Annotated in this window: 55 protein-coding genes (2 of these 55 cut by a window edge); 31 read left to right on the forward strand and 24 right to left on the reverse strand. The window is 56.2% G+C overall.

Annotation, left to right across the window (positions count from 1 at the left end):
- From AB3U87_RS13360 to idi, 4 genes are all read left to right on the forward strand, one after another.
- Window positions 1-333, forward strand: partial view of an oxygenase MpaB family protein gene (locus tag AB3U87_RS13360; protein WP_394149348.1) — the 3' portion only. The gene continues 540 nt to the left of window position 1, outside the view; the window shows 333 of its 873 coding nt (coding positions 541-873); its start codon lies off the left edge, out of view; the stop codon is at window positions 331-333.
- Window positions 334-358: 25 nt separating this feature from the next.
- Window positions 359-1285: a hypothetical protein gene (locus AB3U87_RS13365; RefSeq protein WP_394149350.1), complete on the forward strand. Its 927-nt coding sequence runs from the start codon at window positions 359-361 to the stop codon at window positions 1283-1285.
- 159 nt (window positions 1286-1444) lie between these two features.
- Window positions 1445-2551 (forward strand): suppressor of fused domain protein, encoded by a 1107-nt coding sequence (locus AB3U87_RS13370; protein ID WP_394149352.1) that lies wholly within the window; start codon window positions 1445-1447, stop codon window positions 2549-2551.
- An 85-nt stretch (window positions 2552-2636) separates the two neighbouring features.
- Window positions 2637-3185, forward strand: a complete 549-nt coding sequence (gene idi, locus AB3U87_RS13375) for an isopentenyl-diphosphate Delta-isomerase (protein WP_394149354.1) — start codon at window positions 2637-2639, stop codon at window positions 3183-3185.
- Here the strand turns inward: idi and AB3U87_RS13380 are convergent.
- Entirely contained in the window at window positions 3154-4644 is a 1491-nt protein-coding gene (locus AB3U87_RS13380; protein ID WP_301251270.1) for an MFS transporter, read from the reverse strand. The two genes, idi and AB3U87_RS13380, sit on opposite strands and share 32 nt — an antisense overlap.
- A gap of 183 nt (window positions 4645-4827) precedes the next feature.
- Here AB3U87_RS13380 and osmF point away from each other — a divergent pair, with 183 nt between their 5' ends.
- From osmF to AB3U87_RS13400, 4 genes are read left to right on the forward strand one after another with little or no spacing between them, the layout of a single operon-like run.
- A complete protein-coding gene (gene osmF, locus AB3U87_RS13385; protein WP_301251268.1) occupies window positions 4828-5745 on the forward strand; it encodes a glycine betaine ABC transporter substrate-binding protein OsmF in 918 nt (305 codons plus the stop codon).
- Window positions 5746-5759: 14 nt separating this feature from the next.
- The gene (locus tag AB3U87_RS13390; protein ID WP_394149356.1) at window positions 5760-6914 is read left to right on the forward strand and encodes an ABC transporter permease; all 1155 of its coding nucleotides are present in this window, start codon (window positions 5760-5762) and stop codon (window positions 6912-6914) included.
- Entirely contained in the window at window positions 6911-7843 is a 933-nt protein-coding gene (locus tag AB3U87_RS13395) for an ABC transporter ATP-binding protein (protein WP_370733851.1), read from the forward strand. Before AB3U87_RS13390 ends, AB3U87_RS13395 begins: the two co-directional genes overlap by 4 nt.
- Window position 7844: 1 nt before the next feature.
- Window positions 7845-8570, forward strand: coding sequence for an ABC transporter permease (locus tag AB3U87_RS13400; RefSeq protein ID WP_394149359.1), 726 nt, complete (start codon window positions 7845-7847; stop codon window positions 8568-8570).
- Here AB3U87_RS13400 and AB3U87_RS13405 read toward each other — a convergent pair.
- Together AB3U87_RS13405 and AB3U87_RS13410 are read right to left on the reverse strand one after the other, a co-directional pair.
- Entirely contained in the window at window positions 8557-8661 is a 105-nt protein-coding gene (locus tag AB3U87_RS13405; protein WP_125288804.1) for a protein YohO, read from the reverse strand. The genes AB3U87_RS13400 and AB3U87_RS13405 overlap by 14 nt on opposite strands.
- A 132-nt stretch (window positions 8662-8793) precedes the next feature.
- The gene (locus tag AB3U87_RS13410; protein ID WP_253454795.1) at window positions 8794-9525 is read right to left on the reverse strand and encodes a MerR family transcriptional regulator; all 732 of its coding nucleotides are present in this window, start codon (window positions 9523-9525) and stop codon (window positions 8794-8796) included.
- A 217-nt stretch (window positions 9526-9742) separates the two neighbouring features.
- Between AB3U87_RS13410 and AB3U87_RS13415 the strand changes: the two genes are divergently transcribed.
- From AB3U87_RS13415 to ybiB, 6 genes are all read left to right on the forward strand, one after another.
- Window positions 9743-10273 (forward strand): GNAT family N-acetyltransferase, encoded by a 531-nt coding sequence (locus tag AB3U87_RS13415; RefSeq protein ID WP_253454794.1) that lies wholly within the window; start codon window positions 9743-9745, stop codon window positions 10271-10273.
- A 152-nt stretch (window positions 10274-10425) separates the two neighbouring features.
- Window positions 10426-10698 (forward strand): type II toxin-antitoxin system RelE family toxin, encoded by a 273-nt coding sequence (locus tag AB3U87_RS13420; protein ID WP_301251263.1) that lies wholly within the window; start codon window positions 10426-10428, stop codon window positions 10696-10698.
- A 70-nt stretch (window positions 10699-10768) separates the two neighbouring features.
- Window positions 10769-11137, forward strand: a complete 369-nt coding sequence (locus AB3U87_RS13425; protein ID WP_253454792.1) for a helix-turn-helix domain-containing protein — start codon at window positions 10769-10771, stop codon at window positions 11135-11137.
- 187 nt (window positions 11138-11324) lie between these two features.
- Window positions 11325-12101 (forward strand): DUF3750 domain-containing protein, encoded by a 777-nt coding sequence (locus AB3U87_RS13430; RefSeq protein ID WP_301729801.1) that lies wholly within the window; start codon window positions 11325-11327, stop codon window positions 12099-12101.
- A gap of 127 nt (window positions 12102-12228) precedes the next feature.
- Window positions 12229-14391 carry an ATP-dependent DNA helicase DinG gene (gene dinG, locus AB3U87_RS13435; RefSeq protein ID WP_301729800.1) on the forward strand — a complete coding sequence of 721 codons (2163 nt, stop codon included), beginning with the start codon at window positions 12229-12231 and terminating at the stop codon, window positions 14389-14391.
- A 20-nt stretch (window positions 14392-14411) separates the two neighbouring features.
- Window positions 14412-15383 carry a DNA-binding protein YbiB gene (gene ybiB, locus AB3U87_RS13440; protein ID WP_301729799.1) on the forward strand — a complete coding sequence of 324 codons (972 nt, stop codon included), beginning with the start codon at window positions 14412-14414 and terminating at the stop codon, window positions 15381-15383.
- 242 nt (window positions 15384-15625) lie between these two features.
- Here the strand turns inward: ybiB and AB3U87_RS13445 are convergent, their stop codons facing one another.
- The 5 genes from AB3U87_RS13445 to AB3U87_RS13465 form a co-directional block, all read right to left on the reverse strand.
- Complete coding sequence (locus AB3U87_RS13445; protein ID WP_253454788.1) at window positions 15626-15778, reverse strand: hypothetical protein; 153 nt, start codon at window positions 15776-15778, stop codon at window positions 15626-15628.
- Window positions 15759-16334 carry a hypothetical protein gene (locus AB3U87_RS13450; protein WP_394149364.1) on the reverse strand — a complete coding sequence of 192 codons (576 nt, stop codon included), beginning with the start codon at window positions 16332-16334 and terminating at the stop codon, window positions 15759-15761. Before AB3U87_RS13450 ends, AB3U87_RS13445 begins: the two co-directional genes overlap by 20 nt.
- Before the next feature lie 95 nt (window positions 16335-16429).
- Window positions 16430-17584 carry a M20 aminoacylase family protein gene (locus AB3U87_RS13455; protein WP_394149366.1) on the reverse strand — a complete coding sequence of 385 codons (1155 nt, stop codon included), beginning with the start codon at window positions 17582-17584 and terminating at the stop codon, window positions 16430-16432.
- Window positions 17585-17664: 80 nt separating this feature from the next.
- Entirely contained in the window at window positions 17665-18189 is a 525-nt protein-coding gene (locus AB3U87_RS13460) for a 5' nucleotidase, NT5C type (protein WP_394149368.1), read from the reverse strand.
- A gap of 271 nt (window positions 18190-18460) precedes the next feature.
- Window positions 18461-19093 (reverse strand): flavin reductase family protein, encoded by a 633-nt coding sequence (locus AB3U87_RS13465; RefSeq protein WP_253454784.1) that lies wholly within the window; start codon window positions 19091-19093, stop codon window positions 18461-18463.
- A gap of 125 nt (window positions 19094-19218) precedes the next feature.
- On the opposite strand from AB3U87_RS13465, the gene rlmF reads away from it, so the two are divergent.
- The gene (gene rlmF, locus AB3U87_RS13470; protein WP_253454783.1) at window positions 19219-20151 is read left to right on the forward strand and encodes a 23S rRNA (adenine(1618)-N(6))-methyltransferase RlmF; all 933 of its coding nucleotides are present in this window, start codon (window positions 19219-19221) and stop codon (window positions 20149-20151) included.
- Window positions 20152-20172: 21 nt separating this feature from the next.
- On the opposite strand, the gene ybiO is transcribed toward rlmF, so the two are convergent.
- The 7 genes from ybiO to rhtA all read right to left on the reverse strand — a co-directional run bounded on the left by ybiO (window position 20173) and on the right by rhtA (window position 27170).
- Window positions 20173-22404 (reverse strand): mechanosensitive channel protein, encoded by a 2232-nt coding sequence (gene ybiO / locus AB3U87_RS13475; protein ID WP_301251311.1) that lies wholly within the window; start codon window positions 22402-22404, stop codon window positions 20173-20175.
- A 160-nt stretch (window positions 22405-22564) separates the two neighbouring features.
- The gene (gene glnQ / locus AB3U87_RS13480) at window positions 22565-23287 is read right to left on the reverse strand and encodes a glutamine ABC transporter ATP-binding protein GlnQ (protein ID WP_125288793.1); all 723 of its coding nucleotides are present in this window, start codon (window positions 23285-23287) and stop codon (window positions 22565-22567) included.
- Window positions 23284-23943, reverse strand: a complete 660-nt coding sequence (gene glnP, locus AB3U87_RS13485; protein ID WP_125288792.1) for a glutamine ABC transporter permease GlnP — start codon at window positions 23941-23943, stop codon at window positions 23284-23286. Before glnP ends, glnQ begins: the two co-directional genes overlap by 4 nt.
- A gap of 81 nt (window positions 23944-24024) precedes the next feature.
- Entirely contained in the window at window positions 24025-24771 is a 747-nt protein-coding gene (glnH, locus tag AB3U87_RS13490; protein ID WP_253454782.1) for a glutamine ABC transporter substrate-binding protein GlnH, read from the reverse strand.
- Between the two features lie 266 nt (window positions 24772-25037).
- Window positions 25038-25301, reverse strand: coding sequence for a DksA/TraR family C4-type zinc finger protein (locus AB3U87_RS13495; RefSeq protein ID WP_253454781.1), 264 nt, complete (start codon window positions 25299-25301; stop codon window positions 25038-25040).
- A 96-nt stretch (window positions 25302-25397) separates the two neighbouring features.
- Entirely contained in the window at window positions 25398-25901 is a 504-nt protein-coding gene (gene dps / locus AB3U87_RS13500; protein ID WP_125288897.1) for a DNA starvation/stationary phase protection protein Dps, read from the reverse strand.
- 372 nt (window positions 25902-26273) lie between these two features.
- Entirely contained in the window at window positions 26274-27170 is an 897-nt protein-coding gene (gene rhtA / locus AB3U87_RS13505; protein WP_301729796.1) for a threonine/homoserine exporter RhtA, read from the reverse strand.
- Window positions 27171-27547: 377 nt separating this feature from the next.
- Here rhtA and ompX point away from each other — a divergent pair, with 377 nt between their 5' ends.
- From ompX to AB3U87_RS13545, 8 genes are all read left to right on the forward strand, one after another.
- Complete coding sequence (gene ompX / locus AB3U87_RS13510) at window positions 27548-28060, forward strand: outer membrane protein OmpX (RefSeq protein ID WP_253454779.1); 513 nt, start codon at window positions 27548-27550, stop codon at window positions 28058-28060.
- Window positions 28061-28395: 335 nt separating this feature from the next.
- On the forward strand, window positions 28396-28848 hold the full coding sequence (gene mntR, locus AB3U87_RS13515; protein WP_253454778.1) for a manganese-binding transcriptional regulator MntR: 453 nt from the start codon (window positions 28396-28398) through the stop codon (window positions 28846-28848).
- Between the two features lie 21 nt (window positions 28849-28869).
- Window positions 28870-29985 (forward strand): SLC13 family permease, encoded by a 1116-nt coding sequence (locus tag AB3U87_RS13520; RefSeq protein ID WP_301729795.1) that lies wholly within the window; start codon window positions 28870-28872, stop codon window positions 29983-29985.
- 108 nt (window positions 29986-30093) lie between these two features.
- Complete coding sequence (locus AB3U87_RS13525) at window positions 30094-31269, forward strand: HlyD family secretion protein (RefSeq protein ID WP_253454776.1); 1176 nt, start codon at window positions 30094-30096, stop codon at window positions 31267-31269.
- Complete coding sequence (locus AB3U87_RS13530; protein ID WP_301251253.1) at window positions 31266-32834, forward strand: DHA2 family efflux MFS transporter permease subunit; 1569 nt, start codon at window positions 31266-31268, stop codon at window positions 32832-32834. Before AB3U87_RS13525 ends, AB3U87_RS13530 begins: the two co-directional genes overlap by 4 nt.
- 1 nt (window position 32835) lies before the next feature.
- Window positions 32836-34398: an efflux transporter outer membrane subunit gene (locus AB3U87_RS13535; RefSeq protein ID WP_253454774.1), complete on the forward strand. Its 1563-nt coding sequence runs from the start codon at window positions 32836-32838 to the stop codon at window positions 34396-34398.
- Window positions 34399-34846: 448 nt separating this feature from the next.
- Window positions 34847-36334: a sugar porter family MFS transporter gene (locus AB3U87_RS13540; protein ID WP_253454773.1), complete on the forward strand. Its 1488-nt coding sequence runs from the start codon at window positions 34847-34849 to the stop codon at window positions 36332-36334.
- A gap of 102 nt (window positions 36335-36436) precedes the next feature.
- Complete coding sequence (locus AB3U87_RS13545; RefSeq protein ID WP_253454772.1) at window positions 36437-38029, forward strand: ABC-F family ATPase; 1593 nt, start codon at window positions 36437-36439, stop codon at window positions 38027-38029.
- A gap of 56 nt (window positions 38030-38085) precedes the next feature.
- Here AB3U87_RS13545 and AB3U87_RS13550 read toward each other — a convergent pair whose 3' ends face one another.
- The 4 genes from AB3U87_RS13550 to moeA all read right to left on the reverse strand — a co-directional run bounded on the left by AB3U87_RS13550 (window position 38086) and on the right by moeA (window position 42313).
- Window positions 38086-38514, reverse strand: a complete 429-nt coding sequence (locus AB3U87_RS13550; RefSeq protein ID WP_253454771.1) for a coiled-coil domain-containing protein — start codon at window positions 38512-38514, stop codon at window positions 38086-38088.
- Window positions 38515-38653: 139 nt separating this feature from the next.
- On the reverse strand, window positions 38654-40198 hold the full coding sequence (locus tag AB3U87_RS13555; RefSeq protein WP_394149376.1) for a GGDEF domain-containing protein: 1545 nt from the start codon (window positions 40196-40198) through the stop codon (window positions 38654-38656).
- A gap of 127 nt (window positions 40199-40325) precedes the next feature.
- Complete coding sequence (gene moeB / locus AB3U87_RS13560; RefSeq protein WP_253454769.1) at window positions 40326-41078, reverse strand: molybdopterin-synthase adenylyltransferase MoeB; 753 nt, start codon at window positions 41076-41078, stop codon at window positions 40326-40328.
- Window positions 41078-42313: a molybdopterin molybdotransferase MoeA gene (gene moeA, locus AB3U87_RS13565; protein WP_253454768.1), complete on the reverse strand. Its 1236-nt coding sequence runs from the start codon at window positions 42311-42313 to the stop codon at window positions 41078-41080. The genes moeB and moeA overlap by 1 nt, the downstream gene beginning before the upstream one ends.
- 253 nt (window positions 42314-42566) lie before the next feature.
- Here moeA and AB3U87_RS13570 point away from each other — a divergent pair, with 253 nt between their 5' ends.
- The 6 genes from AB3U87_RS13570 to AB3U87_RS13595 all read left to right on the forward strand — a co-directional run bounded on the left by AB3U87_RS13570 (window position 42567) and on the right by AB3U87_RS13595 (window position 49361).
- Window positions 42567-43529, forward strand: a complete 963-nt coding sequence (locus tag AB3U87_RS13570; RefSeq protein WP_253454767.1) for an isoaspartyl peptidase/L-asparaginase — start codon at window positions 42567-42569, stop codon at window positions 43527-43529.
- A 9-nt stretch (window positions 43530-43538) separates the two neighbouring features.
- Entirely contained in the window at window positions 43539-45392 is a 1854-nt protein-coding gene (gene gsiA / locus AB3U87_RS13575; RefSeq protein WP_301729790.1) for a glutathione ABC transporter ATP-binding protein GsiA, read from the forward strand.
- A 34-nt stretch (window positions 45393-45426) separates the two neighbouring features.
- Window positions 45427-46959 carry a glutathione ABC transporter substrate-binding protein GsiB gene (gene gsiB / locus AB3U87_RS13580; protein WP_253454765.1) on the forward strand — a complete coding sequence of 511 codons (1533 nt, stop codon included), beginning with the start codon at window positions 45427-45429 and terminating at the stop codon, window positions 46957-46959.
- 55 nt (window positions 46960-47014) lie between these two features.
- Entirely contained in the window at window positions 47015-47935 is a 921-nt protein-coding gene (gsiC, locus tag AB3U87_RS13585; RefSeq protein WP_253454763.1) for a glutathione ABC transporter permease GsiC, read from the forward strand.
- 9 nt (window positions 47936-47944) lie between these two features.
- Window positions 47945-48850 carry a glutathione ABC transporter permease GsiD gene (gene gsiD / locus AB3U87_RS13590; RefSeq protein WP_253454762.1) on the forward strand — a complete coding sequence of 302 codons (906 nt, stop codon included), beginning with the start codon at window positions 47945-47947 and terminating at the stop codon, window positions 48848-48850.
- 61 nt (window positions 48851-48911) lie between these two features.
- Window positions 48912-49361 carry a DUF4385 domain-containing protein gene (locus tag AB3U87_RS13595; RefSeq protein WP_253454761.1) on the forward strand — a complete coding sequence of 150 codons (450 nt, stop codon included), beginning with the start codon at window positions 48912-48914 and terminating at the stop codon, window positions 49359-49361.
- A gap of 47 nt (window positions 49362-49408) precedes the next feature.
- On the opposite strand, the gene AB3U87_RS13600 is transcribed toward AB3U87_RS13595, so the two are convergent.
- Entirely contained in the window at window positions 49409-50257 is an 849-nt protein-coding gene (locus AB3U87_RS13600; protein ID WP_253454760.1) for a manganese catalase family protein, read from the reverse strand.
- 656 nt (window positions 50258-50913) lie between these two features.
- Window positions 50914-51621 carry a phage antirepressor KilAC domain-containing protein gene (locus AB3U87_RS13605; RefSeq protein ID WP_253454759.1) on the reverse strand — a complete coding sequence of 236 codons (708 nt, stop codon included), beginning with the start codon at window positions 51619-51621 and terminating at the stop codon, window positions 50914-50916.
- Between the two features lie 201 nt (window positions 51622-51822).
- On the opposite strand from AB3U87_RS13605, the gene AB3U87_RS13610 reads away from it, so the two are divergent.
- Window positions 51823-52935 (forward strand): PQQ-dependent sugar dehydrogenase, encoded by a 1113-nt coding sequence (locus AB3U87_RS13610; RefSeq protein ID WP_301251245.1) that lies wholly within the window; start codon window positions 51823-51825, stop codon window positions 52933-52935.
- A gap of 45 nt (window positions 52936-52980) precedes the next feature.
- Here AB3U87_RS13610 and AB3U87_RS13615 read toward each other — a convergent pair whose 3' ends face one another.
- Window positions 52981-53637, reverse strand: coding sequence for an HAD family hydrolase (locus AB3U87_RS13615; protein WP_369895046.1), 657 nt, complete (start codon window positions 53635-53637; stop codon window positions 52981-52983).
- 234 nt (window positions 53638-53871) lie between these two features.
- On the opposite strand from AB3U87_RS13615, the gene AB3U87_RS13620 reads away from it, so the two are divergent.
- Entirely contained in the window at window positions 53872-55074 is a 1203-nt protein-coding gene (locus tag AB3U87_RS13620) for a serine hydrolase (protein WP_394149382.1), read from the forward strand.
- 47 nt (window positions 55075-55121) lie between these two features.
- Here the strand turns inward: AB3U87_RS13620 and AB3U87_RS13625 are convergent, their stop codons facing one another.
- A complete protein-coding gene (locus AB3U87_RS13625; protein ID WP_253454757.1) occupies window positions 55122-56381 on the reverse strand; it encodes an HAAAP family serine/threonine permease in 1260 nt (419 codons plus the stop codon).
- Window positions 56382-56879: 498 nt separating this feature from the next.
- Window positions 56880-56935, reverse strand: partial view of an undecaprenyl-diphosphate phosphatase gene (gene ybjG, locus AB3U87_RS13630; protein ID WP_253461051.1) — the end only. The gene runs 550 nt beyond the window's last position; only the last 56 of its 606 coding nucleotides appear in the window; its start codon lies off the right edge, out of view; it ends in the stop codon at window positions 56880-56882.

Consider the following 56935-nt stretch of genomic DNA (forward strand, 5'->3'; position numbering starts at 1 on the left):
AAACAGGTGCCGAAAACGGTACAGGAAGTTGAGGCTTATCTGACGGCGATGCGGCCGCAGCTGCGCTGTGACGAACGTACCAGAGCGGTGCTCGCCGTGCTGCTGACCATGCCCGCGCCGAGCTGGCAGGCGCGTCCGGCCATGCGCACTATGATGATGGCGGGCATTGAGCTTTTGCCCGAATGGACGCAGCAGCAGTTTGGCTTTCGCTTTCCCGGCTGGCACAGGGCGCTAATCCGGCAGCGGATGAAATGGCTGGCGGCCGGGCTGCGCTGGTGCGTGCGTCGCGGCGGCTATTATCGTGCCATGCAGCGCATGGGAAGAATTCTTTAGTGGCTAACAGGAATAATTAGCAGCAATGGATATCAATCAAATAAAAATTTTTATGCCTGGTTTCATTTCCACACTAGGTGAGTTTCTACAAATAAAAGATGACTATAAGTGTGACAGTATTGTTTTTCTCGACCGAAATATCGTAGGTCGACTAAAGATTGAGGCTTTCCCAAAAAAAGAATCTCTCGATAATATCAGATTTTCAGCACTTTACGCTATATGGGAAGCTAATGCTTCTCGCGTGCCGACTATAGAGGAACTTCATCAGCAGTTTCATAAATATCAAAGCGAGCTTCGAAAAAAGTTTGGCGATGCGCACGTGACGGATGATAGTGCTGTACTGTATGAAAAAATAATTCCCTCTATGCTTCGCTATTTAACGGAAGAGCATTCCTACCTGGAAGGTTACCTGGCATTAAGCGGTCAGTCAATCGAGAATCGACTTGATTATATTTTTGATAATTACGAATCACGTCTGGATATAAAAAAAAGGCTAAGCGGAATCAATCCCTTCTTGGTTTTAGCCTTATTAAGCGATCTGCTTGGCGATTCAAAAACTAAAAGAAAAGGAGAAGTAGGGACAGTATTGAAAGCAGCTTCGTTATTTAGTAATGGTAGCATTAATCCTGTTACACTTTATAATATTCGCTCTGACTTTTCCGCGCTTTTTCTTTTCTGGAGCATGTGCGCGCAGGTACAAGAAGCCTGGCGTAAAGAAATAACATCAACACGCATTTTCTTCGCGACCAATGATAAAGCGATGTCCCGACTTTTCGAACTAAGTTACAATCTGGCTCGCGTATTGCAACATCCTGATATGTCAGAGATTAATGATAAAAATGTTTCCCGATTAGCATGTGTAACGCAGCACATGTTTCCTCGGTTAAAAGAGGATCAGCTGCTCTTAATATGGGTGATTCAACAAATACAGCGTCTACGTATCCTTGGTTAATCGATTGAACGGCAACCAAAAACTGGTTTGTACAACATGCCCTTTCGGGCCTATTTTGAGATTATTACCCTTGTTGTGACATGGCGCGCACGGGCATCCTGCTCTATTCTCCGGGAAATTCCGGGAAAAGGGATGACCCTGAACCCTTGTCGAGGCGCTATGACACAGACGTACCGGCTGGCTGAAGTCTTTAATCAGCAACAAACCCTTATTGCCACGGTTGAGCAGGATGAGCGCACCGCCTATTTTTACATTCGTCCGGCCGAGCCGTTTCGCGGCCAGTTTGCCGTGCGCGGCTGTTGGCTGAGAAACCTGCTGCCTGCGCCCGCGCAGGAAGACAGCGAGGCGATGGCGCAGGGCATTCCGCCGCTGCTCAGCGCCGAATACTGCCGCACGCTGGAAGCGGAGCCGATATTGCATCCGGCAGGCCTGCAGGTTATCTGGACGCCCGGCGATGACGGTGCGGCGCTCTGGTATCAGGGGCAGCTGCTGGCGGTTATTCCCGGCTGGAGCCTGTATCAGGATAAACAGGTCAGCTTTTCCGCTGGCTGCATCAAAGAGAACCGGCTGACCGCGCCGCTGGGTTCCGCCTCTACCAACAGCTGGTACGCGCGGGCGGAGAAAGATCGTCTTTTCTGGCGCGACTGGCAGGATGCCCAGCCGTGGGAAGGCATTCAGCGAGAAATGCTGCGCTGCTACGAGGCGCAATATGGCGAGTCGCTAAAGTACTACGCTATCGACCAGGGCAGCTGGCCGCCAATGGCCATCTCGCAGCACTATCATCAGGGCAACTGGTATTTTCTGACGCTGGGTATGAGCATCCGGCCCATGCCGTGGATCGATTTCCTCTATAAGGATAAAGACGCTGCCGATCATCGCCGTATCGAGCTGGCGATGGCGATCGACGGCGAGGTGATGAGCGAAGAAAACGCGGTGCAGATGGCCAGCGCGCTGGCAAGCTTTGCGCATTTTCCCTGGGCGCGCCTCAGTTGGCTGGGCGAAGGGCACACGCTCTCTTCCGCCGTCGCGCCGATAGGTTTTGAAGGCTTTTTGCTTTCGGCCACGCTGGGCGACAGTTTCACACTGCCGCCGCGCGAAGGAGAAAAAGTGATGCTGTTATGGGCCACGCCGGTGACGGCCGCCGAGCAGGAATTCGTCGAACAGGAACCACAAGGCGGCCTGCAATTAGTGGAACGCTTAACCGAGGCGGGGTGTAATCCTGTCTTCCGGGCGCGGCCCGAGCTGGTGGATCCGCCGGCTGGCTAAGCCGTCATACTTTCGCACGATTTTACCCAGCCACGGCCGCCAAAGATATGCCACAATTATCTGAGATAATTCTTAAGAGGTGTGCATGTCTGCAATCGAAGTTATCCTGGTCGATGACCAGGATCGCGCCATCGGTCGAATGGAAAAGCTTGAGGTTCATCAGAAAGGATTTCTGCATCGCGCGGTCACCGTTTACGTGTTTAACTCCCACCATCAGCTGCTGCTGCAACAGCGCGCCAGCGGTAAATACCACTGCGGCGGGCTGTGGAGCAACACCACCTGCGGCCATCCTTACCCGGAAGAGTCGACGCGACACGCGGCCGAGCGACGCCTCAATGAAGAAATGGGGTTATTGCTGAGGCTACAGCCCATGTTTGAGCTGAGCTATTACCTGCCGCTGGCAAATGGCCTGATCGAACATGAATATGGTCACGTCCTGTTTGCCCTGAGCGATGAGCTGCCGCAGCCTAATCCGGAAGAAGCGGACGACTGGCGCTACGCTTCTCTGCCGGAAATTCAGCAGGAAATGGCGGTGCACCCCGAGCGTTTTACGCCGTGGTTTCTGCATACCTTTGCCCGCATCCCCGCCGAATTTGCCCGCTTTACTGCGGCCGCGCTGGCGGTTCAGCCGTAAAATCCTCGGCGTCCACGTCGTAGCCTGACGGCTCCCAGCGTACCAGCAGCAGCGCCAGCAGGCCCGCCAGCGGCGCAAGGCCGATAACCCAGAATACGTTAGTACCCAGCGCCGCCGACAGCAGCGGAAACAGAAACAGCGACAGGGTAGAGCTGCCGCGCATCAGCGTCTGGTTCATACCCACGCCCACGCCGCGTAGCGAGGTTGGATAGCTAAGCGAGGCAAAAGTCATGGTATGCGAGCCTGGCCCAAAGCCCTGGCCCAGCAGAAACAGCGCCAGCATGGCGACAGACACCGCCGCCTGCGTGCCGTCGTCCGGCCTGCCTACCAGCGCCAGGCCGAGCAGCGCCACAAACTGGCAGCCGTAGCCGGCTACCGTCATCCGCCAGGCGCCCAGACGCGGCACTAAACGTACCGCCAGCAGCCCGCCAACAAAGGCGAACAGCAGATTCAGCGCCAGCGAGACCAGGATGGTGGTCAGCATCGACTGCGCCAGAAAGCTGGAGAGGATCACCGGCAATCCAAACGCAACGGCGTTATAGGCGAAAGCCGAAGCGACGGCGGTAACGGTAGCGAGCAGCGTACGACGCAGGTAAATGCCCTTAAACAGTTCGCCATAGTTGCGCCAGCTGGCGCGACGAACCGGCACGGCGGGCGTCAGATCGGCTTCTTTCGCCACCTGTGCATTGATGCCGTAAGAGCGCCGTAAAATAGCGGCCGCACCATGCAAATCGCCCTGGTTAGCGGCCCAGACGGGCGATTCGCTCATATAGCGGCTGCGAACGGCGATAATCAGCAGCGCGGGTACCGCGCCAAAGCCCAGGATAATCCGCCACAGCCAGCCCGCCTGTGCTTCCGGTAGCACCGAGTAAAAAAACAGCACCAGCAGATAAGAGACAGAAATAGCGGCATACCAGGTAGGGCACCACATGGCAATGCTGGCCGCCTTGTTGCCTCGTCCTTTCAGCTTTGAGAACTCCGCTAAAAAAGCCATCGCTACCGGCAGATCGATGCCCACGCCCAGCCCCATCACAAAACGCGCGCCCGCCAGTACGTATTCGTTTGGCGCAAAAGCGCAGGCCAGCGCGGCCACCACAAAGAAAAACATATCGGCCATAAACACGCGGTAGCGGCCAATTTTATCGGTGAGATAGCCGCCAATCAGCGCGCCGACGATAGCGCCAAAGGCAATAGCGGAAGCCACCATGCCTGCGCCCGCAGGCGTCAGGCCAAACTCTTTGGTTACGTCCTTCATGCCAAACGCCAGCGCGCCCAGATCGTAGGCGTCCAGAAACACGCCACCCAGCGCAATCGCGATCACGATATGCGCATTGCTACGCGCCTGGGTACTGTTGTTGACCAGCGTTGCAACGTCCGCAGCCTGACGGATAAACAACGTTTCGCCCGTTGGCTCGCTCCCTGCCGTGGCGACATGCGATTCAGCCGTTAAGTCAGTCATGAGGTTATATTCAGTTTTAGTGATGTGGTTTGTGAGCATACTCCCGGCGCTGGCAGAGTTAAATTCCCGCTCGTTATAAGTTACAACCAAACGGTGCAATGTAATTTAGTTGTAAGGCGGCGGTTTTAAGTGGTTAATTCTTCAGCTACTCTTGAAGCTGAGTCGATAACAGGGAAACGCGAAATGGCTAAAAGCATAAGATTGGGCGGCGCGCTGGCGCTGGCGGTTTGGCTGGCGATGGCGGGCGGCGCGCAGGCGGCGGAGGCGGTAAAGGTCGGGTCGAAAATTGATACGGAAGGTTCGCTGCTGGGCAACCTGATTTTACAGGTGCTGGATAAACACGGCGTAAAAACCGTGAACAAAATTCAGCTGGGAAATACGCAGGTCGTCAGGGGCGCCATCACGGCGGGCGAACTGGATATCTATCCGGAATATACCGGCAACGGCGCTTTCTTCTTCCACGACGAGAAAAACCCCGCCTGGAAAAATGCCCAGGCAGGCTATCAGCTGGTTAAGAAGCTCGACGGTGAGAAAAATCATCTGATCTGGCTGACGCCGTCGCCCGCTAACAATACATGGACCATCGCGGTACGCGGCGATGTGGCGCAGAAAAACAAGCTCGCCACGCTGGCCGATCTCAGTGCCTGGCTGAAAAGCGGCGGCGAATTTAAGCTGGCGGCCTCGGCGGAGTTTATCGAAAGGCCCGACGCGCTGCCCGCTTTTGAGCGTGCCTACCAGTTTAAGCTGGATCAGGATCAGCTGCTGTCGCTGGCGGGCGGCGATACGGCCGTTACGCTGAAAGCGGCAGCGCAGCAAACCTCCGGCGTTAACGCGGCGATGGCTTACGGCACCGACGGCCCGGTAGCGGCGCTTGGCCTGCAAACGCTGAGCGATCCCAAGGGCGTGCAGCCCGTATACGCGCCGACGCCGGTTATCCGCGAAGCGGTGCTGAAAGCGTATCCGCAAATCGGCGACTGGCTGAAGCCGGTTTTCGCCTCGCTGGATGAAAAAACGCTGCAGCAGCTTAATGCCAAAATTGCGGTAGAAGGGATGGACGCGAAAAAAGTGGCCGCCGACTATCTGCAACAGAAAAATCTGTAGCCACGCGCGGCAAAATGACTATTCGGGTACATAACCGCGTCACATTGACGCTGGCGCTGCTGCTGACGGCAGCGCTGACGGCGCTGCCGTTTCTCAACTGGGCGCCGAACCGGCTTGTTTCCGGTCAGCCGCTTGGGCTGCAACAGGTAGCCAACGGCCTGGGCTGGTGGCTGTTGCTGCCCGCATTGTTACTGATGCTGCTCGCTTTTTGGCCGCAGAAGCGCACCAGCCTGGCCTTAACGCTGCTCTGTAGCGAAACGCTGTTTATCGCGCTGATCGCCGCTGGCGGTTATGCGGCCGCCTCGCTGGCGCAGCAGGGCCATCCGCTGGCAAGAACCTCTCTGGGCAGCGGCTTCTGGCTGGCAGCCGCGCTGGCGCTGCTGATGGCGACAGATGCCATCAGCCGTTTGACCCGACAGGCGTTATGGCGTTTGCTGCTGAACGCGCAGATCTGGCTGTCGGCGGTCTTTTTGCTGCTGAGCGGCCAGCTCGACGCGCTTTCCCTGCTGAAAGAGTATGCCAACCGGCGCGATGTCTTCGACCAGGCGCTGTCACGACACCTGCTGATTTTGGGCGGCACGCTTTTGCCGGCGCTGCTGATCGGCGTGCCGCTGGGCTGGTACTGCTGTCGTCGTCCGGCCATACAGTCATCGGTTTTCGCCACGCTGAATATCATTCAGACCGTGCCTTCCGTCGCGCTGTTTGGCCTGCTTATCGCCCCGCTCAGCGGGCTGGCGCGCGAGTTTCCGGCACTGACCACGTTAGGCATCAGCGGCATCGGTATGGCGCCCGCGCTAATCGCGCTGGTGCTCTATGCGCTGCTGCCGCTGGTGCGTAGCGTCGTCAGCGGGTTGCAGAACGTGCCGCAAGCGGTGATTGAAACCGCGCGGGGCATGGGCATGAGCGGCGGCCAGATATTCCGCCAGGTCGAGGTGCCGCTGGCGCTGCCGGTACTGCTTGCCGGTCTGCGCGTCACGGCGGTGCAAACCATCGGCATGGCGGTTATCGCCGCGCTGATCGGGGCGGGCGGCTTCGGGGCCGTCATTTTTCAGGGCCTGCTCAGCAGCGCGCTGGATCTGGTCATGTTGGGGGTGATCCCTGTTATCGCCCTGGCGGTGGCGGTGGATACGTTATTTAAGCTGTTGCTCTCCGGGATACAACGCCAGTGATTGAATTCAAAGAGGTGAGTAAATATTTTGCGGGCAAGGCGGCGGTCAGCGATTTGACGCTGCATATCGCCAAAGGCGAATTTACCGTGCTGATCGGCACGTCCGGCTGCGGTAAATCGACCACGCTGAAGATGATTAATCGTTTGATCGAACACGATAAGGGCGCGATACGTTTTGGCGGCGAAGAGATCCGTCGCTTCGACCCGCAGGCGCTGCGGCGGCGAATGGGCTACGTTATCCAGTCCACCGGGCTTTTCCCGCACTGGACGGTAGAAAAAAATATCGCCACCGTGCCGAAACTGCTGGGCTGGAGCAAGCCGCAAATCGACGCGCGCGTCAGTGAACTGCTGGCCTTGCTGAATATGGAAGAGACGTTTCGCCATCGCTATCCGCATCAGCTTTCCGGCGGGCAGCAGCAGCGTATTGGCGTGGCGAGAGCGCTGGCAGCCGATCCGGAAGTGCTGCTGATGGATGAGCCTTTCGGCGCGCTCGATCCGGTGACTCGCGCCACGCTTCAGCAGGAAATTGCCCGTATTCATCGCCTTTCCGGCAAGACGATAGTGCTGGTAACGCACGATATCGACGAGGCGCTGGCGCTGGCAGACCGGCTGGTCTTAATGGACGGCGGCAAAGTGGTGCAGCAGGGCACGCCGACGGCGCTGCTGACAAAACCCGTTAATGACTTTGTGCGTCGCTTTTTCGGCCAGAGCGAGTGGGGTATTCGCCTGCTTTCGCTGGGGCTGGCCGGTGAGGCGGCGCGGCGCGGCGAGTGGCTGGAGGAGGAAAGCATTGCGGAAACGCTGACGCTGCGCGAAGCCCTGTCGCTGTTTATCGCGCGTGGAACCGACCGGCTGGCGGTACGGGACAGCAATCAGCAGCCGCTCGGCGTGCTGCATTTTGCCGATTTACTGCGGCAGAAGAAGCCATAATATGCGCCTGCTTCGCGATCCGCTCCTCTGGCTGATTTTACTGTTTGTGGCGCTGCTGCTGTTGCTGCCCTATAGCGGGCCGCTGTTCGCGCGCGCTTTTCCCCAGCTCGACAGGCCGCTTTACCAGCAGGAAAGCTTTATCCGGCTGGCGCTGGCGCATATCCAGCTGGTGGCGTTCTCCAGCTTCGCTGCGGTGATAGTGGGTTTGGGCGCCGGTATTGCGGTAACGCGCCGGGCGGGAAAGGCGTTTCGCTCGGTAGTAGAAACGCTGGTGGCCGCAGGCCAGACCTTCCCGCCGGTGGCCGTGCTGGCGCTGGCGGTGCCGGTTATCGGCTTTGGCGAACAGCCTGCGATGGTCGCGCTGCTGTTGTATGGGCTGCTGCCGATCTTACAGGGCACGCTGGCCGGTATTGACGCGGTGCCGCCGACTTTGCGCGAGGTGGCGGCGGGCGTCGGTATGAGTCCGCGTCAAATACTGTTTAAGGTAGAGCTGCCGCTGGCCGCGCCGGTGATCCTGGCCGGGATCCGCACTTCGGTGATTATTAATATCGGCACGGCCACCATCGCTTCAACGGTGGGCGCTAACACGCTGGGATCGCCGGTGATTATCGGGCTGAGCGGCTTTAATACCGCCTATATCTTACAGGGAGCCTGCCTGGTAGCGCTGCTGGCGATCGTGACGGACCGCCTTTTCGAGCGCCTGCTACGGCGGTTTAAGCGCGAATAAGGATGGTGTAGCCGGTCAGCATGACGCCGCCGATACCGCCCAGCGCCATCATTAAGAAGATAAAAATTACGCCGATTTTCTGCCAGTTCATACCGTTATCCGCCTGCCGTAAAAAAGAGAGCAAAGTATATCGCTTTTACTGAGCGGACGTTAAGCCTTTGCTGGTTTTTAGCAGGAGAAAACGGACGAGGCCAGCAGGGCGCTGGCGACGATGACCATAAAGCTATGCGGCCTGATGCGCCACGGCGTAGCCCTGTTCCTGCCAGTGGGCGATCTGCTCCTGCTGGCGGCGCGTCAGAGGTTTCCCGGTGAAAATAAACAGCTGCTGGCCGGGAAAAAGTTCAGGACGCGGCATCTCCAGCGGTTCGGCCAGCACTTCCATACGCCAGCCCTGCTGCGACAGACGCCAGGCCTCCAGCCAGATGCGCGTACGATCTTCCGTGCCCCAGCCGATAATCAGCGCATCCTTGCCGGGCTTCTTGCGGCTGCCTGCAAGGCAGAAGGTCACGTAATCGATCAGGATGCCGTCAAGCAGGCTGCACATCGTTCTGGCCGTATTTTGATCCAGGTTCAGTCGCTGGCGGATAGGAATAAAAACATGGTCAATCAGCGCCGCCGCCGGATGTTCCCGACCGGCCGTTGCCACTTTTGCTCTGAGCTTAGCGGGCCTGACGTGACGCAATACCGTCATCATCTCTTCCTGTAGCGTCATCCAGCCGTCGTGCGCGTTAACGCTTTCACCTTCCAGCAGCGCTTTAACTTTGCCTACCGGTACGCCGCTCTCTATCCAGCGTTTAATCTCTTCAATACGCTGTATATCTTCATCATCAAACTGACGATGGCCGCCTTCGGTGCGCTGCGGTTTCAGCAAACCGTAGCGGCGCTGCCACGCACGAAGCGTAACAGGATTTATCCGACAGCGTTCGGCGACGTCACCAATACTGTATAAAGCCATGCCTTTCCTTAAACCTGTTTGACTCCCCTGAGCCTAACCAACTCTCTATTGTTGTACAACTATTATTTAATTGTACAACTTGCCGGGCGAGGCGCCACGTCGTATATCTTATTGAAACGCGGCGGGAAACCCTCAGTCTCCGTCACGCACGATAACGGTAGTCTACCCGTTAATCCACGTGTCGCCAAAGCACGATTTACAGGACGATCTGCTACTTATGACCACTATCACTTATTCGCTTCTTACCGCAGAAGAGGCCGCTAAAGGCCAGGATGAATTATACAATGTATTGAGCGCTTGTGTTGCGCTGGGCGCCAGTATCGGCTTTGTCAGTAACGAACCTGCACCTATGAAACAGTTCTGGACAGGGGTAATCGCCAGCCTCGCCAGCGGCGAAAAGCGGCTGCTGGTTGCACGTCGACAGCAGGAGATTGTCGGCACGGTCATCGTAGAATTTTGCGGCAAGCCAAACGGCTCTCATCGTGCAGAAATCGCCAAATTGCTGGTACATCCTGATGCCAGACGACAGGGCATCGCTCGTGAGCTGTTAGGCCGCGCTGAACGGCTGGCGGAGCAGGAGGGCAAAACGCTGCTGGTGCTTGATACGCGCTCCGGCGATGCGGCCGAGCAGCTTTACCTGGCGCAGGGCTGGCAGGTTTGCGGGCAGATCCCGTATTTTGCTCTCTCGACCCGTGGCGAACCGGAAGCGACTACCGTTATGTACAAACAGGTCACGGCGGGTGTATAGCTACAGCCCTCGCAGTCCCGGATACAATAGCCGTCGCCAGTTTTTATAGATAAAAACACGACGTAGTTCTATTTTTATGTTGTTCTCATAGAATATAATATCTATATTTATCGAGTTTGATAAGGATGTATCCTTTAAAAGGTGGGCAAGGAATGCCGGAACTGAAATGGCGCAAAGCAGCGCGGAAACAACTTCTTGCTATCAAAAGCAAAAGCGACAGAGAAGCGATTAACGCAGCGGTGAATGAGTTAAAAAATTTTCCGCTGCACACGCCAAATCTGGACGTAAAGCCCTTGACGGCAGGTGAAGCCGATTACCGGCTAAGATGGGGTAACTATCGGGTATTATTCGACTATGTAAAAGACGGGGAACCCAAAATCATTGCCATCCAGCAAATTGCGAGGCGTACCAGCAAAACTTATTGAATAAAATTCGATTTGCCGAATTTGTCTTAAATAACTTCATTATTGCCGGTCTACTACAATGAGAAACGATATGATTGAATTCATCACTGACAGCGCCGGAAATCGCAAGGCGGCAATAGTGCCAATAGCGCTATTTGAAAAACTAACGCAAAGCGCCGATCTGGCTGAATTATGGGAATCAGTACCCTATGTTGCGGGAAAAAATGATGATGCTTTTATCCCCGGCGAGGTAGTCGATATTTCTGTGCAAAAAGGCGTAACGCTTCATGCGGCGTGGCGTCTTTATCGTGGCCTGACCCAAAAGCAGGTCGCTGAGGCGCTGAACATTACTCAGGCTTCTGTATCAGCCATGGAAAAAAGCGAGAGACCACGCAATTTTAATTTGCACAAGCTGGCGGAGCTGTACGGTTGCCAGCCAGAGCAATTAACTGACGAATAACTAAAAGGCCGGGCAACCGGCCGGTTTTTGTGAATTTTACTCACGACGGCATGCGGTGGACAAAGATTGAATGCCGCGCCGGTTTTCAGTAATGTGATTCTGCTCACACCTTAAGCGACAGCATGCTGCTCGCTGATGTTATCCCACTCTCTGATCCGACCCGCAGCTGCGGGCAGCCAAAGGTATTATGTTCCTTGTAAAAGTGATAGGTATCAGTTTTATCTGTATGCTGCTGCTCTCTTTCGCGCAGAGCTACGTTAAGGCGACCCACAGCGGCGTCGCCATCAATGGCCAACATTGGTCCACAGCCAGACGTGATTCGGCAGAGATGGCGCCCGATCCGCAGAAGTTTATCGATACGGCCATCGTGCAGGTTTATACCGCGCCGACCTTTGGCTGGCGTGGACTGTTCGCCGTCCATCCGTGGATCATTTTTAAAAAGGCCGGCGAGAGCCAGTATCACCGCTACGAGGTGGTCAGCTGGGGCAGCAGCAACGTTATTCGCCATAATTACGCTTTGCCCGACGGCTACTGGTTTGGCGCTAAGCCCAGACTGCTGGTCGATCATCGCGGCGAACGCGCGGCGGCGATGATCCCGGCGATCGAAGCCGCTATCGGCAGCTATCCCTGGCCGCAAAGCTATCGGGTCTGGCCCGGTCCCAACAGCAATACTTTTCTGGCCCATATCGGCAGAGAAGTGCCGGAGCTGAAGCTCGATCTGCCTGCGAACGCCATCGGTAAAGATTTCCGCCCGCTGAGCCGTCCGGTGGGGCTGCCCGCCTCAGGCAAAGGCGTGCAGGTTTCACTGCTGGGCGTGCTTGGGCTGACGCTGGGTGCGGAGGAAGGCGTAGAGTTTAACGTGCTGGCCTTTAATTTCGGCATCGATTTTAAGCATCCGGCGCTGCGGCTGCCTTTTACCGGCAGGCTGGGCACCAATAAAATCGAAACGGACAGCGGCGAGTAAATTCGGCCCGTCAGCAGGCGCGGACAGCACCAGGTTGCGAGCCGCGCCGCAGGATTAACCTTCAGGGACTATTGCTGAACGAAATACTGTGTAAAAATACAGGCCGTTTCAATAAAAAGTGATTGATATGGCGCTAACTGCCGCGTTAAAAGCGCAAATTGCCGGCTGGTATAAGGCTCTCCAGCAGCAAATCCCCGATTTTATTTCCCGAGCGCCGCAGCGGCAGATGATTGCCGAAGTGGCGAAAACGCTGGCGGGCGACGAAGGGCGCCATCTGGCGATTGAAGCCCCGACCGGCGTCGGCAAAACGCTCTCCTATCTGATCCCCGGCATCGCCGTCAGCCGTGCGGAAGATAAGCCGCTGGTGGTCAGCACCGCCAACGTGGCGCTACAGGATCAGATCTTCACGAAAGATCTGCCGCTGTTGCAGAAGATCATCCCCGATCTGCGTTTTACCGCCGCGTTTGGCCGGGGTCGCTACGTCTGCCCGCGCAACCTGTCCGCGCTGGGCGGCGATGAAGAAAAGCAGGGCGATTTGCTGCTGTTTCTTGATGATGAAATGACCGCCAGCAAGGATGAGCGGGCGCTCTGTACTACGCTGGCGAAAAACCTCGATCGCCATCAGTGGGACGGCCTGCGCGACCACTGCGAAGAGACGATTGAAGATTCGCTCTGGCAGCGCATCAGTACCGATAAAGCCAACTGTCTGGGCAGCAACTGTCACTGGTTCCGTGAATGCCCGTTCTACCTGGCCCGGCGGGAAATCGAAAACGCCGACGTGGTGGTGGCTAACCATGCGCTGGTCATGGCGGCCCTGGAAACGGAATCGGTGCTGCCGCCGCCGAAAAATCTGCTGCTGGTACTTGATGAAGGACACCACCTGCCGGACGTGGCGCGCGACGCGCTGGAAATGAGCGGGGATATCACGCCCGCCTGGAGCACGTTACAGCTCGATCTTTTCTGTCGTCTGGTTGAACAGTGTATGGCGCAGTTCCGGCCGAAAAAGCCGCCGCATCTTGGCAATCCGGAGCGGCTTAAAGCCCACTGTGAAGAGGTGCGCGAGCAGCTGCAACAGCTGTCGCAAATCCTGGTGCAGCTGTTGCCGCCCGGCAATCAGGAAGGCGAATACCGTTTCGAGATGGGCCAGCTGCCGGAAGAGGTGATGACGCTGTGCGCGCGCCTGTTCAAACTCAGCGACGGGCTGCGCGGGCTGGCAGAGGCGCTGCTGAACGATCTCAGTGAAAAAACGGGGCAGTTTGACGTAGTGCGCCTGCACCGTACGCTGATCCAGATGAACCGCGCACTGGGCTGGTTCGAGGCCAGCAGCAAGCTGTGGCGGCTCGCCTCAATGGCGCAGGCCTCCGGCGCGCCGGTGTCCAAATGGGTGACGCGCGAGCTGCGTGAAGGTAACCCGCACTTACTGTTTCACTGCGCCGGTATCCGCGTCAGCGAGCAGCTGGAAAAACTGCTGTGGCGTAAAATCCCGCACGTGGTGCTGACCTCGGCCACGCTACGCTCGCTGAACAGCTTTCAGCGCCTGCAGGAAATGGCGGGCCTGAGCGAAAAGCCGGGCGATCGCTTTGTCGCGCTGGATTCGCCTTTTAACCACGTTGAGCAGGGCAAGCTGATTATCCCGCAGATGCGCTACGAGCCGATGCTGGCTAACGAAGTGGAACACCTGGCGGAAATGGCGCACTTTTTCCGCCAGCAGATTAAAGAAGGCAAACACAAAGGGCTGCTGGTGCTGTTTGCCAGCGGGCGGGCGATGCAGCAGTTTATCTCTTACCTGCCGGAGCTGCGGCTGATGCTGCTGGTGCAGGGCGACAGGCCGCGTCCGGCGCTGGTGGCGCTACATCGTAAAAAGGTGGAGCAGGGCGAAACCAGCGTGCTGGTGGGCCTGCAATCCTTTGCCGAAGGGCTGGATCTGAAGGGTGACCTGCTGTCGCAGGTGCATATCCATAAAATTGCCTTTCCGCCGGTGGACAGTCCGGTTATTTTGACGGAGGGCGAATGGCTGAAAAGCCTGAAGCGCTATCCTTTTGAAGTACAAAGCCTGCCGAGCGCCTCCTTTAACCTGATCCAGCAGGTGGGCAGGCTGATCCGCAGCCACGACTGTTTCGGCGAGATAGTGATTTACGATCGTCGTTTGCTGACCAAAAGCTATGGCGCGCGCCTGCTGGGCGCGCTACCGGTTTTCCCCATTGAGCAGCCGCCTATGCCGCCGGGGGAGCCGCCAAAAGCCGTTGCGGCCGTACCGGGTAAGAAAACCGTACGTCACCGCCGTCGCTAACCACCCAACAGAGCAGAAGCATGGACTATACAAAAATTATTAAAGAGATCGGCCGAGGGAAAAATCATGCCCGCGACCTTGATTTCGCTACCGCCAGCGAGCTTTACAGCCGGATGCTGGCGGACGAGGTGTCGCCGCTTGAGATGGGCGCGATCCTGATTGCGCTGCGAATCAAAGGCGAGGGCGAGGAGGAGATGCTCGGCTTTTATCAGGCCGTACAGGCGCGCGTGCTGAAACTACAGCCGCCTGCCAGCCTGCCTATGCCGGTGGTGATCCCAAGCTATAACGGCGCGCGTAAACAGGCGAACCTGACGCCGCTGCTGGCGCTACTGCTCTCCCTGCTCGATTTTCCTGTGGTGGTGCACGGCGTTAGCGATGACCCGACTCGCGTTACCAGTGAGGCGGTGTTTGCCGCGCTGGGCGTTAAGGCGGTATCGGACATGCAGGAAGCGCAGCAGCGGCTGGAAGAGGGCAATCTGGTCTTCGTGTCGGTTGAAACGCTTTGCGCGCCGCTGGCACGGCAGCTCTCGCTGCGCTGGCAGCTGGGCGTACGCAACAGCGCGCATACGCTGGCGAAGCTGCTGACGCCGTTTGGCGAAGATGCGGCGCTGCGGCTTTCCAGCGTGTCGCACCCGGAATATATCCCGCGCGTGGGCAAATTCTTCCAGGCCATCGGCGGCCGCGCGCTGCTGCTTAACGGTACGGAAGGCGAGGTTTATGCCAATCCGCAGCGCTGCCCGGCGCTGAACCTGATTGCCGGAGAGGAGCCAGAGGTGCTGTTACCACGCCAGCCGGAAAGCCATATCGCCCGCGACGCGCTGCCTGCGGGTAAAGAGGCTGAAACAACGGCTGAATGGATCAGGCGTTGCCTCAATCGCGAAGTAGCGGTACCGCAGTCGCTGCGTCAGCAGATCGCCTGCTGTTACGTCGCTACGGGCCGCGCGGTGGACGTAGAGAGCGCGCTGGAGCAAATCGCGAAGGCCGGATACTGAGCCGGACCGGGCGTTTTAGCCAGGGCGGCGATAAGCTGTTTATCGGGGAAACGATTTTGCCGGGCTGAGGCTGAACGTTTCGCCTGACTGAGATTGAACGCTTCGCCGGGCTGAGGCTGAACGTTTCGCCTGACTGAGATTGAACGCTTCGCCGGGCTGAGGTTGAACGTTTTGCCGGATGGATGGCTTCGCCGGGCAGGTAAGCGTTCGAAAGGTAAGGCTTTGCAAGCCTTACCTGGCGGTTACGCATCCGGCCTGAAAAAAATAACGGATGCGCTGCGCTTTTTGTCCTGCTTCTGAAAGTGCTCATAAACAGCTTTCATCCGCCGGGCTTTAAGCGCGATGGCCTCTTCCAGCGTCAGCGGCCTGGTGGGTTTATCTGAGTTTAACGGCATAACCCCTCCTGTGAGGATCAAGGTTTGGGTAAACGGCGGCTATCCGCTGCGGCTGGCTTCTGCTGAGCTGTAGTATTCGCAAGCGATAAGCTCGTGAAAGCAGTTCGTCAAAAGCCAAAAACGTATAGCAATAAGGCCGGTACGCAGTGTAGTGCTTGTCGATTATATAATCAATAATGCAGTTCAGAGCCTGCGCGCGCTGACCCCTAAATCGCCTTTTAAAAAAGGGCGTGTCGGCTTCGATATTATCCAGGCTGTCAAAAGCGATATCATAACAGCCGCCCTTCAACGTTAGCCTGTGCGGTCGTTTACCTGTCAGTAGCCCCTGCGGCAAATTAATAAGTGAATCCTCAACCGTAACAACTTCCGTTAACTGCACCAGGTAAACGCCCGCTTCGCCTGCCTCAACCCGATATAACATGGCGTGTCTGCCATCCGGCAGTACGCTTCGCGTTCTGTGCATAAATCCCGCCTTCCCTGAAAAATCTGCCGTCAGGATAAAGCGGTTTGGCCGTGAAGTCAGCGACGTTTTCATGAAGCGGAACAGGTCACGCAAAGTTTTTTACGTGCCTGCCTGCTTCTTGCATTCTTTTTTGAAGTGGATCTAAAAAGCGAGGCAGCCTTCCCGTCGGGCCGGAAAGCGCATGGCGCTTATCCGAGCGGCAGAAGCTTTTCCGCCAGCGCCGTCCAGAACGTAACGCCTTCCGGGATAACATCATCGTTAAAATCGTAGCGGGCGTTATGCAGCGGAGCAGAAGGCACCTCGCCGTCTGCACCTATCCAGAAATAGGCACCGGGGCAGGCTTCCAGCATGCAGGCAAAATCTTCCGACGCCATTGATGGGCTGGTTTCCCAGTGCACCTGTTCTGTCGGCAGTAATGCCAGCGCGCAGTCGCGAACCTGCTGTGCGGCGGCGGCGTGATTGCAGGTCACCGGGTAATCGGTCAGGTAGTCAATGCTGCCGTCAATGCCCAGCGGCGCGGTAAAAGTAGTGACAAAGTCGTCAATCATGCCGCGCACCCGGCTACGCACATCGGCCTGCAGGCATCTTAGCGTGCCGCGAAGCACCACGCTTTCCGGGATAACGTTAATGGCTTCGCCGCCATTAATTTGCGTGATGCTGACTACCGCAGAGGAGAGCGGCGACAGGCGTCGGGCCGGGATAGTTTGCAGCGCAAGAATGAGCTGCGCGGCGGCTACGATCGGATCTGCGCCGTTTTCCGGCATCGCCGCGTGGCAGCTTTTCCCGCGCAGCGTAATTTCGAAAGCGTCCAGCGAAGCCATCATGGGGCCGCTGTTCACCGCCACATGACCGACCGGCAGGCCTGGCCAGTTATGCAGGCCGTAGATAGCGTCCATGGGAAACAGCGTAAACAGGCCGTCGGCGACCATTTTTCTGGCACCGCCCAGGTTTTCTTCCGCCGGCTGGAAAACAAAATGCAGCGTGCCGCTGAACCGCCGCGTGGCGCTGAGATGTTTCGCCGCCGCCAGCAGCATGGCCGTGTGGCCATCGTGTCCGCAGGCGTGCATCACGCCAGGCTGCGAGGAGCGCCACGGCGCATCGCCCAGCTCGGTGATGGGCAGGGCGTCCATATCCGCACGAAAACCGATAGCGGGACCGGGACCGTTCTCCAGCGTGCCCACCACGCCGGTGCCTGCCAGGCCCATATGCACCTGCAAACCAAACTCGCGCAGCAGCGCCGCTACGCGCTGTGAAGTCTCATCTTCGTGATAGCCCAGCTCCGGCCTTGAGTGAAACTGTCTGCGCCATTCAATGGCTTCCTGAATCAGCGAAACGGGGATCATATCTTCTCCTTTGCGGACGATAAGCCGGAAGGCGAGCGCGGCACTGCTGCCTGACAGGTATTTTTCAAAAGTGAGGGAGTTCAGAGCAACAGGTTCTCTATTTCCTGCCAGTTTTTAACCCGCCTGTAGCCGGTTACCTGCAGGTTGTGCGGGGCGCTATAAAGGATGCCTTCTCCGCAAAACCCTGTGAAATTATGGGCGTTATCATCAATCATATAATCCGCATTGATAATGCTTTTGTTGCCGCAGAACACAATATTACTGGGTTTGATGGCCGGGAAATGGGTATTTAACCAGCGGAATTTTGCATTAAACGAAGAGGGCATCTGCATGGCGGCCGTGGTGATAAAGATCTCGTAACGATGGCTTAGCGCCTCAATCACACGCTGGCTGTCGGCAATGACGCCCAGATCGCCAAAAAATTCCGTGTCTTCGCTGACCCGGCTAAAAATCTCCTGCAGCATCTCGGGCTTTTCCTCTGCCAGGCTGAACAGATTGAATTCGCTGTGCGCCAGTTCCAGCGAGAAATGGCGGTTAAACGTGGCGACCATTTTAGGATGGAAATCGGCAATGACCTCATCCATATCAATAGCAATTCTCTTCATTATCACTCCATGATAGCTTTCGGGATGCATAACATCATACCAAAAAAAGGTGCGCAGCAGGGTTTCCTGCTCGCGTTGAAAAGCAGAGCTGCGCGTCTAAAAACAGCGCGGGGCGTGGCCGTTCACTCAGGCTTTTCGTGGCTGCGGCCGCTTACGGCGCGGCCGCCAGCATGTCTGCGCCAGGCTGCCTGGCGAGCTTGCCTGATAGCAATGCTGTATAAGCTAAAAGAAAGCGATCTAAGCCGCCCTGTATAAGGCGGCACAGAACGGCTCAGGACTGGCGCGCGTCCGGCCGTACCAAATCAAAACGTAAATCGTCGCTAATGGCGTAATAGGCGCTGGGGCCGCCCGCCCGCAATATAGGGTTGGCTTTCGCCGTCTGATAGATGCCGTTCTCCAGCAGCTTGTGATCGATATGTATCGCCACCGCTTCGCCCAGCACCAGCCACTGCTCCAGCTTGCCGCCGTCGGCGTCTTGCAGCTGGATAACCTGCGTCAGCTTGCATTCAAAATTCACCGGGCTTTCGGCTACCATGCTGACCGCTACCTGCGTGCCGGGAATGGGCGTCACGCCGGAAAAAGCGAATTCATCCTCGCCGCGCGGCAGCGAAGCCGAACTTTCATTCATCGCCACGGCCAGCTCGCGGGTAGCCAGGTTCCAGACAAACTCGCCTGTTTCCACGATGTTCGCCACGCTGTCTTTCCAGCCCTGGCTGGAGAAACCAATAATAGGCGGCTTATAGTTAAAGCAGTTAAAAAAGCTGTAGGGCGCCAGATTGCGCTCGCCGCTGGCGCTTTGGGAACTGATCCAGCCGATGGGACGCGGGCCAATAATGGCGTTCAAAGGATCATGAGGCAGACCGTGGCCAAGACGCGGTTGATAAGTATGGCGGGAAGAGGACATCTGAACTCCTGATAAAGGGATAGTTATTACATAGTAGCCGCTTCGCCGTGGGAAAAAAGGCGGGAATTGTTTACGATCTTTACCGCAGCAGGTATCTTACGCGCCTGCAGATAAGAGAGCCGTTCATGAAAAAGATTGTCGAAAAAACCCAGCTTCATCCCCGTAACCGCCATCGTGGCCGCTATGATTTTCCTGCCCTGATTGCCAGTCATCCGCCGCTGGCGGAGTTTGTGGCGGTTAATCAGTACGGTGATGAATCGGTGAATTTCGCCGATCCGGCCGCGGTAAAAATGTTAAATCAGGCATTGCTGAAGCATTTCTATCAGGTTGAACAGTGGGCGATCCCGGATGGTTTTCTTTGTCCGCCGGTGCCGGGCCGGGCTGACTATATTCATCATCTGGCCGACCTGCTGGCGGAAGATAACCGCGCCGTCGCGCCGCGCAATATTAACGTGCTCGATATCGGCTGCGGTGCCAACTGCATTTATCCGCTGATTGGCTATCGGGAATATGAGTGGCGCTTTACCGGCAGCGAAATCAATGAAGAGGCGATGCGCGCCGCTAACGCCATTATCGCCGCCAATCCGGGCCTGAATCGCGGTATTCGCCTGCGTCGTCAGAAAAATACGCAGGCGATTTTTCACGGCGTTATTCATAAAAACGAGCAGTATCATGCCGTGCTGTGCAACCCGCCGTTTCACGCGTCCGCCAGCGAAGCGCAGCAGGGCACCCAGCGCAAGGTGCGTAATCTCGGTCTGGATAAAAACGCGCCGTTAAATTTCGGCGGCCAGCAGGAGGAGCTGTGGTGTGAAGGCGGCGAAAAAGCCTTTATCAGCCGCATGATTAATGAAAGCGTGGATTTTGCGAAACAGTGCGTGTGGTTTACTTCGCTGGTGTCCCGCCGCGAAAACCTGCCCGAGCTGTGGCGTGCACTGGAGCAGGTCGATGCGGTGGCCGTACGCACCGTGGAAATGGCTCAGGGCCAAAAGCAGAGCCGTTTTATCGCCTGGACCTTTATGGAAAAGACGGCTCGCGAACGCCAGATGAGCCGTCTTTAATACCGCCAGTACGGCCGTCCGTTACTCCGGCGCAGGCAACGCAGGCACAGCGGCGGCGGCGTCCAGCCCGCTGCCGTTTTGCATGACCTGCACCGTTGGATGCGGCGCTTTGATCCCCGCCGCATCAAAATGCTTCTTCACCCTATTGTCGAGCGCGAAACGCACCGTCCACTGCTTCAGCGGTTGGGTAGTAAAGGAGACGCGCACGGTAAAGGCCTGGTTGGTCAGCCCGACCAGTCCGGCGAAATTAGGCTCGCCAATAACCATGCCGCGAATGGTTTCGTCCTGCATCAGTTCGTCCACCGCCTCGTGCAGCGCGGCATTCACCTTATCGCTGTCCTCACTGCGATCCACATCGTAATTCGCCACGAAAGAGCCAATGCCGCGCACGAAATTGGCGAAGGTAGTGATCGAAGACCAGGGGATAATATGGTAAGCGCCGGTATCCTGGCGGACGCCCACCGAGCGGATTGACATGCGCTCCACCGTGCCGGTAATGGCGCCGATAGTGACCAAATCGCCCGTGTTCATTCCGTTCTCAAACTGAATAAAAATACCGGTAATAATATCCTTAACCAGGGTTTGCGAACCAAAGGATACCGCCAGGCCCAGCGCGCCTGCGCCCGCCAGCAGCGGCGCGATATTCACGCCGATTTCCGACAACAGGATCATGATAGTGATGGTACTGATGACCACGGCCAGCGCGTTGCGAAACAGCGTCAGCAGCGTGCGGGTTCTGGCGCTGGGCATCGGCCTGCCGTGAGAATCGGAAGCGAGACGGCTCTCGATCAGACTGGCAAGCAGCGTCCAGCCCACCGCCGAGAAAAACAGGATCATGACAATACGGATGATCACATCTACCAGCTTCACGCCTGCGCCAACCGTCAGCCAATGCCAGAGGTCGAACAGATTCCAGGCGTTCAGCAGCAGCAGGCAGACGGCAAACACCGTCAGCGTACGCGCCAGCTTTAACATCATGGAAACCCAGCCGTTCACTCTTTTTTGCAGCTCGGGATAATTGCGACGCAGCTCTGGCGAGAGAATAATGGTTTTTGAGATCCAGCGGCTGAGAACGCCGGAAATCAGCGCGCCCAGCCCTATTATTGCCAGCGAACGCACGGTAGCGGACATCATAAACCTGAGGCTGTCGCCGGGGTTAAAGATCGAGAGCAGAAACAGGGCGATAAAATAGGCGCTGGCAAGCCAGTGCCAGATGACGGCGAAAGCGCGGATAAACAGTGAAAAAAAGCTCATCGAGCGGTCGGCCAGCTGAACCAGCGCCAGCTGTACGGGGCGGCGGTTGCGGAAAATCAGATAAAGCGCCCACCCGGTGATCAGACACATCAAAACCAGGTTAACCAGCGCCGCCGCCTGCACGTTAACCTGATTAGAAACAATAGGCACGATAACCAGCAGTCCGTAGCCGATAACGCTGCTCAGCCAGCTTAACCGCGTATTCCAGTAGTTAGCGCGCTCGTCAGAAAGATGGAAAAAACGCAGCTGCGGATAGCGCGGGCAGAAAATCAGCCGCAGGATCGCCTTGAAGAATTCAATCAGTGCAAAAGCGCTTAAGAACAGGCCCTGCTGGCGGGCAATCGTCCTGCTACCGGCATTGAGCGTATCGCTGAGCATCTGGCCGACAAACAGCGCGATGCCCAGCAGCAGCAAATCAATGATAAACGCGCCCAGGATCATCGCCGGAAGGTGCAGCCAGCTGGTGCGCTCGCTATTTTTACGGCGGCCCCATGACCCCATGCGGCGATAAAGCGGCGTCGCCGCCCGGCAGAGCAGCCAGTAGAAAGCGAACAGGGCGATGGCCAGCATCGCAAAGTGGCTCAGCGCGTTATAAAAAGTTATTGGGTTAAAGGTTTTATGAGGAGCGTTAACGATATTGCGGTGGAGTTTTTCTACTTTACCCAGCACCTCGCTGCCAAACTGACGGCTGACGTCGGTGACGCTTTCCAGCACCGTTTTATCCTCTTCTTCATCCGGCGGCGTCAGCACGGGATCTTCAGTTTTAGCAGTGCTTTCGGAAGCGCTCCGCAGCTGGTTAATCAGCTCGGTTCGCGATTGATCATTTTGCAAAATGTTGGCCAGCGCGGCGTAGGCGGCTTTTTTCTCTTCCAGGCTCGGTTCGCCGGAAGCATCGGCCGCGGGTTGCGACCGGGACGCCGCAACGGCGGCGACAGGCAGGCTGACGGCCTCAGCCTGACAGCAAAAAACAGCAGCGACTAACGGTAGCCATCTGAACATACAGCGCCAGAAGGGCGGGGTTCCCGACATCATATTCTCCTTTAACGGCGCAAAGAAGCGTCGAGCAGCAAGTATAGCCGGACAAAGAAAAGGAGAGAGGTGGGGGAGGGTTTTTTAAGAGCGGGCCGGGAAAGCGGGGCGGCCTGACCGCCCCAAAAGATTAGGAGACGTGCTGTAAGAATTCCTGCAGGCGTGCGCCCGGCGGGTTATCAATCAGCTCTGCCGGATCGCCGTCTTCCGCAATGCGGCCTTTATCGATAAAGATCAGGCGTGAAGCGACTTTCTTCGCAAAGCCCACTTCGTGCGTCACAATAACCATGGTCATGCCTTCTTCCGCCAGGTCCTGCATTACCTTCAGCACTTCATGACGCAGCTCCGGATCCAGCGCGGAGGTTGGCTCATCGAACAGCATCATCTTCGGCTTGACCGCCAGCGCGCGGGCAATGGCCACACGCTGCTGTTGGCCGCCGGAAAGCTCCGACGGGAAATGGTGCGCGCGTTCGGCCAGGCCGACCTTGCCCAGCAGCTCTTTTGCCAGACGCTGCGCATCGGCTTTGCTGGCGCCGCGTACGCGGATTGGGCCAAAAGCGACGTTATCCAGCGCGCTCATCTGCGGGAACAGATGGAACTGCTGGAACACCATGCCCGCTTCCTGGCGGATCAGGCGATCGTCTACTTTAGGATCGTTGACCTTCAGCCCGTCCACAATCAGCTCGCCGGTGGTGATCTCTTCCAGCTTGTTAATGCAGCGCAGCAGCGTGGATTTGCCGGAGCCGGACGGCCCGATAATCACCACGACCTCGCCCTGTTTAATAGTCAGATCGATATTATGCAGAACCTGCGTTTCGCCAAAATGTTTGGAGACGTTTTTAAATTCAATCACAGGATCTTCATCCTTTTTTCAATGCGACGCAGAACAAAGCTCAGCACCAGCGTAATAAACAGATAGATAACGGCTACGGCGCTCCAGATTTCCAGCGCGCGGAAGTTACCGGCAATGATTTCCTGGCCCTGGCGAGTCAGCTCCGCCACGCCGATAACGATAAACAGGGAGGTATCCTTGATGCTGACGATCCACTGGTTACCCAGCGGCGGCAGCATACGGCGCAGCGCCAGCGGCATGATAACGTAGCGCAGCGTTTCGCGACTGGAAAGACCCAGCGCCAGACCGGCTTCACGAAAGCCCTTATTGATTGACAGCACGGCGCCACGGGTAATTTCAGCGATGTAAGCGCCGGAGTTAATCATGATGGTGACCACTGCCGCGCTAAAAGGGTCGATGCGCAAATCGTTAAAGGCCATCGGCAGCGCAAAATAGATAAACATCACCTGCACGACAATCGGCGTGCCGCGGATCAGTTCAATAAAGACCAGGGCGATATTACGCGACAGCCAGCCGCCGTAAGCGCGGGCAAAACCCGCTATAAGGCCGATAATCAGGCCGCCAATCAGGCCGAGGACGGATATCCACAGCGTCAGGCGGGCGCCCTCGAGCAGGGCCGGAATAGATGGCCAGATGGCGCTCCAGTCAAACTGCATTCTTATTTCTCCGGATCAAAACCATATTTCGTTGGTGTGGAAAACGCAGGCGCACAGCGCGCCTGCGAAAAGTAAAAGCGATTATTTAGGCTCGGAACCGAACCATTTTTTATAAATTGTGTTGTAGGTACCGTTTGCACGCAGCGTTTTCAGCGCGCCGTTTACTTTTTCACGCAGCTCGTCGCTGCCTTTCGGGAAGGCGATACCGTAATCCTGCGCTTCGATCGATTCGCCTACGGCTTTGAACTGGCCTTTGCCTGCGGTGTTAATGAAGTAAAGGATGTTTGGCGTATCGTGCAGCACGGCGTCCGCACGGCCCGTGCCCAGCTCCATATAGGCATTATCGATATTAGGGAACTGGCGCAGATCTTTGGTTTTGATGTGCTGCTTAGCGTAATCCACGGAGCCGGTGCCGCTTTTCACCGCAACGACTTTGCCATCAAGATCTTTCAGACCCTGAATTTTGTCGTTATTGGCTTTGACCATCACCAGCAGACCGCTTTTATAGTAGCTGTCGGAGAAATCAATCGCCTGCTTGCGGGCGTCAGTGATAGTGATACCGGCCAGCGCCAGATCGACGTTACGCGTCTGCAGACCCGGAATGATACCGCTAAAATCCATTGGTTTAAGGGTATAGTCCAGCTTCAGTTCCTTCGCGATAGCCGCCCACAGCTCCACATCGAAGCCCACATATTGGTTACCCTGTTTGAACTCAAAAGGAACAAAGGCGGTATCGGTGGCGACAACCAGCTTTTTTTCTGCGGCGGTAGAAGAGACGGCAAACGCCAGCGTCAGCGCAGCCAGGGAAAACTTAACAAGTGACTTCATCTTTTTATCCTTATTGCAGTCGGACAAGCGCCTTGTCCGATTGAATGCCAGCAGCCATATGAAAAAACTATGCCAGGTTTTCAAAATATATTGAAAACAGCACGTTGAGTCAATTTAACAGGGATAATTACGCCTTAAGTAGCGCGATGCACCATAATGAGGCACCAAAACAGTGCGCTGGTTTCATTATGGTGCAATCCAGTTTTAACCTGGCGGAGGATAAAAAACAAAGTAAAAAAGGAAAGGGTGCGAGAGCGCTCGCGTGATTAACGCAGCTGGCTGTCTTTACTGCCGCGGCGATTAAAAAGCGTCGACTGCTGCTGTTTGTCTCGCTGTGCCTGGCATTGAATACAATATTGCACGCCGGGCAGGGCCAGACGGCGAGCTTCAGGAATGGCATCCCCGCACTCTTCGCAATATTTTGCGCTGGCGCCATGATGAATGGCGCGCCGGGCGCGATTAACGGCATCTTCTACCGTTGAGTCGATCTGTTCCTGTACGGCATCATCACGTGCCCAACCACTGGCCATCGCTTTCCTCCATATAAGAAGAGCAGATGAAAGGCCTCATCTGCTCGCAAAACCACGCTATGAAAAGTGGGGCTACTGAGCGCAGCCCGCATCGACTTACTCGATGTTAGATTCGATAAACCACAGGAATTTATCCAGGTCGCGGGAAGCGGCGGTAAAGATATCTGCGGTGTCTTCGTCTTCAACTTCACTAATCGCTTTACGAGTATCGTTAGCGACAACGGCATAGCGTTCTGCCAGCGCTTTAAGGTGATCCTGAACGGTATGAATGTTCAGCGGATAGCTTTTCAGCGGAGTGCGATCGTTCACTACCTGAGTGGTGCCCAACGCCACGCCGCCCAGCTGTACTACGCGCTCTGCAATGGTGTCCTGATGATCGGTAATCGTAGTGCGGAAACCGTCCAGCATTTCGTGTACGCCAATAAAGTTAGCGCCGCGCATATTCCAGTGCGCCTGTTTGGTAATCAGGGACAAATCAATGAATTCCGTTACCAGACGATTCAACACCTCAATGGTGGCTTTCTTTTCCTCATCGGCCACGTTGTTGCGGGTGTAATGCAGATCGGTCGCAGTCGTTTTTACCAGTTTAGCGGTACTCATCATTAATATCCTCTTAATGGTCAGTTGTCCTGAATGTACCGAATAAGTATAGCAGCGCTTTTCAACATTGCCATCACGATACTGCCTATCGCACAAATAGTAGCGGCCTTAGGGTTTAACTGACTGGTATTAAAGAGGAATAATTTATCGAATGCGATTAATAAATATTCTCATTTAGATTGATAAAGATAAATGACTGATAAAAAATAGATTTTTAATTTATCGTTTCGTTACAAATTGCGTAAAAAACCCTGTTAAAAAGCCACGATTTATTAAATTGGCTCAGAATTATCCGAGCCATATATGACATATTCCTTTTTTAACAGACGCCTCTTTAAATTTGTCTGCCGGGATAAACTTTTCTGAATATAGCTATTCACGCAGCTCGCTAATCGGAACGACTTTTTGCTTAGCGGGACGCAGACTCAGCGTAGCGCCTGCCGAGGCGATAATAATCGACAGCAGGCCCAGCCATTGCGGCAGCGTCAGCAGCTCGCCCAGGAAAATCATGCCGGAAAGCGCGCCCATGGCCGGCTCCAGGCTCATCAGTGTGCCAAACGTCCTGGCCGGCAGCCGGGTCAGCGCGACCATCTCCAGCGTATAGGGGAACGCGCTGGAAAGAATGGCGACAATAAGCGCAACCGGTAAAACTGCCAGGTTCCAGACGCCGCTTTCGGCAAACGTAAAGCCAACAGGGACAAAGACCAGCGAAGCGATCAGCGATCCCATAGCGACGGTAGCAGGGCCGTGCTCCGCTCCTGCGCGTTGGCCGCTCAGAATATAGATGGCCCAGCAGGCACCAGCCAGCAGCGCAAAAAATGCGCCTTTGGGATCGATGCCCGACATGCTCTTGCCAAGAGGCAGCAAAAGCCACAGCCCAAGCAACGCCAGCGCCACCCAGAGAAAATCGCGAGGCTTTCTCGACCCCACCAGCGCCAGCGTCAGCGGACCGACAAATTCCAGCGCAACGGCAATGCCCAGCGGGACGGTACGCAGCGCCAGATAAAACGTATAGTTCATGCCGCCCAGCGCCAGGCCATACAAAACCAGAGGCACTACGCGATCGCGGCTGAACCGCAGCCGCCAGGGTTTGAAGATAAGGCAAAGAATAAGCGTGCCCAGCCCAAGACGCAGGGCGGTGATCCCCGGTGCGCCGACTACCGAAAACAGGGTTTTCGCCAGCGCGGCCCCGCCCTGAATTGAGGTCATGGCGAGCAAGAGCAGTAAGACAGGAAACCAGATTGAAGAACCGCGTGAAGAGGGAGACATCCTTTTGACCAACCTTATTTGTCCATCGAACGGGAGAAAAGTTCCCCGAAGTGTACCAACAGATTGTGCAAACCAGGCAAAAATGGCCTGGGAAAACGTTAAAGAAATTCGGAAAATTCGTCGCCAGGCGCACGCAGACGGGTAAAGAAGTGTCAGTTTAATTAAGATTTATCTCAATGAACAAATTTTTACATTGCTGGTCAGGCGAAGCGGTAAAGAGAGAAATATAAGTAAAAAGAATGAGATAGAAAGAATCATTAACGTCCTGTTACACCAAACATTGTCTTGGACAACAAAAACGGGGCAGAGTTTCTGGCTGAGGTTTGTTATATTTTCAGCGTTGTCAGGAGATAAGTACTTTCACATTTGAGGTGGTTATGAAAAAAATTGCATGTCTTTCAGCACTGGCTTGTGTACTGGCAGTTTCTGCTGGTTCAGCGATGGCACAGAGCACAGTTTCCGGTGGTTACGCACAAAGCGATATGCAGGGCGTGGCTAACAAAGCTAACGGTTTCAACCTGAAATACCGCTACGAAAACGGCAGCGATCCACTGGGCTGGATCGGTTCTTTCACCTACACCGAGAAAGATCGTACCGACGCTGGCGTCTATAACAAAGGCCAGTACTACGGCATCACCGGTGGTCCTGCTTACCGTCTGAACGACTGGGCCAGCATCTATGGCGTGGTTGGTATCGGTTACGGTAAATTCCAGCAGAACGCACCAGCGCGTGACAAGTCTGACTCAAGCGACGTAGGTGTTTCCTACGGTGCGGGCCTGCAGTTCAACCCAGGCATCGAAAACGTTGCTCTGGACGTTGGCTACGAGCAGAGCCGCATCCGCAGCGTAGACGTTGGCACCTGGATTGCTGGCGTTGGCTACAGCTTCTAAGATTGCCTGAAACCAGCTTCGGTTGGTTGATAAAAAATCCGCCCACGTGGCGGATTTTTTTTATGGCTGAATCAGCCGCCGGGCTTTTTTTCTGCTGTCAGCATCTCCAGCAGCATCAGCCGCAGCGTAAAAGGCGAACGACAGAGCAGCTGTAGTAAAAGTGGTTTTTTCATGGTCTCCTCCGTTCGCTTTATGTACAGGTATAGCACAGGCTATAATTCGTAGCCAGCGCTATTGCGCGAGATTTTGTGCTTCCGTGCGCTTCGTTTACAATGTGGCACCATCAGGCTGATGCGAGCGCCCGCACGCGCCAGAAATAATAATGAGGAAGCTGAATGAGTCGTCGCGCTAAAACCGCAGTGCCTGCGCCACTGAAAGAGATAGAAGAGCATGTCGAAGGCTTCCGTCAGGTCCGTGAAGCCCATCGGCGTGAATTAATTGATGACTATGTTGAGCTGATTTCCGATCTGATCCGTGAATTTGGCGAAGCCCGCCAGGTTGATATGGCGGCGCGGCTCGGCGTTTCCCAGCCTACCGTTGCCAAAATGTTGAAACGCCTGGCTACGGTTGGACTGGTCGAGCAGGTTCCCTATCGCGGCGTGTTCCTGACTGCTGAAGGAGAGGCGCTGGCGGAAGAAAGCCGCAAACGCCACCATATTGTGGAAACGTTTTTGCTGGCGCTGGGCATCAGCCCTGATACCGCCCGCCGCGATGCGGAAGGGCTGGAACATCACGTCAGTGACGAAACCCTGGCTATTTTTCAGCAATTCTACGAAAGCCGTCAGTAATTTCCTCTCAGGTGAGTCCGTATGGCAACGCTGCTCAGGCCTTTTTTGCACGATCGCTTTCTGCATCTGTTAATTTTACTGGGCCTGCTGCTGGCCTGCTTTGCGCCTTTCTCGCTGCGGCAGCTGCCTGCGGCGGTGGACTGGTCGACCATACTGACGCTGGGTGGGCTGTTGATGCTGACCAAAGGCATCGAAGCCAGCGGTTATTTCGACGTGCTGGGACGTCGCCTGGTGCAGCGCTTTCAGTCAGAGCGTTCGCTGGCGCTGTTTCTGACCGCTGCCGCCGCGCTGCTGTCCACTTTCCTGACCAACGATGTCGCACTCTTTATCCTGGTGCCGCTGACGCTGACGCTGCGTCGCTACTCCTCGCTGCCGATCGCCCGGCTGGTCATCTTTGAGGCGCTGGCGGTTAACGCCGGATCGCTGCTCACGCCCATAGGCAATCCGCAAAATATCCTGCTGTGGCAACACGGCCACGTCGGCTTCGCCGGTTTTATCGGCCAGATGCTGCCGCTGGGCGGGGCGCTGCTGGCCAGCCTGCTGCTGCTTACCGCCGTCAGTTTTTCGGCGAAACGGATCGAGCGCTCGTCACAGTCGCCGGAAACGCAATGGCAGCGCTCGTTGCTGATTGCCAGCGTCGTGCTCTATTTGCTGTTTATTATCGCGCTGGAGATGGGCTATGCGGGCTGGGGCGTTCTGCTGGTATTCGGCGTTTTCCTGCTGATGGCACGCCGCACGCTGCTGGCGATCGACTGGAGCCTGCTGGCGGTATTTATCGCCATGTTTGTGGATGTTTTTCTGTTAACCCGACTTCCCGCTTTACAGCATCTGCTCCAGCAAATTCCGCAGCTGCCGGAGGGCGGGAAATATCTGCTGGCGATCGGCCTGTCGCAGATTATCAGCAACGTGCCGGCTACTATTTTACTGCTGGCGAATCTGCCAGCCAGCACGCTGCTGGCCTGGGCGGTGAATATCGGCGGTTTCGGGCTGCTGCCCGGTTCGCTGGCAAACCTTATCGCGCTGCGGATGGCGAAAGATCGCTCTGTCTGGCTGCGTTTCCACTTCTACTCGCTGCCCATGCTGCTGTGGGCGATGGCGCTGGGCTGGGTGCTGCTTTTAGGCATTGATGCGCTGTAGCCTGAATCTTTTCTGACTTTGTAAAGAAACACTGGCATTTGTCAATTTAGGCCCTATGTTTATAACAGCGTGAATCTTGCGGGCTCGGCTTGAGCCCGCCGTAACCTGATGAGAACTATGGCTAATCAATCAAATTCTTCCTCAGATGATGACCAGCGTCATCCGCAGAATAATTCGCAGTCTGACGACCAAAACGACAAACCGCAGCAGGACGACCAGCAGCAGGACGAGGGCCAGGCGGAACGTAAACGCCCCGGCAAAAAGCCGCTGATTATTCTGGCGATTGTGGTGATCGTCATGATTATTGTCGGCTTTTACTTCTGGTTTACCGGCCGCAATATAGAAACGACGGACGACGCCTTTACGGAATCGGACGCCGTGACTATTGCGCCTAAAGCCTCCGGCTACGTCACTAAGCTGCTGGTTACCGATAACCAGCGGGTGAAAAAGGGCGATCTGCTGGTGGTTATCGATCCGCAGGATACCCAGGCGCAGCGCGATCAGGCTCAGGCCCAGCTTGGCCTGGCCGTGGCGCAGCTGCATCAGGCGCAGGCTTCTCTGGCGCTGTCTAAAGTGCAGTATCCGGCGCAGAAAGATCAGGCGCTGGCGCAGCAGGCCAAGGCGGAAGCTAACTTCCTTAACGCTCAGGAAGATTACAAACGCCAGCGCGGCGTCGATCCGCGTGCAACCTCGCAGCGTAATATTGATGCGGCCAGCGCGCAGTTAAGAAGCGCGAAGGCCGAGCTGGAAAGCGCGAAAGCGCAGGTAGAAGTTGCTTCGCAAATCCAGCTGCAAATTCGCCAGCAGGAAACCAACGTGGAAGCTCGTCAGCAGCAGGTCGAACAGGCCAAAGCGCAGCTGAACACGGCTAACCTCAACCTTTCCTATACAGAAGTGCGCGCGCCTTACGATGGCTTCGTCACTAAACGTAACGTGCAGGTCGGCACGCTGGTTCAGGCTGGCACCTCGCTGTTTTCGCTGGTTTCGCCAGATGTCTGGATCACCGCCAACTTTAAAGAGTCGCAGCTGGAAAGAATGAACCCTGGCGATAAAGTGCATATTTCCGTGGATGCCTGGCCGGATATGAAGCTGGAAGGGCACGTGGAAAGCATTCAGATGGGTTCAGGCTCCCGTTTCTCTACCTTCCCGTCGGAAAACGCGACCGGCAACTATGTGAAAATTGTCCAGCGCGTGCCGGTCAAGATCGTTATCGATAAAGGACTGGATCCGAACAAGCCGCTGCCGCTGGGGCTGTCGGTGGAGCCTGAGGTAACAGTGGAATGAGTCAAAGCCAGAGCTGGCAGCCGGCCAGTAACCCCTGGCTGGTCGCGATGACGGTGACGCTGGCGGTGTTTATGGAGATCCTGGACACCACCATTGTCAACGTGGCGCTGCCGCACGTCGCCGGTTCGCTCTCATCCAGCTATGACGAGTCAACCTGGGTGCTGACCTCCTATCTGGTGGCGAACGGCATCGTGCTGCCGATCTCCGCCTTCCTCAGCCGCGTATTTGGCCGCAAGCAGTTCTTTCTGATCTGTATTGTGATGTTTACCGTCTGCTCTTTCCTGTGCGGCATCGCTACCGAGCTGTGGCAGATCATTCTGTTCAGGATCCTGCAGGGCTTTTTCGGCGGCGGCCTGCAGCCGGTACAGCAATCGGTACTGTTGGACTACTTTAAGCCGGAAGATCGCGGCAAGGCGTTTGGTCTTTCCTCTATCGCCATTATCGTCGCGCCGGTGCTTGGCCCGACGCTGGGCGGCTGGATCACCGATAACTACAGCTGGCGCTGGGTATTCTTTATTAATATCCCGGTCGGCATTCTGAGCGTGCTGGCTATCTATCAGCTGCTGGAAGATCCGCCCTGGGAGCGTAAATGGGCCAAAGGGAAACTGAATATCGACTATATCGGTATCGGTTTAATTACCCTGGGGCTGGGCTGTTTGCAGGTCTTTCTCGATCGCGGCGAAGATGACGACTGGTTCAGCTCTAATTTCATTATGACCTTCGCCATACTGAGCGCTATCGGGCTGGTCGGCGCGGTTTACTGGCTGCTCTATGCTAAAAAGCCGGTGGTGGATCTGCACGTGCTGAAAGACCGCAACTTTGCCGTCGCCAGTATTCTGATGTCCGGCATGGCGGCTATTCTCTACGGCAGCTCGGTGGTGATCCCCCAGCTGGCGCAGCAGGATCTGGGCTATACCGCCACCTGGTCAGGGCTGGTGCTTTCGCCCGGAGCGGTGCTGATTGTGCTGACCATTCCGCTGGTGCTGAAGCTGATGCCGATCGTCCAGACGCGCTGGATTATCGCCTTCGGTTTTACCTGCCTGTTTGTCTCTTTTCTCTATTCCGCGAAGCTGACGCCCAATATCGATTTCACCACGCTGGTGATGATGCGCAGCGCGCAGACCATCGGGCTGGGTTTCCTGTTTGTGCCGTTAACGACCATTGCGTTCGTGACTATTCCACAAAAGCTAAATGCGGATGCGTCAGCGCTGTTCACCATGTGTCGTAACGTGGCGGGTTCGATAGGCATTTCACTTTCTACGGCGATGATTACCGAGCGGGAGCAGGCGCGTAGCGCGCACATGGTGCATAACATGACGCCGCTTAACGAGCCGTTCAACCTGACGGTAGAACGCTGGGCGCAGGGGGTCAGAGACTTTACCTCAGCGGTGGGCGATCCGATTACGATAGCGACAGGGCAGGTCTATAAAGAGATGATCGTCCAGGCGCGTATTCTGGCCTATATCGACGTTTTTATGGGCCTGAGCATTGTCGCCCTGGTTCTTATTCCATTTTGTTTACTGCTGGCGCCGATTAAGAGCGAGGGCAGTGCAGGAGCACACTGACATGAACGTTTCTCCTTTATTTACGCGTTCGCGGCTCGGCGTGCTGCTGGTTGCGGCTATTACGCTGTCGGCCTGTAGCGTCGGGCCGGACTACCGGGCGCCGAAACCGTCCACGCCCGCTGCTTTCAACTCGCTGGCATCGGATCGCGCGTCTCGTCCCCAGGCCACCGTCACCAATCCGGGCTGGTGGAAATCGTTTAACGATCCGCAGCTAAACAGCCTGATCGATCGCGCCATCGTCGGCAATCTGAGCCTGCAGCAGGCTGTTTTGCGCATCGCCGGTTCTCGTCAGCAGCTTAATCAGGCTCGTGGCGCATGGTTCCCCTCGATCAACGGCGCCGCCTCGGCACAGCGCCAGCAGCTGGGCCTGAAAGGCGAGCTGGAATCGAAAGGCGTCTACAGCCAGCTGGATGAGGTCAGCGGCGATACCGACGTCCGCTCGGCGCTGAACGGGCTGACCAAACCGGTCGGGCTGTATCAGGGCAGTTTTGACGCCTCGTGGGAGCTGGATCTGTGGGGCAAAGTCCGTCGGCAGGTTGAGGCGGCAGGCGCGCAGCAGCAGGAGTCGCTGGAAAGCCGTAACGACGCGCTGGTTTCGCTTGAGGCTGAGGTGGCCCGCACCTATTTACAGCTGCGCGGCGCGCAGCTGATTAGCCAGACGCTGCAAACGCAGATTGAAGTGGCGCAGCAAACGCTGGAGCTGACGCAAAGCCAGCAGCGCAACGGCCTCGCGCCTCAGATGGACGTGGAAAATGCTCGCGCCCAGCTGCATTCTCTGCGTGCGCAGCTGCCGCAGTATGAATCGCAAATGCATCAGGCGATGAACGGGCTGGCGGTGCTGATCGGCAAGCCGCCGGGGGCGCTGGATGCCGAACTGGCCGCGCCGAAAGCGATGCCGGCCTTGCCAAAAGCGGTATCGGTGGGTCTGCCGTCCACGCTGGCGCGCCGGCGTCCGGACGTGCGCCAGGCGGAAGCGAGACTGCATGAGGCGACAGCCAGTATTGGCGTTTCCGTCGCACAGCTGTTCCCGGATTTCTCGCTGACCGGGCAGTTCGGAATGCGTAATACCGACGCCAGCTATCTGGATAACTGGAGCAGCCATTTCTACAGCTACGGCGCCTCGGTCTCGCTGCCGATTTTCCAGGGCGGCAGGCTGGTTTCTGGCGTAAAACTCGCCAGAGCGGAGCAGGCCAGCGCCGCGCTTGGCTATCGGCAGACGGTTCTGACCGCCTTGCAGGATGTGGAAAACGCGTTAGTCAGCTATCGCACCGATCAGCAGCAGGTGGAAGGGCTGGATCAAACGGTGGACGCGCTGCAAAACGCCTTCGATTTGGCTAACGACAGCTATGGCAAGGGGCTTTCTTCGTTTATCGACGCGCTAACCGCGCAGCGCCAGCTGGCTCAGGCGAAGCAGCAGGCCGCATCTGCCAGGGTGCAGAGCAGCCTGGATCTGGTCGCGCTCTATAAAGCGCTGGGCGGCGGCTGGGAGCTTTATCAAAACGTGCAGCTGCCGGACTACTCCGTTTTCGGCCCCGCAGAAAGCGGCGATACGCCGGCGGGCTGAGGCCCTTGCCCGACCGGCGGTAACGCAACGTCGTCGCCGGTCGCCTTACCTGGCTTTGCCCGTTCCTGCCAGTGCGGCCTTTTATGAAAACATCTGCCTCGCCTGTTACAGCCGTGTTTCCCTCCATGATCGAAATGCTTAACGGTCATAAACCGCCCACGGCAAAATTATCCGATGATTTTTCATTAAAATGAAATAAAAGTTTTAGTTGGATAAGGGTGCGCTTTTCTGTTTTAACCCAGACAGGGTAGGGTGTGGCGACAGGTTGCGCCCCACTTATGATACTTGCGTCACAAAAGCAGCGATGCGGTGAGAGCTGTGCCGCAAAATTTAATTTTCATTGTTATTTTAAATGAAAGAAATGCACTAAGTTAAGAGCCTGGAGAACACACCAGGCGCCACTTTATTTCTGGCGGCCTGACCTGCGAATAACGAAGAGGTCAACATAATGCCTAAAGAACAATATCTCACGCCCAATCGGGCCTCGGGGCCTAACAGCACGTCGCGAACGGAACCCTTCGTCAAAGTGATCGCCGTTATCGCCACGCTGGGCGGCCTGCTGTTTGGTTACGACACCGGGGTTATTTCCGGTGCGCTGCTGTTTATGGGCACGGAGCTGCATCTTACGCCATTCACTACCGGTCTGGTGACCAGTTCGCTGCTGTTCGGCGCTGCGTTCGGCGCGCTGATTTCCGGTCATTTCGCCGCGGCAGCCGGGCGGAAGAAAATCATTATCGTTCTCGCCGTCATTTTCGCCATCGGCGCACTGGGAACCTCACTGGCACCTGATGTGCACTGGATGATTTTCTTCCGCCTGGTATTAGGCGTGGCGGTAGGCGGCGCGGCGGCAACCGTGCCGGTCTACATTGCCGAAATCGCGCCTGCCAACAAGCGCGGACAGCTGGTTACGCTCCAGGAGCTAATGATCGTGTCCGGTCAGATGCTGGCCTATATTTCCAATGCCGGTTTTAACGCGGCCTGGGGCGGCGAGCAGACCTGGCGCTGGATGCTGGCGGTCGCTACCGTACCCGCCGTAGCGCTCTGGTTCGGCATGATGTTTATGCCCGATACGCCGCGCTGGTACGCGATGAAAGGACGTCTGGCGGAGGCGCGCAAGGTGCTGGAGAGAACCCGTGCCAAAAGTGACGTCGAGTGGGAGATGACGGAAATTGAGGAAACGCTCAGCGAAGAGGAAAACAAAAACAAGCCCAGCCTGAAAGAGCTGCGCAAGCCCTGGCTGTTTAAACTGTTTCTTATCGGGATCGGCGTAGCGGTGATCCAACAGCTTTCCGGCGTAAACACCATTATGTATTACGCACCTACCATGCTGAAGGCGGTAGGGATGAGCACCGACGCTGCGCTGTTTGCCACTATCGCCAACGGCGTGATTTCAGTACTGATGACCTTTGTGGGGATCTGGCTGCTGGGCCGTTTGGGACGCCGCACCCTGACCATGATCGGTCAGTTCGGCTGCACCGCCTGCCTGCTGTTTATTGGCTGCATCAGCTATTTTATGCCGGAAACGGTCAATGGCCAGCCGGACATGATGCGTAGCTATCTGGTATTGCTGGGCATGCTGATGTTCCTTAGCTTCCAGCAGGGCGCGCTGTCGCCGGTCACCTGGCTGCTGCTTTCGGAAATCTTCCCGACTCGCCTGCGCGGGATTTTTATGGGCGGCGCGGTATTTGCTATGTGGATTGCCAACTTCATTATCTCGCTGGTTTTTCCGATGCTGCTGGCCACGGTAGGGCTTTCCGGCGCGTTCTTTATCTTCGCCTTTATTGGCCTGTTTGGCGCGGTCTTTGTTATTAAATGCGTGCCGGAAACGCGCAACCGCAGCCTGGAGCAGATCGAACATTATCTGCATGACTGGCTGAGTAACGACGTTGAGACACGAGCCGTACGATCGCCGGAACGTAAAGCGGAAAGTCATTAGCGAAATCGGGAAGCTTCAGCGGGCGGCGGTGTATTCGCCGCCCCTTTTTTTTGGCATACTATGCGCTGATTTATTCCCCCATCGTAAATGAAAGGCAATCCTGTGCTAGTTTCCAGCAACGTCACCATGCAGTTTGGCAGTAAGCCGCTGTTCGAAAACATCTCTGTCAAATTTGGCGGCGGCAACCGCTATGGCCTGATCGGTGCCAACGGTAGCGGCAAGTCCACCTTTATGAAAATTCTCGGCGGCGACCTGGTGCCGTCTGCGGGCAACGTGTCGCTCGATCCTAACGAGCGCATCGGTAAACTCCGTCAGGATCAGTTCGCCTTTGAGCAGTACTCGGTGCTGGATACGGTCATCATGGGCCACGGCGAGCTGTGGGAAGTGAAAGAAGAGCGTGACCGCATTTACGCGCTGCCGGAAATGAGCGAAGAAGACGGCTATAAAGTGGCCGATTTGGAAGAAAAATACGGCGAAATGGACGGTTACACCGCAGAATCGCGCGCTGGCGAACTGCTGCTGGGCGTGGGGATCCCGCTGGAGCAGCATTACGGCCCCATGAGCGAAGTTGCGCCGGGCTGGAAGCTGCGCGTGCTGCTGGCGCAGGCGCTGTTCTCTAATCCAGAGATCCTGCTGCTCGACGAACCAACCAACAACCTGGACATCGATACCATTCGCTGGCTGGAGCAGGTGCTGAACGAACGTAACAGCACCATGATTATTATTTCGCACGACCGTCACTTCCTGAATATGGTCTGCACCCATATGGCCGATCTGGATTACGGCGAGCTGCGCGTTTATCCGGGCAACTATGACGAATACATGACGGCGGCAACCCAGGCGCGCGAACGTCTGCTTGCCGATAACGCCAAGAAGAAAGCGCAGATTAACGAGCTGCAATCTTTCGTCAGCCGCTTTAGCGCCAACGCCTCTAAATCGCGTCAGGCAACTTCCCGCGCCAAGCAGATTGATAAAATCAAGCTGGATGAGGTGAAGGCCTCCAGCCGTCAGAACCCGTTTATTCGCTTCGAGCAGGATAAAAAACTGTTCCGTAATGCGCTGGAGCTGGCAGGGCTGACCAAAGGCTTCGATCAGGGCCCGCTGTTTAAAAACGTTAACCTGCTGCTGGAAGTAGGCGAAAAGCTTGCGATTATCGGGCCGAACGGTATCGGTAAATCCACGCTGCTGAAAACGCTGGTGGGCGAACAGCAGCCGGATAACGGCACGGTTAAATGGTCAGAAAACGCCCGCATCGGCTATTATGCGCAGGATCACGCGCATGATTTTGCCAACGACCTGACGGTGTTCGACTGGATGAGCCAATGGATGCAGGAAGGGGATGACGAGCAGGCAGTACGCAGCATTCTGGGTCGCCTGCTGTTCAGCCAGGACGATATCAAAAAGCCAGCGAAAGTCCTCTCCGGTGGCGAAAAGGGCCGTATGCTGTTTGGCAAGCTGATGATGGAAAAGCCGAACGTGCTGATTATGGATGAGCCGACCAACCACCTGGATATGGAATCCATCGAGGCGCTGAACATGGCGCTGGAGATGTACGAAGGCACGCTGATTTTCGTTTCGCATGACCGCGAGTTCGTCAGCTCGCTGGCGACCCGCGTGATTGAAATGACGCCGGGCAAAATCCACGACTTCACCGGCAATTACGAAGATTACCTGCGCAGCAAAGGTATCGCCTGAATTAAATAAAAAGGCGGGGCATCTGCTCCGCCTTATTGGCCCGGTAAGCTATCGGGTCAGATTTTCAGGATCGCGGTTTTAATAAACCACAGAAGAACGGCCACCAGCGCCGGGATCATCAGCGTCCAGGTGATCCTGCTGTTGATATCGTTAAACTTCTCAAACATTCGCTCGAATTTTTCATCTATTCGCTCGAATTTTTCGTCTATTCGCTCGAATTTTTCATCAATCTTTTCAAATCTGATATTAGTGCGCGCTTCGCTGGCCGCTATCTCTTTTATCAACTCGGCTCTGAGTTCCGCCACGTCCGTTTTGGTGGCAAAATTTTCTGAACGAGCCGTAAGCACGGCAAGATCGAGTTTTATTTGTCGCGTATCTTCTTCAAGTCGCTCGACGCGCTGTTCCAGAATATCCATATTTTCTCCGTTTCCTTCGTCCTTATGCCAGACATCACTCATGTCAGACGGGCATAAATAGCTACCCATATCCCTGTTCCTTGTGTCCTGTAAGCTACGCCAGCGGGGCGAGATAAGCAAAGGGCTGGCTGGTATTGGCGCGTAAAGAATAAAGGATAACAGCGCAGAAAAAGGTGAAGGTGCGCAACTATTTGATGTTTTCTGGAAATTACTGGAATATTCCCACTCTATTCCTTCCGGCTAATTTTGCCTGATAAAGCGCTTTATCCGCCTGGCCTATCAGCGTCTGGCGATCTTCCGGCTGATTGCTCTGCATCACATGGAGACCTATGCTGATAGTCACTACTTTAGCCGCGCTTTCGCTGTTACGATGTGGGATCTCCAGCGCGGCAACGGCTTCTCTTATCCTTTCCGCCACTTTCATCGCCGCCTCCTGGCCGCAATCGGTAAGGATCACCGCAAATTCCTCGCCGCCGTAGCGTGCGATCAGGTCATCGGAGCGAAGCCCAATGTTCAACAGGGCGTTGCCGACGTATTTCAAACACTCGTCGCCGGCCAGATGGCCGTAGGTGTCGTTGAACCGCTTAAATGAATCCACATCTATCATCAGCAGCGCCATCGGCGAACGCAGCTTATTGGCGCGCTCCAGGCTGCGATCCAGATAGAGGTCGAACTGGCGGCGATTCGCCAGACCGGTAAGGCTGTCCACCAGCGCCAGCGTTTGCAGCGTACGGTTTATCGCCGTCAGCCGGTCACGCGCCGTGGCCAGCTCCTCCTGATCGCGGATAGTATGGCCAATATTACGCAGCAGCAGCCAGCCCAGCGCGGCAATCACCAGCAGCAGCAGCGCGCACAGCGACAAATAAACCACCAGCTCGGCCAGCCAGGCCTGCACCAGCTGCTTTTTGTCATAGCCGACGGTAATCACCAGGGGATAGCGTTTCAGGCTCGCATAGCCAAAAATACGTTCGACGCCGTCAAGCGCGGCTTTGTAGCTTGCCGTTCCGTTGGAGGAAGTTTTTAACAGATGCGTAAACAGCGGACTGTTGGCTATGTTGCGGTTAAGCAGATTATCGACAAAAGGACGAACGTAAAGAATATTGCCCGTATGGGTCATCAGCGCCAGCAGGCCTTTGTCACCCAGGCTGTAATAGCCAAAAATCTGCCGAAAATAGTCGATGCGCAGCGTAGCCAGCAGCACGCCGCGAAAAGTGCCGTCGCGGTTGTTCAGCCTCATTGAAACGGGAATAACCAGCTCGCCGGTGGTGCGGCTGCGAATGACCTCATCGATATGCAGATCCAAATCGCTATGCTGCTGATGATATTTAAAGTAGGCGCGATCGGCATTATTGCTGCGCTGGTTAAGCATTCCCTGAGAAGTCAGCACCCAGTTGCCTGCGCGGTCGTAGACAAACAGGCCGTGCAGCTGCGGCAGCGAAGCTTTCCGCTCCATTAACAGCGTGCGCAGGTAGTTTTGCCGCTCGGCGTCCAGACCGACCAGCGTAATACGATCGCGTAGATCCTGCAGCGTCAGTTCGACCGGCAGCAGCGTATCTTCGGCTTGTCGTGACAGCGATTGTGATAGATTCCGGGCGTTATTTTGAGTTTCATTCACAATGCGCTGCCAAATACTGTAAACCACCCATCCGTTCACCAGCACAACGGCACAGCCTATCACCAGCAAAAATACAACCAGCAGGCGACGCAGACTCTGCATGCTGACATCCGGTTGCGGGTGATGCTCCTCACTCATGCAATACTCCCTGGCGCGACATTCGCAGTGATCTAACTATAGCGGCAGCCGGAAGAATGGCTTGTTTTTACAGACTAAGCGGGCAAGTAATGAGCGCGCCGTTGCAAAAAAAGGCGCGCTAAGAAGGTCAGCCGCCGCAAACCTCGCAGCAGGGGTCTTTGGCAAGCTTAAGCGTGCGGAACTGTAATGTCATCGCATCATACATCAGCAGTTTTCCCGCCACGCTGTCGCCATATTTGCTCAGCAGGCGGATGGTTTCCATCGCCTGGAGCGAGCCGATGACGCCGACCAGCGGCGCCATCACGCCCGCTTCCACACAGCTGAGCGCGGCATCGCCAAAGAGGCGGCTCAGGCAGCGATAGCAAGGCTCCGCTTCCTGCCAGGTAAAGACGCTAATCTGGCCTTCCATGCGGATAGCCGCGCCGGAAACCAGCGGCGTTTTGCTGGCGAAGCAGAGCCGGTTTAGCTGCTCGCGAGTCGCCACGTTATCCGTACAGTCCAGCACCACGTCATGCCGGGCGATCAGATCGGCCAGTTCTGCCTCTTCAAGCTGGCGATCGATGCTTTCCAGCACGATATGCGGATTGATTTCACCTAGCTGACGGCGCGCGGAGTCAACCTTCGGCAGGCCAACCTGCGCATCGCGATGCAGGATCTGCCGCTGCAAATTAGAAACGGAGACGTGGTCAAAATCGAGCAGCGTCAGATGGCCCACGCCAGCGGAAGCCAGATAAGGGCTGGCGGCGCAGCCTAAACCACCCAGCCCAACGATTAATGCTTTTGCCGCCTTCAGCGCTTCCTGGCCGTCGAAATCGAAGCCGCGCAGCACAATTTGCCGGTTGTAGCGCAGCATCTCTTCGTCGCTCAGTTCCGGTTTCATTACCCCTCCAGCAGGCTGTTGAACGGCTCGACTTCCACCCATTCCCCGGCCTGCACGTTGCCGCGATCGCGCTCCAGCACGATAAAGCAGTTCGCCTGGCTGAAAGAGCTGAAGACGTGCGATCCCTGCGGGCCGGTACTGCTGACTTCCAGCTCGCCCAGCGCGTTGCGCGACAGTTTGCCGCGCTGAAAATCGAGCCTGCCCGGCGTTTTTTTCAGGCTGCTGGCGCTTTTCACCCGCTGGCGAGGCGGCAGCGCGGCAGCGGTCAGGCCGCTAAGCTTCGCCAGCAGCGGCTGCACCAGCTGATAAAAGGTCAGCACCGCGGAAACGGGATTGCCCGGCAGGCCGCAGAACCAGCTGTTTTGCAGCCGGCCGAAAGCAAAAGGTTTGCCCGGCTTGATCGCCAGCTTCCAGAAGCCGATTTTGCCCAACTCTTCCAGCATCGCTTTGGTGTAGTCTGCTTCGCCCACCGAAACGCCGCCGCTGCTGATCACCACGTCGGCCCGGCTGTCCGCTTCAATAAAGGCGGCGCGCAGCGCGGCCTGATTATCGCGAATAATGCCAAGATCTATCACCTCGCAGCCCAGCTTTTCCAGCATCAGGCGCACGGCAAAACGGTTAGTGTCGTAGATCTGGCCGGCGGCCAGCGGTTCGCCGACCGGCTGAAGCTCATCACCGGTAGAGAATACCGCCACGCGCAGCCGACGTTTAACGGCCACTTCCGGCACGCCCAGCGAGGCCAGCAGCGGCAGCTCCGCCGTACCCAGACGAATACCGGCGCTCAGCACGCTGGCGCCCTGAGCAATATCCTCACCGGCCAGGCGAATATTCTGCCCGGCGTTGACCGTGGCCAGGAACTTCACCGCTTCGCCAGCCTGTTCGGTTTCTTCCTGCATCACCACGGCCTCCGCACCTGCCGGTACAGGCGCGCCGGTCATAATGCGAATGCAGCTGCCCACCGGCCACTCGCCGCTAAAGGGCGTTCCGGCAAAGGCTTTCCCGGCGACGGGCAGCGGATTTCCCGTCGCCAGGTCGGCCAGGCGTACGGCGTAGCCATCCATAGCGGAGTTGGCAAAGGGGGGAACATCAACAGGAGAGATAACGGCGGCGGCGGTAATTCTGCCCGTGGCCGCGGTCAGCGGCACCGTTTCGGTTTCTGCAACCGGCGTGACGCGATCCAACATGGTAGACAGCGCGTCGTCAAGGGAGATAAGTCCCGCAGTAAAAGCTTCCATAACGTCCTCGGCATGCCCGACAGCCGGGCAGGCGTATACAATCAGATGGCAAATAGTATGGCGTGAATTATTGACGCGGTCACGTAAAGCTACCAACAGGTTATAAACCATAAGCTTTCGTTATTACCGCCGTACCCACTTTCCGCTTTACATCACTTTACAGCCTGCCTATAGTCAAAAACGGTCACAATTTGACAAAACCATTCTAACACAGTGTTTTTCTTGCCGATTTGGCACGCAGGGTAAAAGGATTATGAGCAGAGCAGCAATCGTCATCCATGGCGGCGCTGGCGCTATTGCCCGCGCCAGCCTGAGCGCGGAAAAAGAACGGCTTTATATCGAGGCGCTTTCCGACATCGTCGCCAGCGGACAGGCTATCCTGGCGCAGGACGGCAGCGCGCTGGATGCGGTAACGGAAGCCGTGCGTCTGCTGGAGGAGTGCCCGCTGTTCAATGCGGGAAAAGGCGCGGTCTTTACCCATCAGGGCACCCATGAGCTCGACGCCTGCGTGATGGACGGCAGATCGCTGGAAGCGGGCGCGGTCGCAGGGGTCAGGCAGGTACGCAATCCGGTGCTGGTCGCGCGTGCCGTGCTGGAGAAAAGCCCGCACGTGCTGTTTATTGGCGAGGGCGCGGAGCGGTTTGCCGTTGAGCAAGGCTTCGCGCCGGTGCCGCCCGACTTCTTTTCTACGCCGGAACGCTACGAGCAGTTACAGCGAGCCTTAAAGATGCAGCAAACCATGCTGGATCATGACGGCGCGGCGCAGGCGTCCGACGATCCGCTTGACCCCGATCGTAAATTCGGCACCGTAGGCGCGGTGGCGCTGGATCGGCACGGCAATCTGGCGGCGGCTACCTCAACAGGCGGCATGACCAACAAGCAGGCCGGACGCGTCGGCGACTCGCCAATTGTCGGCGCGGGCTGCTACGCCAATAACGCCAACGTAGCGGTTTCCTGCACCGGCAGCGGTGAAGTTTTTATGCGTACGCTGGCGGCCTACGACATCGCTGCCCTGATGGAGTACGGCGGCCTGTCGCTTAAGCAGGCCAGCGAGCGCGTGGTGATGGAAAAAATCAGCGTGCTGGGCGGCAGCGGCGGCGTGATAGCGATAGATCGCGAAGGCAACATTGCGCTGCCGTTTAACAGCGAAGGCATGTATCGGGGTTTTGGCTACGTGGGCGATGCGCCAAACGTGGGAATCTATCGCGAAGAATAGGGAGTCAGGATGGCCAGTGGATCCGATCTGTCCGCCGGACAGGTTTTGTCGGTCAAAAACTTGAGCGTCAGCTTTGCGCAGGAAGGCGACACCGTGCAGGCGGTGAAAAACCTTTCGCTTGAGGTGCAGCGTGGCGAAACGTTGGCGATAGTAGGCGAATCCGGCTCGGGAAAATCCGTCACCTCGCTGGCGCTGATGCGGCTGGTGGAGCAGGGCGGGGGACGCATCGACAGCGGCGAAATCTGGCTCCGGCGCCGCAACGGCGAAGCGATCGATCTGCTGCGCACGCCGCAGTCGGGGCTGCGCAGAGTACGCGGCGCGGATATGGCGATGATTTTTCAGGAACCGATGACCTCGCTTAACCCGGTCTTTCCCGTCGGCGATCAGATCGCGGAATCGATTGTTCTGCATCAGGGTAAAAGCCACCGCGAGGCGCTGAAGGAAGCCGAACGGATGCTGGATCTGGTGCGCATCCCGGAGGCCAAAAACGTGCTGGGCCGCTTTCCGCATCAGCTTTCCGGCGGCATGCGTCAGCGGGTGATGATTGCGATGGCGCTCTCCTGCCGTCCGGCGCTGCTGATTGCCGACGAACCCACCACGGCGCTGGACGTCACCATTCAGGCACAAATCTTACAGCTGATCCGCGTACTGCAAAAAGAGATGCAGATGGGCGTTATTTTCATCACCCATGATATGGGCGTGGTGGCGGAAATGGCCGATCGCGTGCAGGTGATGTATCGCGGCGACGTGGTAGAAACCGGGCCGGTTGAGGCCATTTTTCAGCATCCGCAGCAGGATTATACCAAAGCGCTACTGGCCGCGGTGCCTAAGCTGGGCGCGATGCGGGGCAGGCCTTTCCCGGCTCGTTTTCCATTGTTAATGGCCGACAGCGAAACGGCGCAGGAAAAACAGGATACTGTGGTGAGCGACGCGCCTCCGGTGCTTCAGGTGCGGGATTTGGTGACGCGGTTCGATATACGCAGCGGCATTCTGAATCGCGTCACGCGGCGCGTTCATGCCGTGGAAAAGGTCAGTTTCGATCTGCGCGCGGGTGAAACGCTGGCGCTGGTTGGCGAATCGGGCTGTGGGAAATCCACCACCGGTCGTTCGCTGCTGCGGCTGGTCGCCAGCCAGGGCGGCACCATCACCTTTAACGGCCAGCGCATCGACAACCTTACCGGCGCGGCGCTTTCTCATCTGCGGCGCGATATTCAGTTTATCTTTCAGGATCCCTACGCTTCGCTCGATCCACGTCTGACGGTTGGCTTTTCTATTATGGAGCCGCTGCTGGTGCACGGCGTGGCGAAAGGCAAAGAGGCCGAGGCGCGCGTGGCCTGGCTGCTGGAGCGCGTCGGCCTGCTGCCGGAACACGCCCGGCGCTATCCGCACGAGTTTTCCGGCGGCCAGCGCCAGCGTATCTGCATTGCGCGAGCGCTGGCGCTTAATCCAAAAGTGGTTATCGCTGACGAATCCGTTTCCGCGCTGGACGTTTCGGTACAGGCGCAAATCGTCAATCTGATGATGGATCTGCAACGGGAGTTTGGCATCGCCTTTCTGTTTATCTCTCACGATATGGCGGTAGTGGAACGGATCAGCCACCGCGTGGCGGTGATGTACCTCGGGCAGATCGTTGAGATAGGTTCGCGCCAGGCGGTATTCGAAAATCCCCAGCATCCCTATACGCGTAAATTAATGTCTGCCGTGCCGGTAGCCGATCCGCAGCATCGCCGTCGCGAACGGGCGCTGCTGGCGGATGAGATACCCAGCCCGATTCGGGCTATCGGCGAAGAGCCTGAAGTCGCGCCGCTGGTAGAAGTCGGTGCGGGGCACTATGTCGCCCGTCATGCCGTCGGCGGCGTCTGAATATGCTGCATAACAAAATCACTGGAGAAAAAGCATGATTATTGAACGCAAGCTGCTGTTGGCTGCCGGGATCCTGAGCAGCCTGACGGCGATCCCGGCCTGGGCGGCAAAAGATGCGGTGATCGCCGTTGGCTCTAATTTCACCACGCTCGATCCTTATGACGCCAACGACACGCTGTCGCAGGCGGTCGCCAAATCTTTCTATCAGGGCCTGTTCGGCTTTGATAAAGAGATGAAGCGGATTAACGTGCTGGCGGAGAGTTTTGACGCCAGCAAGGACGGCCTGACCTACACCATTAAACTGCGCAGCGGCATCAAGTTCCAGGACGGCACCGATTTCAACGCTGAAGCGGTGAAGGTGAATCTGGATCGCGCCAGCAACCCTGATAATCACCTCAAGCGCTACAACCTGTTTAAGTCGGTGGCGACCACGGAAGTGATCGATCCCACTACTGTGAAAATTACCCTGAAACAGCCGTTCTCCGCTTTTATCAACACGCTTGCCAGCCCGGCAGCGGCGATGATTTCACCGACCGCACTGAAAAAATATGGCAAAGAGATAGGCTTCCACCCGGTGGGCACCGGCCCGTACGAGCTGGAAACCTGGAACCAGACCGATTTTGTAAAGGTGAAAAAATTTGCGGGCTACTGGCAGGCTGGCTATCCGAAGCTGGACAGCATTACCTGGCGGCCGGTAGTGGATAACAATACCCGTGCGGCAATGCTGCAAACCGGCGAGGCGAATCTGGCTTTCCCGGTGCCTTACGAGCAGGCCAAACTGCTGGAAAAAAACAGCAAATTAGATTTGGTGGCCACGCCTTCCATCATGCAGCGCTATATCAGTTTTAACGTCACGCAGAAGCCGTTTGATAATCCCAAAGTGCGCGAGGCCATCAACTACGCCATCAATCGCCAGGCGCTGGTGAAGGTCGCCTTTGCCGGTTACGCCACGCCGGCCACAGGCATCGTGCCGCCATCGATTCAGTATGCGCAAAGCTACCCGCCGCTGGCGTACAACCCGGCGAAAGCGCGCGAGCTGCTGAAAGAAGCGGGCTATCCGAACGGCTTCAGCACCACGCTGTGGTCTTCGCATAACCACAGCACGGCGCAGAAAGTGTTGCAGTTTACCCAGCAGCAGCTGGCGCAGGTAGGCATTAAAGTTACGGTCACCGCCATGGATGCCGGCCAGCGCGCGGCACAGGTTGAGGATAAAGGGCAGAAAGAGAGCGGCGTGAAAATGTTCTATACCGGCTGGAGCGCCTCGACGGGCGAAGCTAACTGGGCGCTGACGCCGCTGTTCGCCACGCAGTCCTGGCCGCCGACGATTTTCAATACCGCTTTCTACAGCAATCCGCAGGTGGATAAAGATTTGGCCGATGCGCTAAACACCACCGACGCTCAGAAGAAAGCCTCGCTCTATAAAGACGCGCAGGATCGCATCTGGAACGATCGCCCGTGGGCGCCGCTGGTGGTGGAAAAGCTGGTTTCAGCCAATACCAAAAACCTGACGGGCTTTTATGTCATGCCGGATACTTCGTTCAGCTTTGAAGAGGCCGATCTGAAGTAACCGCTCCGGCGGCGCCAGGTGTGGCGGGCGCCGCCGTGAACGTGTCAGGAAACCTATGCTTAACTATTTTATTAAACGACTGCTGGGCCTGATCCCCACTTTGCTTATCGTGGCGGTGCTGGTCTTTCTGTTTGTGCATATGCTGCCGGGCGATCCGGCCAGGCTGGTGGCCGGGCCGGAAGCGGACGCCACCGTCGTGGCGCTGGTACGCCAGCAGCTGGGCCTGGATCAGCCGCTGATTCAGCAGTTCTGGCATTTTATCAGCCAGGCGATACGGGGCGATTTTGGTCAGTCGATGGTTTCCCGTCGGCCTGTTTCGGCGGAAATCGCCCAGCGTTTTCTGCCCACGCTGTGGCTGACGCTAAGCAGCATGGTCTGGTCAGTGATTTTCGGCATGACTATCGGCATCGTCTCGGCCGTCTGGCGCAATCGCTGGCCGGATCGTATCGGCATGACGCTGGCCGTTTCCGGCATCTCTTTTCCGGCCTTCGCGCTGGGCATGCTGCTGATGCAAATCTTCTCCGTGGAACTGGGCTGGCTGCCTACCGTCGGCGCGGATGGCTGGCGCAACTATATTCTGCCTTCCATCACTTTGGGTGCGGCCGTTGCCGCAGTGATGGCCCGTTTTACCCGCGCCTCTTTTGTGGAGGTGATGCAGGAAGATTACATGCGTACCGCGCGGGCGAAAGGCGTGCGCGAAACGTGGGTGGTGATCAAGCATGGCCTGCGCAACGCGATGATCCCGGTCGTTACCATGATGGGCCTACAGTTCGGCTTTTTGCTGGGCGGCTCGATTGTGGTGGAGGTGGTGTTCAACTGGCCGGGACTGGGGCGCCTGCTGGTGGATTCGGTAGAAATGCGCGACTACCCGGTGGTACAGGCCGAAGTATTGCTGTTTTCACTGGAATTTATTCTTATTAACCTGGTTGTCGATATGCTGTACGCGGCGATTAACCCGACTATTCGCTACAAATAAGGACGGGCGATGAAAAACTGGCGACGTAGCGCGGCCCTGGCCGCGATGCCAACGATAAAACAGCATCGCGTACGCACGCCGTGGCGGGAATTTTGGCGGCGCTTTCGTCGCCAGCCGGTGGCGATGACGGCCGGCCTCTTTATTATCCTGCTGATTGCGGTTGCCTTTGTGGCGCCCTGGCTGGCGCCCTTCGACGCGGAAAACTACTTTGATTACGATCGCCTGACGGAAGGGCCATCGGCGATGCACTGGTTCGGCGTCGATTCGCTGGGCCGCGATATTTTTAGCCGCGTGCTGCTGGGAACACGCTTATCGCTGATTTCCGGCTTTTTTTCGGTAGCGATCGGCGCGGCCATCGGTACGGTGCTGGGGTTGCTGGCGGGCTATTATGAAGGCTGGTGGGATCGCATTATTATGCGCATCAGCGACGTGCTGTTCGCTTTCCCCGGAATTTTACTGGCGATTGCCGTGGTCGCTATTATGGGCAGCGGCATGGCGAACGTGGTTATCGCCGTGGCTATTTTCAGTATTCCTGCCTTTGCGCGTCTGGTGCGCGGTAACACGCTGGTGTTGAAACAGATGACATACATTGAATCCGCCAGAAGCATTGGCGCTTCAGATGTCACTATTATCCTGCGCCATATTCTGCCGGGTACGCTCTCCTCTGTGGTGGTCTATTTTACCATGCGTATCGGCACCTCGATTATTACCGCCGCCAGCCTCTCTTTTCTGGGGCTGGGCGCGCAGCCGCCGACGCCGGAATGGGGCGCGATGCTGAACGAAGCGCGCGCGGATATGGTGATGGCGCCGCACGTGGCGATTTTCCCCAGTCTCGCCATCTTTTTGACCGTGCTGGCATTTAATCTGCTGGGCGACGGGCTGCGCGACGCGCTGGATCCTAAACTGAAAAACTGAGCCATGCTGGCGTCTTTTTCTTTTCCTGTGCCAGGCTTACCTCTTTACCCAGAGGTGGGCCGTGAAGGAATTTGATTACGAGCAGGATTTTAAAACCATCGATTTTCGTCAGCATCCTGAGCTTTATCAGGTTGGGCGCGGTGAACAGGGCGTCCTGATGGTCGAGCCTTATAAAGGCGAAATATTACCGCACTGGCGTTTCAGAACGCCCGCCATTGCGGAAGCCTCGGCTAAAAAAATTATGGCGCTGTTCGAAGAGTACCGTGCAAAAGATGATTTTGTCGGTATGGACATGGCGCGAAAATTTATTCAGATGGGCTATACGCGAGCCAGGCGCTACGCCAATCATAAAGGCGGCCGCAAATATGACGAAGATCGGCAGGTACTGCCTTATCACGTGAATGAAGAGAAAGCGGAAGCGGCGGCTATTTTTAAAGTCTGGTGGGATAAGATCCGTGAGGACGAAGATTACCTGAAACGTAAAAAAGCCCATCAGACGAAATATGGCTAACGCGGTTAAACGTTAAAAGGCCGCAGTTAAGCGGCCTGAATACAGCATTATTTTTCCAGCGGAGCGCCCGGCTGGATCTGCTCTTTCTGCGCGCCGGAACCCGGTCTGGCCGGGCCAAGGATAGGTTCCTGTCCCAGGATGTCCGGTTTCTCTTTCGCGGTAAACTGCCCTACGCCGTCGTAGGCCGGGCCTTCACTCCAGCGGCCTTTCGGCAGCGGTTTATCCAGCGAAGTGTTCAGACAGTAATAAGAGTGCTCCTGCGCCTCCTCCGACTGCGGGAAGCTGTTCGGAACAGGCATAGACGCACCAATACCGCCCATATCCTCAATTACCGCCAGCCACTGCTGCTGGTGCATGGTATCGCGGGCAATCAGGAAAGAGAGGAAATCCTTCATGCCTTTGTCTTCCGTCAGGTTATACAGGCGGGTTGCCAGTACGCGGCCGGTAGCCTCTGCGGTAACGTTAGCCAGCATATCCGCAGCGACGTTACCGGAAGCGTAAATGTGACTCATATCAAAAGACATCCCGTTGGCGTTGACGGGCATGGCCGCCAGGCCTGACGACAGAATATGACGCGGATTCATGCCGCCCAGGATAGCGTTAACTACCGGATCCTTTGCCGACTCTTCCTGATAGGAGAGCGGTGCGCCTTCAAGGTTAAGCGCGACGGCGTGACCAAGCATTTCGATATGAGCCAGCTCTTCGGTAGCGGTGGAGATCAGCAAATCTTTAATGCGTGGATCGCCGCGAGTCCCCATCGCCTGGAAAAAATATTGCATAGCAACGCGTATTTCCCCTTCGACACCGCCGATGGCCTGCTGCAACAGCATGGCAAATTCTGGATCGGGCTTGTCGACTTTTACCGGATATTGCAGTTTCGATGAATGATGAAACATGTTTTCCTCCTGGTAGATTACGTTAGTTAAGCAACGCAATAAGCCTGGTAGAAATTGGTAAAAATGGGAAGGCAAACACGATAGATTCTCATTTACCCACACCGGATGCCCAGAAAACAAGCAGATACAGCGCGCGTCAAAACGTGGCGGAAAGCAGGCATGGCGCTGAAAAGCGCTTAAAACCGAACGGAATATTCCAGATAAGCCTCCCCGCAAAAACAGACTTTTCTGAAGCCTGCAGCGCGTCACAAATCTTCAGGCGGGATGATTAACAGCGGTCAGCTACAACAGGCAACGAGTTTTATCCATATAACTAACTGCAGCCCGGTTTCAGGCAGGAAACTGTCAGGCGGAAGGGATAGTCATAGCATAAACGATGGTTCTGAAAGCCGATTACCGGTACCGGGTTTAAGACAGGATATCAGATAGCATAACCGGCAATCAGGAGGGTTAGCCTCAGCATAAAAGACGGCTCTTAAAGCCGCCCAACTGTACCGGGCTCCAGGCGGAATAACCGACAAGCGGAAGGGATAGCCTCCGCATAAACAACAGCTCTGAAAGCAGGCGTGCTGCGGATTATTTTAGCCGGAACATCAGCCACCCGATCAGAGTGACAACACGCTATAACCCAGCCAGTCCATGGCCGATTACTGCTGTTATGCCGCTGCGCCTTTTGGCTGTGCAGCAAGATGCGCTGCCCACAGGTTAGTCACCCATTTCACGCCTTTAGCAGTAAAGCGAGCCTGTGAAAAGGCGTGCAGGTTCTCGCCTACGCTGGTGCGCACCGTAAAGTAGCCCGCCTGCACATGGTGCTGCTGCGGCATCAGCGTGCCGTTGGCGCGGTACATAATATTGCGTTCAAACAGGAACTGACGGAATTCAGGTTCTTTCACCTTCAGCATTTTGCAGAGCTGGCGAAACCCCAGCGAATCTTCCACCTGCACAAAGCGGTCAAAAAACTCCGCCTTTGGGGCGAAAAGGGCAAGCTGCTGCTCGGCTGCCTGGCGCTGTTCAAACTGTTCGGCCCAGGCCCGCGCCGCCGCTGCGGGATTGGTGAAATCCGGCAGGCGAGTACTTCTCTCGCGTTCCTGCCAGCTGTCCAGCGCCTGGGTGATAAACGCGGGCGCAAGACGCGCCACGGCCAGTAACGAATCGCGCTTGTTCAGGCAATACTCCTGACGCGTTTCGCCATCACGCTCGTAAACACCAATCGTCAGCGGTTGAGAAAGACGCTGGGTGGTTTCCAGCGTTTTGATCAGCCGTTTTACTTCGCCGTGCGGAATACCAGCTAACTGAGCGATTTCCCGGCTGCTCATCGTGACCGATTGATTCAGCGAGCTGAGGTTTTCTGTCGAAATCATCATAGGTTTTACCCCCAAGCTTTTCAAAAGACACCCGAGCGGGCAGTAGAAATATTATACAGTTGCCTGTTTAAATATCCAGTACTTTTTTTAAGCGATCGAGTTAATTGAATCTGCTATCAATTTTGAATTTTTGTAAAGGTAGCCCGCCTGAAAAGCATCTCCACTAGAGTTATTTCAGCCCCTTTTATCTGGAGAAAAAGTATGTCCCGACTGCTGCAAACTTGCCTGCTGAGCGCCTCGCTTTTGACCATGGGAACGGCTGTGGCCGAAGAAGTTACCGTGACCGAACTCCAAAAAGGATTAGATCATCCCTGGGGCATCGCCTTCCTGCCGGAGGAGCAGGGATTGCTGATCACCGAACGCGGCGGGCAGCTGCGCCTGTGGCAGCAGGGAAAGGGGCTGTCGGCGCCGCTGACAGGCGTCCCCAAGGTCTGGGCCGAACGACAGGGCGGCCTGCTGGATATCGCGCTGGCGCCTGATTTTGCGCAAAGCCGTCGGGTCTGGCTCAGCTATACGGAAGCAGATAAAGAGGGACGTGCCGGCGCGGTTGTAGGTTATGGCAGGCTGAATACAGCCCATACCGGGCTTGAGAGTTTTCGCGTTGTACTGCGTCAGGAACCGAAACTCTCAGGCGGCGCCAACTTAGGTTCACGGCTGGCTTTTGATGACAAAGGCTATCTCTACATCAGCTTTGGCGATAATTTCCAGGCCGCGACGGCGCAGGATCTTAAAACGCTTACCGGCAAAATTGTGCGGCTGAAAGCGGATGGCAGCGTGCCTGAAGATAATCCATTTGTGCAGCAAAAGGACGCACGGCCTGAAATCTGGACATACGGCATGCGCAATCCGCAGGGGCTGGCGCTGAATCCGACGACGCGGGAAATGTGGGAAAATGAGCACGGCCCGCGCGGCGGCGATGAGATTAATCTTCTGCGTAAGGGAGAAAACTACGGCTGGCCGCTGGCGACCTGGGGCATAGATTATGGCGGCGACAAAGTGCCCGGTTCTCAGGGCGGCGAAGCACCGAATACGGTTCAGCCGCAGCTTTACTGGAAGGTTTCGCCTGCGCTCAGCGGAATGGCGTTTTATCAGGGCGATCGCTTTCCGGCATGGAAAAACTCGCTCTTTATCGGCGCGCTGAAAGACAAAAGTCTTATCCATCTGACCGTGGATGGCGAAAAGGTGACGGAGCAGGCCCGCCTGCTTAAGGATCGCGGCGAGCGCATTCGGGACGTGCGCACCGGCCCTGACGGCTATCTGTACGTATTAACGGATGAAACAGACGGCAAACTGCTGCGCATTGCGCCGAAATAAAACCGGCCGAGGGGCCGGTTTACCAGGGAAAGCGAGGCCAGCCCGCTATTTGATCCAGCGGCACACTTCCCAGCCGCGCTGTAGCGCCAGCTGATAGAGCGGCTCCGCTGGATTAATAACGTGGGCGCGATCGGCACGTTCCAGCAGCGGCAGATCGTTAATGGAATCGCTATAGGCCCAGATTTGCGTAAACCGCGCGTCATCCTCTAGCGCCAGCCAGTCCGTCAGTCTGGCCGTCGCATCCCTGCCGTTATTGCCTACGCTGCAGGGGCGGCCGCTGTAGCGATCGTTGACGATCTCCACGCCGACAGCCAGCGCGCCATCTGCGCCAAGCTGCTGCGCGATAGGCATCGCCAGATGATCGCCGCCTGGCGACATCACCATCACTTTATCGCCACGCTGCTGGTGCCATGCCAGCTTTTCGCGCGCGGCAGGATAGAGGCGAGGCAGGATATCGCGCTGAATAAAGCGCCTGACCCAGCCGGCAACGGTAAGCGTACCCATGCCTGCCAGCGGCGTTAGCGTCGCCTGCATATACTCCTCTGCCGACAGCAGGCCCTCACGATAACGAGCCATTAGCGCTCTTTCCTGCTCTACCAGCACGGCCGGCGCATACCCTTGCGAAACCAGCCAGCGGCACCACAGGCTGGCGCTGTCTTCGCAAATAAGCGTTTCATCAAGATCGAACAGGGCTAAATCCATCATGTTGACTCCACCAAGAGACTGAATTCAGATTAGCGGAGTTTTGTGACGGACTTAACAGCCTGCTGCAAAATCAGACTAACGCCCCTGTGGCGCGGTGAGTTTCTCTAATAAATTTTAAAAAACTTTACTGAATCAAGGTTCTTTTTAGCGGCCATAAACGCTAGCGTAAAAGACCCTTCGCCCGTAAATGCGACAAGCTTTTATTTTTCATAAGGATAGCCAGAAACCGCCATGACCATGATGCGCCTCTCCGCCGGAATTCACGCTGCCACGCTCCCTGTTTTGTTGCTCGTGGCCTCTTTTAGCAGCCGCGCAGCGGAAGCCCCTGTGCCGCCACAGGTTGAGGCCAAAGCCTGGATCCTGATGGACTACTACAGCGGTAAGGTACTAACCGCATCCAATGCGGACGAGCGCCACGATCCGGCCAGCCTGACCAAAATCATGGCCAGCTATGTTATTGGACAGGCGATGAAAGCGGGAAAAATTCACGATGACGATCTGGTCACCATCGGCCAGGATGCCTGGGCTACCGGTAACCCTATACTGAAAGGCTCTTCGCTGATGTTTTTAAAGCCGGGCGATCGCATTCCCGTCGCCGAACTGAACAAAGGCGTGGTGATCCAGTCCGGCAACGATGCCAGCATCGCGCTGGCGGATTACGTGGCGGGAAGCCAGGACGCCTTTGTGGGGCTGATGAACAATTACGTCCAGGCGCTGGGGCTAAAAAACACGCATTTTAAAACCGTGCACGGGCTGGATGCAGACGGCCAGTACAGCACCGCCCGTGATATGGCGCTGCTTGGCCAGGCTTTGATCCGCGACGTGCCGGCGGAATACGCGCTGCATAAAGAGAAAGAATTCACGTTCAATAATATCAAACAGCACAATCGTAACCGTCTGCTGTGGAGCACAAATCTGCAGGTAGACGGCATCAAAACCGGCCATACCGCCGGGGCGGGAAACAACCTGGTCGCTTCAGCGACGCAAGGAGAACAGCGGCTGATCTCCGTGGTACTGGGCGCAGCAACCGACGCCATACGCTTTCGCGAAAGCGAAAAACTGCTGACGTGGGGTTTCCGTTTTTACGAAACTATCACGCCGATAAAAGCCGACAAACCCTTTGCTTCGCAGCGGGTCTGGTTCGGGGATCGGAAAGAGGTGCGTTTGGGCGTGGCGGAAGATGCAGCGATAACCTTGCCAAAAGATCGGGCAAAGGAGCTGAAAGCGAGCTTTACGCTCAACGAGCCGCAGCTGACGGCGCCGTTAAAGAAAAATCAGATCGTCGGCACCATTGATTTTCAGCTGAACGGTAAAACTATTGAGCAGCGTCCGCTGGTGGCGATGGATGAGGTGAAAGAGGGGGGCGTGTTTAGCCGGATGTGGGACTTTGTGCTGATGAAGCTGCAAGGCTGGTTCGGCAAATGGTTAGGCTAAGCGCTTAATATCGACATGCTACGGCGCCATCCGTGGCGCATCCCTGGTCAGAACAGGTCGTAAGCGATAGCCGAAATGGCGATCAGGCCTGTCAGCACCACAAATACGTTGCTGATTTTCCCGCTGTACTGGCGCATCGACGGCACCTTGTTAATCGCGTACATCGGCATCAGGAAAAGCAGCACGGCAATTACAGGCCCGCCCAGCGTTTCAATCATCCCCAGAATGCTGGGGTTTTTGGTTGCTACCAGCCAGGTGGTCAGAAACATAAAGACTGCCGTTATCCGGTTCAGTTTGTTTTCCGCCGGCGGCTGGCGGAAAGTCCTGGCGATCAGGCCGTTAAAGCCTTCGCGCGCGCCCAGATAGTGGCCCAGAAACGATTTGGTGATAGCGACCATCGCGATCAGCGGCGCAAGCCAGCCCATCAGCGGGGTATTAAAATGGTTAGCCAGATAAGAAAGAATAGAGATGTTCTGCTCTTTCGCTTCCGCCAGGTTTTCCGGCGACAGGCTAAGCACACAGCTGAAGACGAAAAACATCACCGTCACTACCATCATCAGATGACTGCGGGCCAGAATGCGCGCGCACTTTTTTGCCGCGTTATCGCCATATTCCTGACGCTTTGCTACCGCAAAAGCTGAAATAATCGGTGAATGATTAAAAGAAAACACCATGACCGGGATAGCCAGCCAGAGCGTCATCCACAGGCCCTTGCTGCTGCCTTCCGCATGATGAAAAATCGTGCTGTTCCAGTGTGGGATCAAAAATAGCGCCAGCGCCATCAGCACCAGGACAAAAGGATAAACCAGCACGCTCATGGTTTTAACGATGGTCTCTTTGCCGAAGCGCACGATTGCCATCAAACCCGCAATCAAAATCAGCGACAGCAGCACTCTGGGCGGCGGCGACAAATGAAGCTGATGGGTGATAAAGCTCTCGACGGTGTTGGTGATAGCCACGCTATAAACCAGCAGGATAGGATAGATAGCAAAGAAATAGAGCAGGGTAAGCAGCGTGCCCGCGCCCGCGCCGAAATGTTCTTCCACCACGCCGGTAATATCCCGATCGCCGCGTCCGGAGAGTACAAAGCGACAGAGACCGCGATGAGCGAAAAAAGTCATAGGAAAAGCGAGAGCCGCCATAATAAGCAGAGGAATCAGCCCGCCGATACCGGCATTGATCGGTAAAAACAGCACGCCAGCGCCGATAGCCGTGCCGTACAGGCCGAGCATCCACGTGGTGTCGCTTTTGCGCCACTCTGTCGACGCGTCCGTTGACGGCAGCGTAGCCGTTTTAGTGGATTCCATTGACAATCTCCCGGTTGAAAATAGTGAGCTAAATAACCTGAACGTAAAGCAGGAAAACGGCGCTCGTCAGCGTAATTAACTACTCTGGCTGAGGCGAGCAACACTCTACCACCAGAAAAAGAAGAAGAAAGGGAAAATTAGAAGGCAGAGATCTCAGATAAAGGGATTACTTTGCGTATTTACAGCGCGATCGTCTGAATAGAAAGGTTAGCACCATAAGAAGTGCTGAGTGGAAGCGGTTACTATAGTCATTAAAACCAAATCTGGCCGCTGCGCGATTGGTTAAATAATGCTCTCTCACGAGCATTTACAGTATTTATGATTTTTATATAAATAAATCAATAACTTAAAATTAAGATTCAATGCGTAGGGCTAATTTTATTCATTTGCGCAACGGACGAATAAAAAGCGTTTATTATTTCGGCCTGTTGCGCAATATTGTGTCGATAATGTAAGCCGTTGCTTCGGCCTGATTATTACACTTAACCTGGCAAAGTATTATTCACGCACCCAGCCTTTGCGAATAGGGAAAGCAAATAAGAGGCGGTAAAGCG

The organism is Erwinia plantamica, assembly GCF_043420595.1.
Classification (GTDB): domain Bacteria; phylum Pseudomonadota; class Gammaproteobacteria; order Enterobacterales; family Enterobacteriaceae; genus Erwinia; species Erwinia aeris.

Coding starts and splice junctions, on each gene's coding strand:
- AB3U87_RS13365 (WP_394149350.1), top strand. CDS start 359: ATGGATATCAATCAAATAAAAATTTTTATGCCTGGTTTCATTTCCACA.
- AB3U87_RS13370 (WP_394149352.1), top strand. CDS start 1,445: ATGACACAGACGTACCGGCTGGCTGAAGTCTTTAATCAGCAACAAACC.
- idi (WP_394149354.1), top strand. CDS start 2,637: ATGTCTGCAATCGAAGTTATCCTGGTCGATGACCAGGATCGCGCCATC.
- AB3U87_RS13380 (WP_301251270.1), bottom strand. CDS start 4,644: ATGACTGACTTAACGGCTGAATCGCATGTCGCCACGGCAGGGAGCGAG.
- osmF (WP_301251268.1), top strand. CDS start 4,828: ATGGCTAAAAGCATAAGATTGGGCGGCGCGCTGGCGCTGGCGGTTTGG.
- AB3U87_RS13390 (WP_394149356.1), top strand. CDS start 5,760: ATGACTATTCGGGTACATAACCGCGTCACATTGACGCTGGCGCTGCTG.
- AB3U87_RS13400 (WP_394149359.1), top strand. CDS start 7,845: ATGCGCCTGCTTCGCGATCCGCTCCTCTGGCTGATTTTACTGTTTGTG.
- AB3U87_RS13405 (WP_125288804.1), bottom strand. CDS start 8,661: ATGAACTGGCAGAAAATCGGCGTAATTTTTATCTTCTTAATGATGGCG.
- AB3U87_RS13410 (WP_253454795.1), bottom strand. CDS start 9,525: ATGGCTTTATACAGTATTGGTGACGTCGCCGAACGCTGTCGGATAAAT.
- AB3U87_RS13415 (WP_253454794.1), top strand. CDS start 9,743: ATGACCACTATCACTTATTCGCTTCTTACCGCAGAAGAGGCCGCTAAA.
- AB3U87_RS13420 (WP_301251263.1), top strand. CDS start 10,426: ATGCCGGAACTGAAATGGCGCAAAGCAGCGCGGAAACAACTTCTTGCT.
- AB3U87_RS13425 (WP_253454792.1), top strand. CDS start 10,769: ATGATTGAATTCATCACTGACAGCGCCGGAAATCGCAAGGCGGCAATA.
- AB3U87_RS13430 (WP_301729801.1), top strand. CDS start 11,325: ATGTTCCTTGTAAAAGTGATAGGTATCAGTTTTATCTGTATGCTGCTG.
- dinG (WP_301729800.1), top strand. CDS start 12,229: ATGGCGCTAACTGCCGCGTTAAAAGCGCAAATTGCCGGCTGGTATAAG.
- ybiB (WP_301729799.1), top strand. CDS start 14,412: ATGGACTATACAAAAATTATTAAAGAGATCGGCCGAGGGAAAAATCAT.
- AB3U87_RS13445 (WP_253454788.1), bottom strand. CDS start 15,778: ATGCCGTTAAACTCAGATAAACCCACCAGGCCGCTGACGCTGGAAGAG.
- AB3U87_RS13455 (WP_394149366.1), bottom strand. CDS start 17,584: ATGATCCCCGTTTCGCTGATTCAGGAAGCCATTGAATGGCGCAGACAG.
- AB3U87_RS13460 (WP_394149368.1), bottom strand. CDS start 18,189: ATGAAGAGAATTGCTATTGATATGGATGAGGTCATTGCCGATTTCCAT.
- AB3U87_RS13465 (WP_253454784.1), bottom strand. CDS start 19,093: ATGTCCTCTTCCCGCCATACTTATCAACCGCGTCTTGGCCACGGTCTG.
- rlmF (WP_253454783.1), top strand. CDS start 19,219: ATGAAAAAGATTGTCGAAAAAACCCAGCTTCATCCCCGTAACCGCCAT.
- ybiO (WP_301251311.1), bottom strand. CDS start 22,404: ATGTTCAGATGGCTACCGTTAGTCGCTGCTGTTTTTTGCTGTCAGGCT.
- glnP (WP_125288792.1), bottom strand. CDS start 23,943: ATGCAGTTTGACTGGAGCGCCATCTGGCCATCTATTCCGGCCCTGCTC.
- glnH (WP_253454782.1), bottom strand. CDS start 24,771: ATGAAGTCACTTGTTAAGTTTTCCCTGGCTGCGCTGACGCTGGCGTTT.
- AB3U87_RS13495 (WP_253454781.1), bottom strand. CDS start 25,301: ATGGCCAGTGGTTGGGCACGTGATGATGCCGTACAGGAACAGATCGAC.
- dps (WP_125288897.1), bottom strand. CDS start 25,901: ATGAGTACCGCTAAACTGGTAAAAACGACTGCGACCGATCTGCATTAC.
- rhtA (WP_301729796.1), bottom strand. CDS start 27,170: ATGTCTCCCTCTTCACGCGGTTCTTCAATCTGGTTTCCTGTCTTACTG.
- ompX (WP_253454779.1), top strand. CDS start 27,548: ATGAAAAAAATTGCATGTCTTTCAGCACTGGCTTGTGTACTGGCAGTT.
- mntR (WP_253454778.1), top strand. CDS start 28,396: ATGAGTCGTCGCGCTAAAACCGCAGTGCCTGCGCCACTGAAAGAGATA.
- AB3U87_RS13520 (WP_301729795.1), top strand. CDS start 28,870: ATGGCAACGCTGCTCAGGCCTTTTTTGCACGATCGCTTTCTGCATCTG.
- AB3U87_RS13525 (WP_253454776.1), top strand. CDS start 30,094: ATGAGAACTATGGCTAATCAATCAAATTCTTCCTCAGATGATGACCAG.
- AB3U87_RS13530 (WP_301251253.1), top strand. CDS start 31,266: ATGAGTCAAAGCCAGAGCTGGCAGCCGGCCAGTAACCCCTGGCTGGTC.
- AB3U87_RS13535 (WP_253454774.1), top strand. CDS start 32,836: ATGAACGTTTCTCCTTTATTTACGCGTTCGCGGCTCGGCGTGCTGCTG.
- AB3U87_RS13540 (WP_253454773.1), top strand. CDS start 34,847: ATGCCTAAAGAACAATATCTCACGCCCAATCGGGCCTCGGGGCCTAAC.
- AB3U87_RS13550 (WP_253454771.1), bottom strand. CDS start 38,514: ATGGGTAGCTATTTATGCCCGTCTGACATGAGTGATGTCTGGCATAAG.
- AB3U87_RS13555 (WP_394149376.1), bottom strand. CDS start 40,198: ATGAGTGAGGAGCATCACCCGCAACCGGATGTCAGCATGCAGAGTCTG.
- moeB (WP_253454769.1), bottom strand. CDS start 41,078: ATGAAACCGGAACTGAGCGACGAAGAGATGCTGCGCTACAACCGGCAA.
- moeA (WP_253454768.1), bottom strand. CDS start 42,313: ATGGAAGCTTTTACTGCGGGACTTATCTCCCTTGACGACGCGCTGTCT.
- AB3U87_RS13570 (WP_253454767.1), top strand. CDS start 42,567: ATGAGCAGAGCAGCAATCGTCATCCATGGCGGCGCTGGCGCTATTGCC.
- gsiA (WP_301729790.1), top strand. CDS start 43,539: ATGGCCAGTGGATCCGATCTGTCCGCCGGACAGGTTTTGTCGGTCAAA.
- gsiB (WP_253454765.1), top strand. CDS start 45,427: ATGATTATTGAACGCAAGCTGCTGTTGGCTGCCGGGATCCTGAGCAGC.
- gsiC (WP_253454763.1), top strand. CDS start 47,015: ATGCTTAACTATTTTATTAAACGACTGCTGGGCCTGATCCCCACTTTG.
- gsiD (WP_253454762.1), top strand. CDS start 47,945: ATGAAAAACTGGCGACGTAGCGCGGCCCTGGCCGCGATGCCAACGATA.
- AB3U87_RS13600 (WP_253454760.1), bottom strand. CDS start 50,257: ATGTTTCATCATTCATCGAAACTGCAATATCCGGTAAAAGTCGACAAG.
- AB3U87_RS13605 (WP_253454759.1), bottom strand. CDS start 51,621: ATGATGATTTCGACAGAAAACCTCAGCTCGCTGAATCAATCGGTCACG.
- AB3U87_RS13610 (WP_301251245.1), top strand. CDS start 51,823: ATGTCCCGACTGCTGCAAACTTGCCTGCTGAGCGCCTCGCTTTTGACC.
- AB3U87_RS13615 (WP_369895046.1), bottom strand. CDS start 53,637: ATGGATTTAGCCCTGTTCGATCTTGATGAAACGCTTATTTGCGAAGAC.
- AB3U87_RS13620 (WP_394149382.1), top strand. CDS start 53,872: ATGACCATGATGCGCCTCTCCGCCGGAATTCACGCTGCCACGCTCCCT.
- AB3U87_RS13625 (WP_253454757.1), bottom strand. CDS start 56,381: ATGGAATCCACTAAAACGGCTACGCTGCCGTCAACGGACGCGTCGACA.